Below are 56,967 nucleotides of genomic sequence, written 5' to 3'. Positions count from 1 at the left end.
CATCATGTAGATGGAACCACCGTCACCGCCGTCACCGCCGTTCGGGCCACCGTTTTCGATGAATTTTTCGCGACGGAAACTCATGCAACCGTTACCGCCGTCGCCTGCTTTTACTCGGATGGAAACTTCATCAACGAACTTCATAACAAAACGCCTCTCGCCGCGTGGACGAGCTTAAGAAACCAAGACATAAGACTCTTGCAAAAATGAGCGCAGCGACCTCAATCAGCGACCGCAAACCAGCGCCTGAGCTCATCACAGACAGCTTTGCAAGAGACTCACTCCACAAACGAAAAAGCCCCGTCGCAAGACAGGGCTTTCCCAGCGATCTCGCAATTAAGCTGCGACAACGCTCACGTAACGGCGGTTGAACGCGCCCTTTACTTCGAACTTGATCACGCCTTCGATTTTAGCGAAGAGGGTGTGATCTTTACCCATGCCAACACCGTAACCGGCGTGGAATTGGGTGCCGCGCTGACGCACGATGATGTTGCCCGGAATGATTTTCTGGCCGCCATACATCTTCACGCCAAGGCGTTTGGCTTCTGAGTCGCGACCGTTACGGGTACTACCACCAGCTTTTTTGTGTGCCATGAGTCAATTCTCCTAGTGAGGAATTAGGCTGAAATTAAGCCTGAATACCGGTGATTTTGATCTCGGTGTACCACTGGCGGTGGCCCATACGCTTCATGTGGTGCTTACGACGACGGAACTTGATGATGCGGACTTTATCGTGACGACCTTGGGAGATCACTTCAGCCACAACGGTAGCGCCAGCAACAACTGGAGCGCCGATGTTCACGTCATCGCCATTGGCGACCAACAGAACGCGATCAAAAGTAACGGATTCGCCAGTAGCGACTTCCAGTTTCTCGATCTTCAGGTATTCACCTGGGGCGACTTTGTATTGCTTGCCACCAGTAACAATTACTGCGTACGACATGGTATTTCTCCGATAATCCTGCTCACCCAGCGCTTTATAAGAAGAGGTATTGGCTGGCATGGCTGCATGGGATGGACGTCCCGAATGCAATTGCGTAAGGCAGGTGCTGCCCAGGAAGTTCAGGGTGCGCGATTGTACGCAAGCTATGGGAGGCTTGCAAGGGGCCGTCTATCGCGCCTTGACACCCGGGGGTCAGGGTCCTAGCATGCCGCGCAACCCTTCTGGAGCGACTGTCGCTGATGCAACCCCAAGCTTTCTACCGCGCGGTCGCGGACGATTTTAGCGCCGTCGACGGCATCATCAAGCAGCAGCTGACGTCAAAAGTGCCGCTGGTCTCCAAAATTGGCGACTACATTACGTCGGCGGGCGGCAAACGCCTGCGTCCTTTATTAGTGTTGCTGTGCGGCAAGGCCCTGGGCCGTCAAGGCGACGACCTGCGCCTGCTGGCTGCCACGATCGAATTCCTGCACACCGCCACCCTGCTGCATGACGACGTGGTCGACATGTCCGGCATGCGCCGTGGCCGCGAGACTGCAAACGCCATGTGGGGCAATGCGCCCAGCGTGTTGGTAGGCGACTTCCTGTATTCGCGCTCATTCGAAATGATGGTCGAGCTGGGCTCGATGCCCGTGATGAAGATTCTTTCACAGGCCACACGCATCATCGCCGAAGGCGAAGTGTTGCAGCTGTCCAAGGTCCGCGACGCCAGCACCACTGAAGAAACCTATATGGAAGTGATTCGCGGCAAAACCGCGATGCTCTTCGAAGCCTCTACCCACAGTGCCGCCGCGCTGTGTGGCGCCACCGCCGAACAGGCCGAGGCCCTGCGCACGTTCGGTGATCACCTGGGCGTGGCGTTCCAACTGGTGGATGACCTGCTCGACTACAAGGGCGACGCCGAAACCCTGGGCAAGAACGTCGGTGACGATCTGGCCGAGGGCAAGCCGACCTTGCCGTTGATCTACACCATGCGCGAAGGCACGCCGGAACAGGCCGCCCTGGTGCGCAAGGCGATTCAGAAAGGCGGAATCGAAGACCTGGAGGCCATCCGTGCCGCTGTGGAAGCCTCGGGTTCCCTGGAGTACACCGCGCAACTGGCGCGTGACTACGTGGCGCGGGCGATCACCTGCCTGCAAGCGCTGCCGGCCAGTGAATACCGGGATGCCCTGGTTGAACTGAGTGAGTTTGCGGTCGCCCGTACTCACTGATTCCGCGCTGTTTAATGTGGGAGCTGGCTTGCCTGCGATGACTGGAGTGAATTCACTGCCGCTATCGCAGGCAAGCCAGCTCCCACATTAGGACGAGTCCAACCCCACCCGCGCTTAAAACCCTATATAATGTGCGACTTTTAGCCATCCCTGACTTTCTAGGAGCTTTAGTGAGCACGTTGCCACCCTGCCCAAAATGCAATTCCGAATACACCTACGAAGACGGCGCCCAGCTGATCTGCCCGGAATGCGCCCATGAGTGGTCCGCCAATGGCGAGGCCGAAGTGGCCAGCGATGAAACAGTGAAGAAAGACTCTGTGGGTAATGTCCTGCAGGACGGCGACACCATCACCGTAATCAAGGACCTCAAGGTCAAAGGCACTTCCCTGGTGGTCAAGGTCGGCACCAAGGTCAAGAACATCCGCCTGTGCGACGGCGACCACGATATCGATTGCAAGATCGACGGTATCGGCCCGATGAAACTCAAGTCCGAGTTCGTGCGCAAAGTCTGATCCTGCTGCATTCCATCCCGCGCCCGCCGCGGGATGGCGTTTTGCCCTCTGCGTTGATCGAACGCAATACCCACACAGAAAAAAACAGAAACTGCCAATAGACGCTTGCTATTCTACGAATAAGAATTATTCTCATTGAAACTCATCAAGGAGAACGACCATGACTTATTTGATAGATGCCTGGCTGGACCGTCCACACCCTTACCTGCGAATCCTGCATCGGGAAACCGGTGAAGTCTGCGCGGTACTTGAAGAAGAAGCGCTGAACGAGCTGCAGGATCAGGGCGATCTGGACGTCAATGGCCTGAGTTCCAGTGAGCCTGGAGTGCTGAAGGAAGTGGTGAGGAATCTGTTTCTGTTCTGCTATGCGCGAGCGTTGCGCCCGGCGACGGAGCTCAATGGCAAGTTCCATCCATGAGAAACAACTGCCAATACTGTAGGAGCGAGCTTGCTCGCGAAGAACGTCAACGATAGCGCGTAAAGCCTGGTTTAACGCGGTGCCGTTGATATCTTCGCGAGCAAGCTCGCTCCTACAGGTACGGGTCTTACAGAACGTCGAGCAGCTCGACGTCGAATACCAGAACGCTGTGCGGCGGGATGCTGCCAACGCCTTGAGCGCCGTAAGCCAGTTCGCTCGGCACGTACAGGCGCCATTTGCTGCCGGCATTCATCAGTTGCAGCGCTTCGGTCCAGCCAGCGATCACGCCGCCAACCGGGAACTCTGCAGGCTGGCCGCGCTCGTAGGAGCTGTCGAACACAGTGCCGTCGATCAAGGTGCCGTGGTAGTGGGTACGCACTTGATCTTCACGGGTCGGCTTGGCGCCGGTGCCGGCAGTCAGCACTTCAAATTGCAGGCCGGAAGCCAGGGTGGTGATGCCATCACGCTTGGCGTTTTCAGACAGGAATGCCAGGCCGGCACCCGCGGCTGCTTCAGCCTTGGCAGCGGCTTCGGCTTGCATGATTTCGCGGATCACTTTGAAGCTGGCAGCCATTTGCTCTTGGTCAACACGGCTTGGCTTGCCTGCGAACGCGTCGGTCAGGCCGGCCAGGATCGCGTCCAGGCTGACGCCCGGTGGCGGGTTGTCGCGCAGTTGGTCGCCCAACTGACGGCCGATACCGTAGCTGACGCGGGTTTCGTCGGTGGACAGATTAACTTCGGACATGAAGAGGCTCCGCTGTAGGACAACACGGTTTCCCGCGCTGCCCAGAACTAAAAGGGCCCGCAGACTAGCACACAAGACCGGCACATGATCAGCCCCCCTCCCCGGCTACCAGAGCGCCAGGTCGTAAGTCAGGTACAGCCGGTAGTTGTCCCGGTCGCTGGCATAAGTCGAACGATAAGTAGCCTTGCGCAACTCCACACCCAGGCCTTTGAAAGTGCTGTCCTGGACCACATAGCGCAGATTCGTGTCGGACTCCCACTCCCGCGCCTCGCGCCCCTTGAACTCGCCGTTTTGCCCTTTGTAGTAGCGGGTCATGAAACTCAAGCCCGGCAGTACCGCCGCGAAGTCATAGTCGTAGCGCAGCATCCAGGTTTGCTCACCAGCCTGGATGAACTTGCCCACACCGGCGTTACTGAAGGAATACACGGTCGAGACGCTGGCATACGGCAGCGCGGTCTCGCCGCTGACCTTCTGATAGCCGACACCCAGCGCCTGCGGGCCCAGGCGGTAAGTGAACAGACCGCTGAACATGTCACTGTCGACCTCGCCGTTACGCGCCTCACCCGCGTCGTTACTAATGAAGTAGCGCAAGTCGCTGGTCAGTGTGCCGTTGCCCAGCGGCTGCTTATGCACCAGGCCGAAGAATTGCTGGCGATAGAATTCGCGCATTTCACCGTAGTACCAGGTGCCGCTGAGCTTCGGCGTAAAGGCATAGGTGGCGCCGGCAAAATCGAAGTCACTGCCCTTCTTGCCGCTGTAGCCTTGGGGATAAATGTCCACGCTGTCGGTGGAATTACGCAGCTTGAATTTGTCCAAGTGCCCGGCGTGCAGGTACAGGTCACGAATGCCACTGTATTCCACTTGAGTGCCCTGGAAGGTCTGCGGCAACAGGCGGCCATCGTTGTGTACCAGCAGCGGAATTTTCGGCAGCAACGTGCCGGTTTTCACCACTGCATCGCCCCAGCGCAGTTTGGCCGTGACGCCCAGGCTGGAAAACTCACTGGCCGCATGACCATCGTCGTGCACAGGCAACAAGCCCGTCCCGGCGTGCGTCGGGCTAGAGTCCAGACGCAGGCCCGCCAGCCCCAAGGCATCCAGGCCAAAACCCACGGTGCCCTCGGTATAACCTGACTGAAGGTTGAGCAGAAAGCCCTGGGCCCACTCCTTGCGGTCTTCACCACCGTCGCGGTAACCGTCGTTGAAGTAGAAGTTGCGCAAGGTCAACCGGCCGTGGGAATCCTCCCAAAAGCCCTGGGCCATCAAGGCCGGTGACAGGCTCGCCATCAGCCCCGCCGAGACCATTCTCCCCCTCGTGAAAAAATCACGCATAAACCCTCCCTCAATGCCATGTTGTGTTTTTTATGGGCAGTTGCACCGCGCGGCAGGCTGGACGGCATGTCGCGTTGGAGCGGACACTAACGGCTCGTCGACAGCCCCACAACGTTATGCGAGAAGCGCATCAGGCTATGCGTGAAGTACCGGCCGCCCTTCCCAACCGACAGGAAAAACACGGTGAATCTCAAGCAACTCGAAGCCTTCAAGGCGATCATGGCCACGGGCTCGACCATCGGCGCGGCGACGCGCATGGGCCTGTCGCAATCGGCGGTCAGCCGCCTGCTGAGCCAGTTGGAAGAGCACTTGGGTTTTGCCTTGTTCCTGCGCAAGAAGGGCCGCTTGATGGCGACGCCCGAAGCCGAGGAACTGCTCGCCGAAGTCGCCGGACTGGTGGATGGCATGCAACGAATCCAGCGCCTGGCCGACGAAATGCGCGTGGGCCGCTCACGCAAGAGCCTGCTCAAGGTCGGGGTGCCCACCAGCATGACCCAGGAGCTGTTGCCGCGCATCGTGGCGCAATTTCTCAAGGAGCATGACGACCTTGTCGTGGAACTGCTGACTGGCTCTTACGACATGATCGAACGCGCCGTGCTGGACCGTTCCGCCGACCTGGGTTTTGTACGCCTACCCACGGAACTCCCCGACTTCGATGTCGAGCCGGTGCTGCACACCGAAGGCGTCTGCGTGATGCCCGCCGACCATCCGCTGACCCGTCACGCCTGCATCCAAGTGCAGCACCTGCGCGATGTGCCGTTGGTGATGCTCGGCCGGCAACGGGCATTGCGGGCCGAGCTGAACCAGGTGTTTCGCGCCGCCAACCTCACACCGCAGGTGCGGGTCGAGGTGCACTCGGTCGGGGCAGCGTGCAGCTTCGTTGCCGAGGGCCTGGGGGTGTCGATCGTCAATGGTCTGCTGGCCAGCCACTTCCGGCATTTGCCCATCGTCACCCGCCCGTTTCGCCCCGCGCTGCCCTACGCATTCGGCCTGGCGTTTCGCGCCAATGAGCCGCGCTCGCAACTGGTACACGCGTTTGCCGAGCACCTCAAGCAGGGTCTGGCCGCACAAAACGCATAGCCCAACCCACCCCACGCATAACGTTGTCGTCGCGAAAACTTTGCCCTAGTGTCCGCCCCACACGTGTCACCCCTATAACAATAACGGCGCACGCCGGGGCCACTAGCATGAGCGAATCCCAGAGCATCCCTACCCAAGCAGCGGTGGGAAATACCACGCAACGCAAGCAGATCAATCCCGCCATCATCCTGCTGAGCATCGTCCTGCTCGCAGTGGCGTTTACCTACGCGGTGAACTCGGGCACGTTCCAGCGCCAGAATGGCCTGGTGATACCGGGCTCTTACCAGGTGCTGGAAAAACACGACTCCCTGGGCCAATTGTTCAGCCTGGAGCCGCGCAAAGCCGGCGACACCGTGGCCCGCCCGGTGTCCTTGGTGGAAGGTTTCATGGCCATTCCCCAGGGCATCGAGAAACGTGCGGCGCTGATTTTCATGGTGCTGTTCATCGGTGGCATGTTCGGGGTGCTGAACAAGGCCGGAGTGATCGACGCCGGGCTGGAACGCATGCTGGGGCTGACCCGGGGCAATATCTACGTGCTGGTGCCATGCCTGATGCTGGTGTTTTCCGCCGGCAGTACCTTCATGGGGCTGGCCAAGGAATTTATTCTCATCGTACCGTTGATGGTTGCCATGGCTAATCGGCTGGGGCTGTCGAACCTGATCGGGCTGGCCATCGTCACGATCTCGGTGAAGATCGGCTACCTGGCTTCTATTTCCAATCCCGTGGCGCTGTCCGTGGCGCAGCCGATGGTCGGGCTGCCGATCTTCAGTGGCCTGAGCATGCGTGTGCTCGCCTACTGCAGCTTCCTGCTGGTGGGCATTGCCTTCGTGCTGTGGAGTATTCGCAAGCACGGTTTCGATGCCACGGCGCAGATCACTTTCGAAAGTACACCGTTGCCCCTGCGCCATCTGATCAACCTGATCGTGCTGCTGACGGGCATCGCTTTCCTGGTCTACGCCTCCAACCGCTGGGGCTGGAAATACCATGAGCTGTCGGCGTTCTATCTGCTGCTGACGGTGGCCTTCAGCGTGATCGCCGGGCTCGGCGCCAGCGTTGCCGCCAGTGCCTTTGTCGATGGCATGAAGAAGGTGCTGATCGCTGGCGTGCTGATCGGTCTGGCTACCGCCGTGGAGATCATCCTCAGTACCGGCCAGGTCCTGGACACCATCGTCAACAGCCTGGCCAACCTGGTGGGCGACCATGGTCCGATCGTGTCGGCCTACGGCATGTTCTTCGCACAACTGGGGCTGGATGTGCTGATCCCATCCACCTCCGGCCAGGCGGCGGTAACCATGCCGATCTTCGGGCCCTTGGGTCAGTTGTCCGGCGTCAGCCCGCAGACCACGGTGTTCGCATTTCTGATGGGCAACGGCCTGACCAACATGATCACCCCCACCTCCAGCGGCCTGCTGGTGCTGTTGGCCACCGCCAATGTCGGTTGGGGCCAATGGGCGCGCTACATCCTGCCGCTGTTCCTGATCTACGCCGTGCTGGCGATGGTGTTGCTGGCCATTGCGGTGACGAGCGGGTACTGAATCGATGAGTGTTCTCCCCATGCATATTCTGCACAACCAAATGATCCGGATGCGTGACGGCATCCACCTGGCCACTGACATCTATGTGCCGGAGGACAGCAATGGGCCGTTTCCGGTGGTGATCGAGCGCACGCCCTACGACAAGAGCAAACCCTCCCGCTCGGAAAAACAGCTCGACGGCCAACACATCTCCCGTGAGCAAATGGCCGCACGGTTTACCGAGCAAGGCTTTGTCGCAATTTTCCAGGACTGCCGTGGCCGCTACGCCTCCGAAGGCACATTCACCAAATACACCGCCGAGGGCGAAGACGGTTTCGACACCCTGGCCTGGATCGTCCAACAGCCCTGGTGCAACGGCAAGATCGGCAGCATGGGCTTGTCTTATGCTGCCCACACACAACTGGCGATGGCTTGCCTGCACCCTCCGGGCCTGAGCAGTATGGTGCTCGACAGCGGCGGCTTCGCCAACGCCTACCATTGCGGGATTCGCCAAGGCGGCGCCTTCGAACTCAAGCAGGCCACCTGGGCCTTTCGCCAGGCCAAGGAAAGCCCTGCTGCCCTGGCCGACCCGTTGGTTCGTGAAGCGCTGGAACAGGAAGATATTTATCAGTGGTTCACGCGTATGCCATGGCAACCCGGGCAATCGCCCCTGCGCCATGTGCCGGAATATGAAGCCTATGTATTGGAGCAATGGGCTCAGGGCACCTTCGGTGAGTATTGGCAAAAGTCTGGCCTCTATGCCGAAGGTCACTACGCACAACTGCCCGATATCCCGGTGCTGTTCATGTCCAGTTGGTACGACGCCTACGTCAGTTCGACCCTGGCCAACTACCGCGCCTTCACACACCAAGGTACGGCCAGCCAACGACTGGTGATGGGCCCGTGGCTGCACGGCGACCGTAATATCAGCCACAGCGGCGATGTGGAATTCGGCCCGCAAGCCGCCTTTGACGGCCAGGTCGATCAGGATTGGCTCAGTTGCCGACTGGCCTGGTTCGAGCAATCCCTCAAGCCGTCGCCGCGAACCACAACGGCCAGCGTACAGGTGTTTCTGATGGGGGGCGGCAGCGGTAACCGCGACGAAAACGGGCGCCTGCACCATGGCGGCCGCTGGCTGCACACCACGCAATGGCCGCTGCCCGGCAGCCAAACACTGACCCTCTATCTGAATGCACACAGGCAGTTGAGCCGCACGGCACCTGTCGAGGCTGACGCCCACTTGAGTTACCGCGCCGACCCGGCCCACCCGGTCCCGACCATCGGCGGCGCGCTGACCTCCGGCGCCCCTGTGTTTGTTGGCGGGGCCTTCGACCAACGGGAGCGTCCCGACTTTTTCGGCACCCAAGGGGATAACCGCCCCCTGGCCCAGCGCGATGACGTGCTGGTGTTCCAGACCGAGCCTCTGGACGACGACCTGATCGTCGCCGGTGACGTGCAGATCGAGCTGTGGATCGACAGCGATGCACCCGACACCGACTTCACCGCCAAGCTGGTGGACGTGTACCCGCCCAGCGTCGACTACCCCGAGGGCTTTGCGATGAACATCACCGACGGCATCCGCCGCTGCCGTTATCGCGACTCATGGGAACAGCCGACGGCCCTGACGCCGGGTGAGCGAGTGAAAGTGCTGATCGAGCCTTTCGCCACCTGCAACCTGTTCAAGCGCGGCCATCGGTTGCGCCTGGACATCGCCAGCAGCAATTTCCCGCGCTTTGACGTCAACCCCAACAGCGGCGAGCCTTCAGGCCAGGCCAGCCACCCTCGGGTTGCCCACAATAATGTGCACCTGAGCCACGCCGCCGCCTCCTGCCTCAGGCTTACCGTGGTGCCCAACACGGCGGTGTCCTGAGCCCGCAGGGTCGCCATTGCCCAAAGGCGATGGCGACCCTTCGTCGCCCGGCAAGAAAAGCACTTTAGAAATGCCCCTTACCGCCGATACAGCCCTACACATCTTGGCTGGCTCAAACAAAAACACACCGTCCAGCAGACAGACATCGCTCTTCAAGGAGCTTTCGATGAACAGCTGGTTCGGTAACATCAGTGTCAATCTCAAACTCGGCCTGGGCTTCGGCCTGGTGCTGGTCCTCACCTCGATCCTGGCACTCACCGGCTGGACCAGCCTGGGCGGCCTGATCGACCGTAGCAACTGGATGAGCGACATCACCCAGCTCAACGCCTCGCTGACCAAGCTGCGGATCGTGCGCCTGCAATACATGCTGGCCAACGGCGACGAAGCCGTGGCGCAGAACGTGCAGACCAGCCTGGATGCCTTCGCAGCTCAACAACAGAAATTGCTGGACAGCTTCAAGAGCCCGGAAAACCTCAAGCTGCTCAATGAGCAGAAAGCCGTCATTACCGCTTACCGCCAGTCCCTGAACAAAATGCGCGAGGCCTATCGCAATGGCAACGCTGCGCGCGACGTCATGGGCGCCAAGGCAGACATCGCCAACGCACAGATCAATGCGCTGGAAACCAGTGTGCAGCAGTCACCCGACAGCCCGGAGCGCTTCACGCAGTTCCTGGCCGTGACCCAGGCCAAGAACGAATTCCTGCAGGCTCGCTACGAGGTGCGCGGCTATACCAATAGCCCCAACGCAGAAACCGAAGCCCGCGCTGCTACACAGCTGGAAAAAGCTGTCGCCGGTTTGAAAGGCCTCAGCGTTGCCTTCGGTGCCGGTCAGCAAAGCGCATTGTCCGCACTGGAAACCGCGCTTGGCGCCTATCGCAGTGCGGTGCAGAGCTACAAGGCGGCCAACGCCAATATCGTCACCGCCCGTGCCGAAATGACTACCCAGGGCGCCGACATCGTGACAATCAGCGACAAGCTGTACGACATCCAACTGGAACGTCGCGACGCCGAAAGCACCCAGGCCCGCAGCCTGCAATTGATCAGCACCTTGCTGGCTTTGCTGGTTGGCGTAATTGCCGCGTGGGTGATCACGCGCCAGATCACCCGCCCGATCCAGGACACCCTGGCGGTGGTAGAGCGCATCGCTTCGGGCGACTTGAGCCACAACATCCAGGTGACCCGTCGTGACGAACTGGGCGTGTTGCAGCAAGGCATCCAGCGCATGGGCACCACCCTGCGCGAGCTGATCAGCGGCATTCGCGACGGCGTCACTCAGATCGCCAGCGCCGCCGAAGAGTTGTCCGCCGTGACCGAGCAGACCAGCGCCGGCGTGAACAGCCAGAAGATCGAGACCGACCAGGTCGCCACCGCCATGCATGAAATGACGGCCACTGTGCAGGAAGTCGCGCGCAATGCCGAGCAGGCTTCCCAAGCCGCTTCCGACGCCGACGGCCAAGCCCGCGAAGGCGATAAAGTGGTGGCTGAAGCCATCGCCCAGATCGAACGCCTGGCGGCCGAAGTGGCGCGCTCCACCGACGCCATGACGCACCTGCAACAAGAGAGCAACAAGATCGGCAGCGTGATGGACGTGATCAAGGCCGTGGCTGAACAGACCAACCTGCTGGCACTTAACGCCGCCATTGAAGCTGCGCGTGCCGGTGAAGCCGGCCGTGGCTTTGCCGTGGTCGCCGACGAAGTGCGCGGCCTGGCCCAGCGTACACAGAAATCCACCGAGGAAATCGAAGGCCTGGTGGCAGGCTTGCAGAACGGCACCCAACAAGTCGCCAGCGTGATGAACAACAGCCGCAGCCTCACCGACAGCAGCGTCGAGCTGACCCGCAAGGCAGGCGTATCCCTGGAGAACATCACCCGCACGGTGTCGAATATCCAGTCGATGAACCAGCAGATCGCAGCGGCCGCCGAACAGCAGAGCGCCGTGGCCGAAGAGATCAGCCGCAGTATTGTGAATGTGCGGGATGTGTCCGAGCAGACGGCGACGGCCAGTGACGAGACGGCGAAGTCGAGTGTGGAACTGGCGCGTTTGGGCAGCCAGTTACAACAGATGGTCAGTCATTTCCGGGTTTAAAAAACCACAACCACTGTGGCGAGGGAGCTTGCTCCCGCTGGGGTGCGAAGCGCCCCCAAAAAACGGACTGCTACGCAGTCCAACGGGAGCAAGCTCCCTCGCCACAGGTGCAAACTTAGACATACTCGGCCCTCCTAGAGTTGGGCCTTACCTCCAGCGCACTTACCGGAACACGTGAGCCTTTGGACGCGGGTCAATGCGTCCTTTGAGATAGCAAACCCCAGCCACTCACTGGGTTTGCAATAAAAAACCGCCCTACTAAGGCGGTTTTTTATTGCCTGCCATTTACCCTTCAGCCCTCGCTGTCCTCGACAAACACCAGCCGATTCCCAAACGGATCGCGGATGCTCATTTCCCGCGACCCCCAGGGCGTGTCTTCAACCCCAGGCTTGGCATATCGGTACTCTTTGCCCAGCAATTGCTGCTGATACGCATCGACCCCTTGGGCCTGGATCCGCACAGCCGCCCCCGGCGAAGCATCGCCATGATGCTCGGACAAATGCAGCACACACTCGCCCAGCGACACTTGTAGGTACAACGGGAAGTTCGCCTCGAAACGATGCTGCCAATCGACCTTGAACCCCAAGAAGTCGACGTAGAACTCCAACGCCTTGGCCTCATCGAAAATCCGCAGGATGGGGGTGACTTTTCCTAAGTGCATGGCGACTGCTCCGTGTATGAAAGCGCCCACTATAGAGACGAAAACCCACCACGCAAATCCCCACTGCGCGCCAGGAATCGCCCCGGCCGCTGCCCATTGGCCTGCCCATCGCGGTAACTCAACACGCCGTTGACCCACACGCCATCAATCCCTTCTGCCGCCCGTTGCGGCACCTTGAAATCGGCCACATCACGCACCCGCAGCGGGTCGAACAGCACCAGGTCGGCCCAATACCCTTCACGGATTTCACCACGCTCGGATAAACCAAAGCGCGCTGCCGACAAGCCCGTCATCTTGTGCACCGCCGTGTGCAACGGGAACAAACCAACATCCCGGCTGAAGTGCCCCAGCACCCGTGGAAACGCACCCCACAAGCGCGGGTGGGGAAACGGGTCTTCGGGCAACCCATCCGAGCCCACCATCGACAACGGATGCGCGAGGATGCGCCGTACATCGTCTTCATCCATGCCGTAATACACCGCCCCCGCCGGCTGCAAGCGACGGGCCGCGTCCAGCAGCGAAACACCCCACTCGGCGGCGATATCCTGCAAGTCGCGCCCGCCCATTTGTGGGTGCGGCGTCGACCAGGTGATGGTAATGCGAAACGCGTCGGTGACCTGTTTGAGGTCCAGGGTCGAGGAGCTGGCGGCATAGGGATAGCAATCACAGCCCACCGGATGTTTTTTTGCCGCGGCTTCAAGCGACGCCAACAACTGCGGACTACGCCCCCAGTTACCGGCACCGGCGCATTTAAGGTGGGAAATGATCACCGGCACCTTGGCATGGCGGCCGATCAGGAACGCCTCCTCCATCGCCTCCAGCACCGGCTCGAATTCGCTGCGCAAATGGGTGGTGTACACCGCACCGTAGGCGGTCAACTCTTCGGTGAGTTGCAACACCTCATCGGTCTCGGCACTGAACGCGCTGGCATAGGCCAGGCCTGTGGATAAACCCAGGGCGCCGGCTTCCAGGCTCTCTTGCAGTTGTATACGCATCGCCGTGATTTCACCGGGCGTGGCCGTGCGGTGCAGGTCGTCCATATGGTTGCTGCGCAGGGCTGTGTGGCCAATCAATGCGGCGACATTCACCGCCGGATGGGCGTCTTCCACTGCGTTGCGATAATCGCTGAACCGCGGATAGCAAAACGCCTCACTGTTGCCCAGCAAGTTCATCGGGTCCGGTGGGTCGCCGGGCAAACTCACCGGCGAGGCACTGATGCCACAGTTGCCGACAACCACCGTGGTCACGCCCTGGCTGAGCTTGGGCAGCATCTGCGGCTGGCGGATCACCACCGTGTCATCGTGGGTGTGTACATCGATAAAGCCCGGCGCCAATACGCGGCCATGGGCGTCGATGACCTGTTCGGCCTCGGCTGTGGACAAGTCGCCAATCGTTTTGATACGCCCTTCATGCAATCCCACATCGGCGACATACCCTGGGGTGTTACTGCCATCGATGATCAGCGCCTGGCGAATCAGCGTGTCGTACTTCATATCAGTCTCCAAGCGGCAGGCTGTCAGGGCCGCCGCGGTAATCGTCCAGGGCCAGTTTGATCCGGCGCAGGCGTTCCTGGTTGTCGTCCGGCAGTGCCAGCGCCAGCTCGGTGGCGAGCAGGTCGATAGCCAGCAGCATGCCGTAGCGGGCCGCAGTGGGCTTGTAGATAAAACTGGTTTCCGCCGGTTGCAGCGGCAGCACGACATCCGCCAACTGCGCCAGAGGCGAATCGGCAAGGGTGATGGCAACGATCCGCGCGTCGTAGTTGCGCGCCAGCGTCACCACCTCCAGTAACTCAGGGGTCAGGCCCGTGAGCGAGCAGACGATCACGGCATGTTCGGGCCCCAGGGTCGCCGCCGTGACACGCATCATCACAGGGTCATGGCTGGCGGCAATCGGATAGCCCAGACGCACCAGGCGCACCTGCAACTCATCGCTGCACAGGCTCGACGGCCCGCCCATGCCGAACGCATGGATCATCCGCGCCTTGCCCAACAGCTTGACCGCATCACCAAAACTGCGCTGGTTGAAACCCGACAGATGCTGACGCAACGTCGCCTCGATATCTCCCAGAATCTGCCGATGAAACGCTGACTGTTCTGGCTTGCCCGTAGGGTCCAGGAAGCGGCTGCCCACGCCGCTGGCCTGGGCCAATTGCAGGCGCAAATCGCGCAAGTCACGGCAGCCGACACTGCGGGCGAAGCGTGACAAGGTGGCGGTACTTACCTCAGCCCGTTGCGACAGTTCCTCCAGGCTGGCGGAGGCGGCAAAGCCCACATCCTTAAGCATCAGCTTGGCGATACGCCCTTCGCCGGCACTGAAAGCGTCCTGGCGGGCGCGGATCTGATAGAGGATGTCCATGGGGGCTCCGGGTTACAGGCTCATAAAACAAGGGACAGACCGTAGGTCAGGCCGAAGGCGACCAGCGAAATCAAGGTCTCCAGTACGGTCCAGGTCTTGAAGGTCTGGATCACCGTCATATTGAAGTATTCCTTGATCAGCCAGAAGCCACCGTCGTTGACATGGGAAAAGATCACCGAACCCGCACCGGTCGCCAGCACCAGCAATTCGGGGTGTGGATAACCCAAGCCCAAGGCGACCGGCGCGACCACGCCCGACGCCGTGGTCATGGCGACCGTGGCCGAGCCGGTGGCGATACGCATCAGGGCGGCGAACAGCCAGCCCATCACCAGCGGCGACAAGTGAAACGCATGGGCAAGGCCCAGGATTTCATTCGTCACACCAGCATCCACCAGGATGCGATTCAAACCACCGCCCGCCCCCACCAGCAAGGTGATGCTGGCAGTCGGCGCCAGGCATTCGTTGGTGAACTTGAGAATCGACTCGCGGTTAAAGCCCTGGGCCAGGCCCAAGGTCCAGAAACTCACCAGGGTCGCCACCAACAGGGCAATCACCGAGTTGCCGATAAACAACAGGAACTGGTTGAAACCGCTGCCCGGCGTGGAAATCACATTGGCCCAGCCGCCGATCATCATCAACACCACCGGCAACAGGATGGTACCCATCGTCAACGCAAAGCTGGGCAGGCGCGTACGCGGTTCACGCTCGATAAACTGGCGCTCCAGCGGGTTTTCCGCCGGCAAATGAATGTGCGGCACGATGAACTTGGCGTAGACGGGCCCGGCAATGATCGCCGTGGGGATGCCAATCAGGATCGCATACAGCACCGTTTGCCCGACCGAGGCGTTATAGGCCAGCACCGCCATCATTGCCGCCGGGTGCGGCGGCACCAACGCATGCACCACCGACAGGCCAGCGACCATCGGCAGCCCGACCATCAGGATCGACACGCCCACGCGCCGCGCCACGGTAAAGGCGATCGGCACCAGCAACACAAAGCCGACTTCGAAAAACAGCGGCAGCCCCACCAGGAATGCAATACACACCATCGCCCAGTGGGCATTGCGCTCACCGAAGCGGTTGATCAGCGTGCGCGCCACCTGCTCGGCGCCGCCCGACTCGGCCATCATCTTGCCGAGCATGGTGCCCAGCGCCACCACCAGGGCGATATGCCCCAGGGTCTTGCCGACACCCGCCTCGTACGAACCCATGATGGTGTCCGCTGGCATCCCGGCCATCAGCGCCAGACCGATGGACACCAGGGTAATCACGATAAAGGGGTTGAGTCGGTAGCGTGCAATCAGCACGATCAATGCAATGATGGCGATGGCAGCGTATGCCAACAGCCCGAAGCCCGGTGATGCGGCCATGCGGTACTCCTCGGAAAGGGTCACGTCGAATTGGTTGTGAAACTCATAAATCATTCCCGAGGAGTATTTTCAATTTTCATGAAAGTAATTTTCGCCCATGGATAAGCGCTGTCGCTTGGGGATATGCCCGACGCGGGCCGATGAAAATTCGGGGGGTGTTCTTACATGAAGATCAGAGAAGACGGAAACTCAAACGCCGCCCTTGAGTCATAGACTGCGCATCCACTGCCCAGGAAACCGCTCATGATTCGCACCACAATCGCCGCCAGCGTCCTGCTCTTGTGCGGCAGCGCTTATGCCGCCGACAACCCTGCCTTGAAAACATGCATGGACAGCGCGAATACCACCGCAGACATGGTCAACTGCAACGCCAGGCAAACCAAGGTGCAGGACGACCGCCTGAACCGCGCCTACAAAACCGCCCTCGCCGCCCAGGAAGGCCCGCGCAAACAGCAACTGCAAGACGTGCAGCGCCTGTGGATCAAATACCGCGACGCCAATTGCGCCTTCGCTGGCAGTGCCACCGGCGGCACGATTGATCAGGTCAATGGCACAGGCTGCGTGCTGGACATGACCCAGACCCGCGCCCAGGAGCTCGAAGACCTGGTCGGGCCGTAACAATGAACCTGCCACCTGTAGGAGCGAGCTTGCTCGCGAAAAACTCGAGAACGCCGCGTGGCGTCAGAATGCCCGCGTTATCGTTGACGATTTTCGCGAGCAAGCTCGCTCCTACAAAGGTAGGTGTTCAGTCATGCTGAACCCTGGCACGCTTGAGCAACTTCTTGCAGCGCTCGGATAAATGCAGCACCCGCAGGTGCTTGCCGGCCTTGGTATAGCGCTCGCGCAGGGTCATCAGCGCGGCAATCGCCGAATAGTCGACAAAGCTCAGGTGACGGCAATCCAGCGTGACCTGGGCCGGATCGTTGGCCGGGTCGAATTGATTCAGGAACGGCGTGGTCGAGGCAAAGAACAAGGTGCCATGCAGACGGTAAAGCTTGCTGCCGTCAGCCTCCAGGTGTTCATCCGCGTACAGCTCCCGCGCCTGTTGCCAGGCAAAGTTAAGCGCGGCGATAACGATACCGCACAGCACAGCGGTGGCCAGGTCGGTAAACACGGTAATGATCGTCACCGCCATGATCACCAGCACATCATTGAGCGGCACCTTGTTGATCACCCGCAACGACGCCCAGGCGAAGGTCTGTTGCGACACCACGAACATCACGCCCACCAACGCCGCCAGCGGAATCCGCTCGATCAGTGGCGACAGAAACAGAATGAACAATAGAATCATCACCCCGGCAAACACACCGGAGAAACGCCCCCGCCCGCCGGAGCTGAGGTTGATCACGGTTTGCCCGATCATCGCGCAACCGCCCATGCCGCCAAACAGGCCCGAAACCATATTCGCCGCGCCCAGGGCCACGCTTTCGCGGTCAGGATAACCACGGGTCTCGGTGATTTCGTCGGTGAGGTTGAGGGTCAGCAAGGTTTCCAGCAGGCCAACCATCGCCATCAAAAACGCGTAGGGCGCGATGATGCCGAGGGTTTCCAGGGTCCAGGGAATCTGCGGCAGCGCGAAGGTCGGCAAGCCACCGGCGATGTGCGCCATATCCCCCAAGGTGCGGGTCGGCAAACCAAGCAGGTACACCGCCAGGCCCACCCCCAGAATCGCCACCAGCGCGGGCGGCACGGCACGGGTCAGGCGGGGCAACAGGTACACAATGGCCATGGTTGCCGCCACCAGCCCGGCCATCACGTACAGCGGCGTGCCGCTGAGCCAGGTTTCACCGCTCTTGAAATGCTCCAATTGCGCCAGCGCAATGATGATCGCCAGGCCGTTGACGAAGCCGAGCATCACCGAATGTGGCACCATGCGCACCAGCTTGCCCAGGCGCAGCAGGCCGAAAGCGACCATGATCAACCCGCCCAGCAACACCGTCGCCAGCAGATACTCCACGCCGTGCTGCACCACCAGCGCGACGATCACCACCGCCATGGAGCCGGCCGCGCCCGAGACCATGCCCGGGCGGCCGCCGAACAACGCGGTGAGGGTGCAAATGATGAAAGCACCGTAGAGGCCCATCAGCGGGTTGAGATGGGCCACCAGCGCAAAGGCGATGCATTCGGGCAGCAAGGCGAAAGACGTGGTGAGGCCGGCCAGGGCGTCGGCGCGCAGACGGGTGAGGTTCATGGAGTACCAGGGAATTGCGGGGGATAAGGCGGGGAATGGTACGAAATTGCGGCGGGTGGGGCTAGTGAAGTGTCAGCTCCGATGTACCGAGTCGCCTCTTTCACAGGCAAGCCAGCTCCCACACTTTTCAGGTGTGAACCCTGTCAAAGGTGGGAGCTGGCTTGCCTGCGATGGCCGCACCACGGTGCTAAGCGAACATCACACCATCTCGTTGCGAATCCACTCCACCACCGACGTGCGCTTAGGCGCCCACCCCAACAGTTCACGGGCGTATTTGCCGCGCACTCGGCTATTGGAGCCCAACCCGTAGTTGGCCATTTCATAGCCCCACTCGGCCTCAGCCTCGGCCAATGGCCAATCCTGTGGTTTGCCCAGGTTCAGCGCTTGGGCAATCGCCGTGGTCATGTCGATGAATGCTGCTTCGCTGCTTTCCACAAAATAGAAAGTCCCCGGAACGTTCTTGGTCAACGCCAGCAGATACAGGGCGACCACATCTTCAATATGCACGTTGGACCAGATGTTCTGCCCACTGCCCACATGGCGCACCACCCCGCTTTTGCGCGCCTGCTTGAGCAAGCGCGGCAATTGCACGCTGTCACGCTTCACGCCCAGGCTGTGGCCGTAGATCAGGGTGTTGCAGATCACCGCCGAATTCACGCCGTCATTGGCCGCCGCGAGGATCAGGTTGTCGATGGCCACGCGGGCAGCCTTGTCGACGGTCGGCTCAGGCAGATTGTCTTCCAAGTAGATGACTTCACTGGCCTTGCCGCCGGAAGCATCGCCCACGATGCTTGAACCGCTGGTGTGCAGGAATGGCTTGTTCGAGCCTTTCAAGGCCGCCAGCAAGGTTTCCACGGCGGCGCGGTGATCGCTGCTGGCGGCATTGATTACTGCATCGGCCTTGTGCGCCTGCTCGGTCAATACGGCTGCGTCATCGAGGGTGCCAATCACGGGCGTGATGCCCAGGGCGGTCATCTGCGCGGCTTGTTCGGCGCTGCGCACCAGGCCGGTGACGTGGTGGCCCGCCTTGACCAGGCCGGTAGCGATGGAACCGCCGATAAAACCTGCGGCGCCGGTAACGAATACATTCATGGAGGTTGCTCCTGACTGGGTAAGTGATGCGCCCAGTATCCAGCCCCCACTGCTGCCGAATAAGCCCGTACGACCCAATTCACTCTTGCGTACAGATCACGAATCAGCGCGCATACCGCGCCAGCTTGGCCTGAATGAAGTCCAGGAAGCACTGGATGCGCAACGCCAATTGCGAGTTGCGGTAGAACACCGCGTGAATCGGCTGGCGATAGCCACTGTTGAACGCCTCCAGCAACGGCACCAGGCGCCCGGCTTCAAGGTCGTGCACCGTCATGAAGTTCGACAGGCAACCAATGCCCTGCCCTTGCAGCGCCAACTGCCGCAAGGTTTCACCACTGGAGGCGCTGACGCCGGGCTGGATCAGCCAGCGGTCACCTTCGCCATGGCGCAGCGGCCAGTGGTTGAGGCTTTCGGTGTGGGTAAAGCCCAGCAGTGTGTGGTCGGCCAGTTGGGCCACGGTTGTGGGAGTGCCGTATCGCTGGAGGTAATCGGGGCTGGCCAGGATATGCAGCGGCGTGCTGCCCAGAAAGCGCGCATGCAGGGTCGAGTCGGCCAGGGCGCCGATGCGAATGGCGATGTCCGTGCTTTGCTCCAGCAGATCAATGATCAAGTCATCGCTGTTGAGTTCCAGCTGAATATCCGGGTAGAGGCTGCGAAACTCGGCGATGTACGGCACGATCCCATGCAGCATGAACGGCACGGCGGCGTTGATACGCAGGCGCCCGGCCGGTTTCTTCTGGCGCGACGACAGGCGCTCTTCCAGCTCATCCATCTGCGCCAGGATCAGCTTAGCCTGCTCGAAGAAGTACTTGCCCTCTTCGGTCAGGTCCATGCGCCGCGTGGTGCGGTTGATCAAGGTGGTGTCGAGCTTGGCTTCCAGGCGCGACAAGGTGCGGCTGACCGCCGATGGCGTTTGCCCGACCTTTTCGGCGGCGGCGGAAATCGAGCCGCACTCGATCACGCTGACAAAAATCTGTAGTTCATCAGATCGGGCTTTCACGGGCAGTCCTTCATTGAGCGGCTGACAAATGCCCGGTCATTATTAACCAGCCAGCAACAAATGGCCTCCCAACAACGCCATGCCGGTGAAAAATCCACGTTTGAACCACAAGGCACTGATGCGCCGGCGAACCACCTGGCCCAGCCACATCCCCAGCAAGGCCGGCACCAGCGCCAACACCGACGCCCCCATTTCACCTCCGCCCAGCACACCGCGCCAAGCCAACCCGGCGGCAAGTGCCAACGTCGACACGGTGAACGACAGCCCCAGCGCCTGCACCAACTGATCACGGCTCAAGCCCAGCGCCTGCAGATACGGCACCGCAGGGATCACGAAGACACCGGTGGCCGAGGTAATGATGCCAGTGATCACACCACACAAGGGGCCCAGCCAGCGCTCTGTTCGGGGCGCGACCTTGAAGGTCGGCAGGAATAACCCGCTCAGCGCATACACCAGTAAAGCCGCGCCCAGGGCACGCACCACCCAAGGCCCGCTGCCCATGCCCAGCCACAAGGTGCCCAGCCCGGTGCCGAGGAAAATCAGCAGCAGCATCGGCCACAGGCGTTTGAGCAAGGCCCCCAAATGCCCGCCAAAGGCCAGTTGCCAGAGGTTGGTCACCGTCGAAGGAATGATCAGCAATGCCGCAGCCTGCGCCGGCAGCATAGCCAGGCCAAGCATGCCCATGGCTACAGTGGGCAAGCCCAGGCCGATGACGCCCTTCACCGTACCGGCCAGCAGGAACGTGGTGATGACCAGCGCTGTCAGGGCGGGGCCGAGGTTTTGGTAGAACGCTAGGAAGGTATTCATGCACCGATTGTGCAGGGCTGGAGAGTGGCTGAAAATTCGCCATATACTGAGCCAGCCTCTTGTTTTGTGTGAGGCTGACGCCGCTATCGCAGGCAAGCCAGCTCCCACATTTGGAATTGTGAATACATTCAAGTGTGGGAGCTGGCTTGCCTGCGATGAGGCCCTTCCAGTCACTGGGAAACGTCATGCACTTTGACCTGATCGACCTGCGCCTCTACCTGCACATCCTGGACACCGGCAACATCACCGCCGGTGCAGCCCGCAGCCATTTATCCCTGGCTGCCGCCAGCGCCCGCATCCGAGCGATGGAGTCGTCACTGGGCATTGCGTTTCTCGACCGTGGCCGCCGTGGCGTGACCCCAACACCCGCAGGCAAAGCCCTGGCCCGGCATGCTCGCCTGCTGCTGCAACAGGCCGACCACCTGCAACAAGACCTGGCCGAATACGCCAATGGCGTCAAAGGCCAGGTACGCCTGTTGTGCAACACCACCGCCCTCAGCGAATACCTGCCTGAACTGCTGGCGGATTTTCTGCGCGAGCACCCCAACCTCGATATCGACCTGCAAGAGTTGCCCAGCCTGCGCATCACCCACGCCTTGCGCCAGGGTACGGCGGACCTGGGGATTATTTCCGATGCGGTAGACACCCACGGCTTGCAGACCCTGGCGTTTCGCGATGATCCGCTGGTGCTGATCATGCCCCTGGACCACCCGTTGACCAGCGCGAGTTTTATCGAGAGCTTGCAATACGACTACGTGGGCCTGGCGGCCAACAGCGCGTTGGCGGTTTACCTGGAAGAACAGGCACTGCACGCTGGCTTTCGCTTGCAGACGCGCATTCGCGCCGACGGTTTTGATGGGGTGATTCGCATGGTCGCCGGCGGTGCGGGCCTGGGCATCGTGCCTCAGGCCGCCTTGGAGCGCTGGCCGTCAGAACGTCGTTTCAAGGCCCACCCCCTGCAAGAAGAATGGGCCTGCCGCAAACTGTTGTTATGCGCACGCTCGTTTGAGCAATTGCCCGGTTACGCCAGCACCTTACTCGCTGCGCTCGCCGCCCCCCTGTAGGAGCGAGCTCACGAAGATCGCCAACGATAACGCGCGCTATCAGGTTCAACGCGGGGCTCTCGGGTTTTTCGCGAGCAAGCTCGCTCCTACAGAGGATGTGCGTTTGTGAAAGAAGGTGTAGTAAACCGCCGACAAGATCACCAGGAACGGCACGCCAAACACCAGCGTCATCTTGAATGCGTCGGTGAAATAGGTGGTGATCATCACCGCTGCCATCAGCACCAGCCCCAGCAATGTGCTGTAGGGAAACAGGCGCAACTGGAACGACAACTTCGCCCCGCCATGACGCTTGCGATAGCGGCGGAAAAACAGGTGCGTGAGGAAGATCATGAACCAGGTGAAGATCGCGCCAAACATCGAGATCGCCATCATCAGGGTGAACGAGCTTTCCGGGTACACCACGTTGAGCAACGTCGCCAGGGCAATGCCCGAGCTGGACAGCAGCAATGCGTTGAGCGGGATGCCGTTCTTGCTCAGCGCGCCCATGGACTTGGGCGCAAAACCTGCGCGCGACAGGCTGAACATCATGCGCGTGGTGATGTAGAGCTGACTGTTCATGGCCGACAGCGCCGCGATCAGGATCACGAAATTCATCACCCCGGTGGCACCGGGGATGCCGATGGTCTGCATCACCGTGACAAACGGGCTCTGGGCCTGGCCCGCCTGGTTCCAGGGCACGATGGCGAGCATCAGCGCCAGGGTCAGCAGGTAGAACACCACCAACCGCACGATGGTGGCGCGAAAGGCTTTCTTCACCGCCTGCTCCGGGTCGGCGGCTTCACCGGCGGCCACGGCGATCATCTCGACACTGAGATAGCTGAAGATCGACACGATCACCGCGATCCACATGCCACTCAACCCATGGGGGAAAAAGCCGTCGTGGGCCGTGTAGTTCTGCACCCCGTAGGCAGGGTTGCCGGAGCCGAACACCACATACACCGCCAGGATGATGAAACCGACAATGGCGCTGATCTTGATCGTCGAGAACCAGTACTCGAAGTTGCCGAAGGTCTTCACGCTGATCGCATTGAGCACAATCAACACACTGGAAAACGACACGATCCACACCCACTCCGGCACGTTGGCGAACCAGTACTTCATGTACATCGCCACCGCCGTGACCTCGGCCCCCACCGCCAGCACAATCGCCGCCCAGTAGGCATAACGCACCAGGAACCCGGCCAACGGGCTGATGTAGAACTCGGCATAGGCGCCAAAGGAGCCGGAGGTGGAATGGGCCACGGTCATCTCCGCCAGGCAGCCCATCAGCAACAAGGTGATCAACGCGCCAATGGCGTAGCTCACCAGCACGCTCGGCCCGGCATAGCCAATGGCATAGGCGCTGCCCATGAACAGCCCGGTGCCGATGGCGCCACCGATGGCGATCATGCTCATCTGGCCGGAAGTGAGCTGGCGCCTCAGGCCCAGTTCGCGGTGGGTAATTTCTGCAAAGCCGTTGTCTGGCGTGGTCACTGGTGTGCCCCTTTATTATTGTGATTGCACTGCTTTCTGGTTGAAACACTGTCCCCTGTGGGAGCGGGCTTGCTCGCGAATGCGGTGTATCAGTCAACATGGATGTTGGATGTCAGGCCGCATTCGCGAGCAAGCCCGCTCCCACATTTTGATCCGAGTTGTATCAGGTAACGCTGTTTCGGACTTTGAATTGCGGCTGGTCCCAGGTGCGGTTGTCGAGAATTTCACCAAGGATTTCCACGGCGTCCCACACTTCGGTAAAGCTTGTGTACAGCGGCGTGAAACCAAAGCGCATGATCCGCGGCTCACGGTAATCGCCGATCACGCCTCGGGCGATCAGGGCCTGGATTACCGCGTAACCTTCAGGGTGTTCAAAGCTCACATGGCTGCCGCGCCTGGCGTGCTCACGCGGCGTGATCAGTTCCAGGCCATGGGTGGCGCAGCGGCTTTCGACCAACGCGATAAACAGGTCGGTCAACGCCAGGGATTTGCGGCGCAGGCTGGCCATGTCGGTCTGGGCGAAAATGTCCAGGCCGCATTCCACCATGGCCAACGAAGTGATCGGCTGGGTACCGCACAGGTAGCGGGCAATGCCAGCGCTGGGGGCGTAAGTCGACTCCATGGCGAACTGCCGGGTATGCCCGAACCAGCCGGACAACGGCTGGCGCACCACATCCACCAACGCCGGGTTGACCCACACAAACGCCTGGGAGCCCGGGCCGCCGTTGAGGTATTTGTAGGTGCAGCCAATCGCATAATCCGCATTGGCCTGGTGCAGGTCGACAGGCACCGCGCCCGCCGAATGCGCCAGGTCCCAGATGCTCAGCGCGCCGCACTCGTGGCTCAGAGTGGTGAGCGCTTGCATGTCGTACATGTAGCCAGTCTTGTAGTTGACGTGGGTGAGCATCCCCACCGCCACGTCCGCGTCGATGGCCTGGGGCAGTTCCGCCGGGCTGTTCACCAGGCGCAGGGAATAGCCTTGTTGCAGCAGTTCGGCCAAGCCTTCGGCGATGTACAAGTCGGTGGGAAAGTTGCTCGCTTCGCTGACGATGACCTTGCGCGCAGGTGTACGTTGGCGCTGCACACTCAAGGCGGCGCTGAGCACTTTGAACAGGTTGATCGAGGTGGTATCGGTGATCACCACCTCGCCGTCACGCGCACCAATCAATGGCGCCAGGCGATTGCCCAGGCGCTGGGACAAGTCCGCCCAGCCAGCGCTGTTCCAGCTGCGGATCAAGCCATTGCCCCACTCCTCGGCGATCACCTGCCGGGCCCGCTCCAGCGCCGCCACCGGGCGGGCGCCGAGGGAATTACCGTCGAGGTAGATCACACCCTCGGGCAAGGCGAACTGAGCGCGCAATGGCGCCAATGGATCCTGGGCGTCGAGGGCTTGGCAATGGCTTCGAGTGGTCATGGGTCGTCCTGGTTTTTATAAGTGAATATGGAGCAAATAATGAACGAAGATTTACAGAATTTTCGTGCAAAGTGGTGGGTAACAGGCTAATTAAGCTGTAGGAAATTCGAATTTAACCCCTAAACACGCGGATATATTCTAAGCATGATTCTCGACGCCACCGACCTGCGCCTCCTGCACTTTCTGCAACAGGATGGCCGTATCAGCAACCAGGAACTGGCGGAAAAAGTCGCGTTGTCGCCGTCCGCATGCCTGCGCCGTTTGCGCCTGCTGGAGAGCGAGGGAATCATCAGCGGCTACCGCGCGGTATTGAACGCCGAGCAGTTGGGGATCGAGCTGGAAGCCATCGTGCACCTGTCGTTGCGCCAGGATGTGGAGGACTGGCATGAGACGTTCATCAAGAAAGTGCAAGGCTGGCCAGAGGTGGCGAGCGCCTATGTGATCACCGGCGCCAGCAACTATGTGCTGCGGGTGCAAGCGCGCAACCTCAAGCACTTTTCGGACTTTATCGTGAACCACCTGAACCGCACGGCGGGGGTGATGGATATCCGTTCGGAGATAGTGCTGCAGAAGATCAAGGATCGGGATGAGGTGTTGGACCTGGTCCTACGCAAGTAACCGCACCACCATAGAAACCCTGTGGGAGCGGGCTTGCTCGCGAATGCGGTGGATCAGCCAGCCCATGTATTAACTGGCCCACCGCATTCGCGAGCAAGCCCGCTCCCACATTTCCAACCGTATTCAGTCCTCTAGGGCGCGTACGCGTTGCATGCGTTTCTGCTCGACCGGCGCGGCGGCAGGCTGCAACTCAAAGTCAAAATCAATCTGCGCAAACCGCCCTTGCACGCCAAACTCCCGCGCCAGTTGCGGATCGTCACTGAAACGAATCTCGGCAATCAGTTCATCCCGGGTGGCGTAGGCAAAGTCATCATGCAGGTAAGGGTCATCCGACAGGTTGATCTGCGTGGTCAGGTGCCGGTGCCCAGGCGCCGAGATGAAGAAGTGGATATGCGCCGGCCGCTGACCGTGGCGCCCCAACTGGTCGAGCAACTGCTGCGTCGGCCCGGTCGGCGGGCAGCCGTAGCCTGAAGGTACGATGCTGCGAAAACGGTAGTTGCCCTGGGCGTCGGTCTCGATGCGCCGGCGCAGGTTGAACTCAGACTGCGTCGGGTCGAACCACGAATAAGTGCCGCCCGTATTGGCCTGCCACACATCGACAATCGCCCCTGCCAACGGCTTGCCCTCGGTATCACGCACTTGCCCGCGCATGAACAACGGCACCGCGTCATCCTTACCATCATCCAGCCGTGCCTCGTACTTGGACAGCGGCGCACCGGCCACATACAACGGGCCTTCGATGGTGCGCGGCGTGCCGCCCGACTTGCCGGCCTCCTCGTCGGCGGCGTCCATCAACAGGTCCAGGTAATGCTCCAGGCCCAAGCCGGCGGCAAGCAGGCCGGCCTCTTGGTTTTTGCCCAGCTCATTGAGGTAGTTGACCGCCTTCCAGAACTCTTCCGGGGTCACTTCCAGGTCTTCGATGATGTTTACGGTGTCGCGCAGGATCCGGTAAATCAGCGCCTTGGTGCGTGGGTTGCCCGCGTCATTGAGGTTACCGCTGGCTTCTTCGAGAAACTGTTGGGCATGGGCAGTCTGGGACAGGCGGATGGTCATGGTGCACTCCTCATCTTGTTATTAGGCTTAAAAAGGGGCTCAGCGGTCGTCCGCATGGACCGACGACGGATGCCGGCACAACGCATTCACTTCGATGGCCATGTAGGGGAACAACGGCAATTGCATCAGCAGGTCGTGCAGGTCCTGCACGCTGTCGACATCGAACACGCTGTAGTTGGCGTAATGCCCGGCGATGCGCCACAGGTGGCGCCATTTGCCCTCTTGTTGCAGGCGCTGCGCCAAGGCTTTCTCCTCGGCCTTGAGGCTGGCGGCGCGCTCGGGGTGCATGTCGAGGGGCAGGTTCACGGTCATTTTTACGTGGAACAACATGGCAGAGGCCTCTTAGTGTTTGTCACGGCGAAAGAACGCCAGGCGCTCTTCATCGAGCGTCAGGCCCAGGCCCGGCGCAGTGGACACATGCAGCTGGAAATCGCGGTACACCGGTGGCTCGGTAAGAATGTCTTCAGTGAGCAACAGCGGGCCGAACAGTTCGGTGCCCCACGCCAGGGTGTTCAGCGTGAGAAAGGCATGGGCCGAGGCCAGGGTGCCAATGCCACCTTCAAGCATGGTGCCGCCGTACAGGCCGATGCCAGCCGCTTCGGCAATCGCCGCCGTGCGCAATACAGCGCGAGGGCCGCCGTTCTTGGCGATCTTGAGGGCGAACACCGTGGCCGCGCCTTCACGGGCCAGGTTGAAGGCGTCTTCCACACATTCGATAGATTCATCGGCCATGATCGGCACCGGGCTCGACAGGTTGAGCCGGGCCATGCCGCCACGGTTATTGCGTGAGATCGGTTGTTCGATCAGGTCGATACCGTGGTCGCCGAGTACCTTGCATGCCCGCAGGGCCACGGCTTCATCCCAGGCCTGGTTGACGTCGACGCGCACACTGGCGCGCTCGCCCAGGGCTTTTTTGATCGCGATCACATGGGCCAGGTCGCGGTTGACCTCCCCCGCGCCGATCTTCAATTTGAAGAGGCGGTGACGGCGCAGGTCGAGCATTTTCTCGGCCTCGTTGATGTCTTGTTCGGTATTACCGCTGGCCAGCGTCCAGGCCACCGGCAACGCGTCCCGCACACGCCCGCCAAGCAGCTCACTGACCGGCAGCCCGAGGCGTTTGCCGAGGGCGTCGAGCAAGGCGCTTTCGATACCGGACTTGGCAAAGGTGTTGCCGCGAATACTACGCTCCAGGCGCAACATCGCCGCGTTGACGTTACTCGCGTCCTGGCCGATCAGCAGCGGCGCGAAGTGACAGTCGATGTTGACCTTGATGCTGTCGGGGCTCTCGTTGCCGTAGCTCAGGCCGCCGATGGTGGTGGCTTCACCGATGCCTTCGATGCCGTCGGTGCAGCGTAGGCGGATGATGACGAGGGTCTGGTTTTGCATCGTGTGCATCGCCAGCTTGTGCGGGCGAAGGGTGGGCAGGTCGACGATGACAGTTTCAATCGACTCGATGGCGCAAATCGGCATGGCAATACCCGTTGGGTTCTTTATAGATTTGCCTCGATTCTGTTCCGCATTTTTTTGGGCTTCCAATATAGAATTGGTCTGATGCAATACCCTTAAGGTATGAAAGGAGTCGATATGGAACTGCGTCACTTGCGCTATTTCCAGGTGCTGGGCGAGACCCTCAACTTCACCCGAGCGGCCGAACGCTTGCATATCGCCCAGCCGCCTTTGAGCCGGCAGATCCAGCAACTGGAGGACGAACTCGGGGTGGTGCTGCTGGAACGCAGCCGCCCCTTGCGGCTGACCGAGGCCGGACGGTTTTTCTATGAGCATGCCAATGTGCTGCTCGAACAACTGGGCAAGGTCTGCGACAACACCCGACGCATCGGCCAAGGCGAGAAAACCTGGCTGGGCATTGGCTTTGCACCGTCGACCTTGTACGGCGTGCTGCCGGAATTGATTCGACGCCTGCGCACTCACGAGGCCCTGGAGCTGGAGTTGGGCTTGTCGGAAATGACCACCTTGCAGCAGGTCGAAGCGCTCAAGGCTGGCCGCATTGACGTGGGCTTCGGGCGCATTCGCATTGACGACCCGGCCATCGTCCAGCGCGTACTGGTGGAGGATCGTCTGGTGGCCGTGCTGCCCAGCGGTCACCCGTTGCTGGGCGCCCCGGCCACCCTCGCCCAGTTGGCCGCCGAACCCTTTGTGCTCTACCCCGGCAACCCGCGCCCCAGTTATGCCGACCATGTGATCGCACTGTTCGACGCCCATGGCTTGAGCGTGAAGGTGGCGCAGTGGACCAACGAATTGCAGACCGCTATTGGCCTGGTGGGCGCAGGTATAGGCGTGACGCTGGTGCCCGCGTCGGTGCAGGTGCTGCATCGGGCGGATATTGGCTATACGCCAGTGGTGGAGGCGACGGCGAGTTCGCCGATCATCCTCAGCCGGCGGGGGAATGATCAGTCGCCGGGGCTGACTCATTGCCTGCAGCTGGTTGAAGAGTTGATCTGAGATTTTCCCAAACACCACAATTCCCTTGTAGGAGCGAGCTTGCTCGCGAAAAACTCACAGGCGCCGCGTTCATCCAGCAAGCACGCGTTATCGTTGACGCTTTTCGCGAGCAAGCTCGCTCCTACATTTGATCTTCATTGGTTTCAGAGGCTGCGCAGGCGCTTGCGTTGCAATGTCTGGCTGGGCGACTCATCGAACAGCTTGCGGTACTCCGCCGAAAACCGCCCCAGGTGCGTAAACCCCCAACCCAGGGCAATTTCAGAGATGGTGCGGATCGAGCCCTGCTCCAGAATCTCTTGGCGCACCGCCCCCAACCGATGCTTCTTCAGATACGCCATGGGCGACAGTGCGAAGTACTTGCGAAACGCATCAAACAGTTTGAAACGCGACACGCCTGCCGCCGCTTCCAGGTCTTCCAGGTGCAGCGCTTCACGGGCGTTGTCGTGGATGAATTGCCGCGCGCGGATCAGGTAGTGCGGCAGTTTCACCCCCAGCACGTCGCGCAGTTCTTCGGAGTAGTTATTCGGTTGGGCCAGGATCAGGCCCTTGATCAGCGAGCTTTCCAGGTCTCGAGTAAACGCCGCCTGCTCGTACAGTTCACTGCTGCGTTCCAGCTCGGCGATGAAATAACGCGCCATGCGCCACCACGAAGCCGGTGCTCCGTCCACAGCATCCATCACCGACTCAAACCGCAGCGGTGCATCGATGGGCCGTTGCAGCAAACCTTCCAGCGATTCGCTCATCGCCGCGCGGGTGATCACCACCTGCAACTTGCGGCAGTCACCGGAAATCGCCAGCACCTGATGCTCATTGGGCGAAATGATCACGCCTTGGTCGCGGTTGGAACTGAGACGTTCACCGTTCTTGCTCAGCTCCTGCTCGCCCACCAACGGCAGGCTCAAGCTGTAGCTGCTGAAGTGCTCGGCGTCCTCGATGTCGATAGTCACATCGGTGCCGTACTCGATCACGCCCAGGGTGGTGGCGCGGGACTTGAACACGTTGGCGCTGTGGTGAAAGCGCAGGCGTTCGGGGGTGGCCGTCGCCAGGCGGTGGGGCCCGCAGATGCCGGACATCCAGCTGCGCGCGCCTTCCAGGTCGAAGCGTTGAATATGAATATCGCGTGTCTGGCTACTCATCAGGGTGCACCCACGGCGGTTAGGCATTTGCGCGCTCTGGCGGCGCGTCGTTGAACCTCGACAGCAAGTTCCAGGCCACGCCAGCAGCATGGCCACTGGGTGGATAGTAACGGTCGACTATGTGGATAAATCCCAGGGTTTTACGACCATCGCCCACCATCACAGTAGCCCATGCCGTCACCTGCGCGCACCGCCATGGGTATTTGCTGCCCAACTTTGCGGCCTGCGTTCCCCCATTAAGCGGATAGCCCGCCACCGCATTGCAGCCGCTTAATGGCTCACCGTTTAGCCATGATCAAAAGGTACCTCCCATGAGTGGTGCAAGAACCGTCGAACAGTGGAAATCCTTTATCGAAAGCTGCCTGGACTTTCGCCCGGCGGATGAAGTGTTCCGCATCGCCCGCGACATGTTCACCGAGCCCGAGCTGTTCGACCTGGAGATGGAACTGATCTTCGAGAAGAACTGGATCTACGCCTGCCACGAAAGCGAACTGGCCCATAACCACGACTTCGTGACGATGCGCGCCGGGCGCCAGCCGATGATCATCACCCGCGACGGCGAAGGCCGGCTCAACGCGCTGATCAACGCCTGCCAGCATCGCGGCACCACCCTCACCCGCGTGGGCAAGGGCAACCAGTCCACCTTCACCTGCCCGTTTCACGCCTGGTGCTACAAAAGCGACGGCCGACTGGTGAAGGTCAAGGCGCCGGGGGAATACCCGGAAGGTTTCGACAAGGCCACCCGCGGCCTGAAAAAAGCGCGCATCGACAGCTACAAGGGCTTTGTGTTTATCAGCCTGGACGTGAATGGCACCGACAGCCTGGAAGATTTCCTTGGCGACGCCAAAGTGTTCTTCGACATGATGGTGGCGCAATCGGCCACCGGAGAGTTGGAGGTGCTGCCGGGCAAGTCCGCCTACACCTACGACGGCAACTGGAAACTGCAAAACGAAAACGGCCTGGACGGTTATCACGTCAGCACCGTGCACTACAACTATGTGGCCACCGTGCAGCATCGCCAGCAGGTCAACACCGAGAACGGCGCAGGTTCCAGCACGACGCTGGACTACAGCAAGCTCGGCGCCGGCGACGCGAACACCGACGACGGCTGGTTCGCCTTCAACAATGGCCACAGCGTGTTGTTCAGCGACATGCCCAACCCCAGCGTACGCTCCGGCTACGCCACCATCATGCCGCGCCTGGTAGAAGAACACGGCCAGCAGAAGGCCGAGTGGATGATGCACCGCCTGCGCAACCTGAACATCTACCCCAGCCTGTTCTTTCTCGACCAGATCAGCTCGCAGTTGCGCATCATCCGCCCAGTGGCCTGGAACAAGACCGAGATCATCAGCCAGTGCCTGGGGGTCAAGGGTGAGTCCGACGCCGATCGCGAAAACCGGATTCGCCAGTTCGAAGACTTCTTTAACGTTTCGGGCATGGGTACGCCGGACGATCTGGTGGAGTTTCGCGAAGCCCAACGCGGTTTCCAGGGCCGCCTGGAACGCTGGAGCGATATCTCACGGGGCAGCCACCGCTGGGAGACCGGACCCACGCCCAACAGTGAAGCCATCGGCATTCAACCGGCCATGACCGGCACTGAATTCACCCACGAAGGCTTGTACGTCAACCAGCACCGCAATTGGCAACAGTTTCTGCTCAAGGGCCTGGACCGACAAGCGCTGACACTGCGGGAGGTGAAGTGATGAATGCGCAATTGCAGTACCAGATCGAGCAGTTCTTCTACCGCAAGTCCGAGCTGTGCGACGCCCAGGACTGGGACGCCTACGTGCAGTTGTTCGACCCGCAGAGTGAATTCCACCTGCCGCAATGGGACTCGGAACACGTCTACACCCAAGACCCCAAGCGCGAGATGTCGTTGATCTACTACGCCAACCGTTCGGGCCTGGAAGACCGCGTGTTCCGCCTGCGCACCGGCAAGGCCGCCTCTGCCACGCCGATGCCGCGCACCTTGCACCTGATCAATAACGTACGCATTGCCGAGCAGGCCGACGGCACGTTGGAGGTGCGTTTGAACTGGCACACGTTGTTTTATCGCCTGGCCACGTCCGAGCAGTTCTACGGGCATGCGACCTATCGCCTCAAGCCCGAGGGTGACAGCTGGTTGATCACGCGCAAGCACGCGCTGCTGCTCAACGACACCATCAATTCGGTGCTGGATTTCTATCATCTGTAATCAAGCACATCACACCCTGTGGCGAGGGAGCTTGCTCCCGCTGGGCTGCGAAGCGGCCCCAAAAGCTTGGGAGCGCTGCGCACTCCAGCGGGAGCAAGCTCCCTCGCCACAGGTTATGCACCAGCAATACACGCGTGGAGTTTCGTGAATGAATCACAAAGTGGCCTTCAGTTTTGCCGATGGCAAAACCCTGTTCTTCCCGGTGGGCGCCCATGAAATCCTGTTGGATGCCGCGCTGCGCAACGGTATCAAGATCCCGCTCGATTGCCGCGAAGGCGTGTGCGGAACCTGCCAGGGGCGCTGTGAGTCCGGCGAGTACACCCAGGACTACGTCGACGAGGAAGCCCTATCCAGCCTCGACCTGCAACAACGCAAGATGCTCAGTTGCCAGACCCGGGTGAAGTCCGATGCCACCTTTTATTTCGACTTTGATTCGAGCCTGTGCAACGCCGCCGGGCCCGTGCAGGTACGCGGCACGGTGAGCGCGGTGCAGCAGGTGTCGACCAGCACCGCCATCTTGCAGGTGCACCTGGCCCAGCCACTGGACTTTTTGCCTGGCCAATACGCGCGTCTGTCGGTGCCCGGCACCGACAGTTGGCGCTCCTACTCCTTCGCCAATCGGCCGGGTAACCAACTGCAGTTCCTGGTGCGCCTGCTGCCCGATGGAGTAATGAGCAACTACCTGCGTGAACGCTGCCAGGTGGGTGATGAAATGCTGATGGAGGCGCCCTTGGGTGCGTTTTATCTGCGGCACGTCACCCAACCACTGGTACTGGTGGCGGGCGGCACCGGGTTGTCGGCATTGCTGGGCATGCTCGACGAGCTGGCCGTCAACGGCTGCACGCAACCTGTGCATCTGTATTACGGCGTGCGCGGCGCCGAAGATTTATGTGAAGCGGCGCGTATCCACGCCTACGCGGCAAAAATCCCGAACTTTCGCTACACCGAAGTGCTGAGCGATGCCTCAGCCGAGTGGACGGGCAAACGCGGCTACCTCACCGAGCATTTCGACCTGGCCGAATTGCGGGACAGATCGGCGGATATGTACGTGTGCGGTCCCCCTCCAATGGTCGAATCCATTCAACAATGGCTGGTGGATCAGGCACTTGATGGCGTTCAACTGTATTACGAAAAGTTTACGCAGAGTAATATCTGACCCTCAGCAGTTCTGAGGGGCCGATGCGGCGTGCAATCACCCTTGAGAAAAACAAGTAGAAGGGAATGTTAATGGCGGATGACATGGTAAACCCGGTGGGCCTCAAGCGAGGCCTGAAAAACCGGCACATTCAGCTGATCGCCTTGGGAGGCGCGATTGGTACAGGCTTGTTCCTCGGCTCGGCCGGGGTACTCAAGTCGGCGGGGCCGTCGATGATCCTGGGCTATGCAGTGGCCGGGTTTATCGCGTTCCTGATCATGCGCCAGCTCGGCGAGATGATCGTCGAAGAGCCGGTGGCCGGGTCCTTCAGCCACTTCGCACATAAATACTGGGGCGGTTACGCGGGCTTCCTGGCGGGCTGGAACTATTGGGTGCTCTACGTGCTGGTGGGCATGGCCGAACTGACGGCGGTGGGAAAGTACATCCAGTTCTGGTGGCCGGAGATTCCAACCTGGGTCAGCGCGCTAGTGTTCTTCGTCGCGGTGAACCTGATCAACACCCTGAACGTGAAGTTCTTCGGTGAAGCCGAATTCTGGTTTGCGATCATCAAGGTGGTGGCGATTGTCGGCATGATCGTGCTCGGCTGCTACCTGCTGTTCAGCGGCACTGGCGGCCCGCAAGCGTCGGTCAGCAACCTGTGGAGCCACGGCGGGTTCTTCCCCAACGGCGGCATGGGACTGCTGATGTCCATGGCCTTCATCATGTTCTCGTTCGGTGGCCTGGAGCTGGTTGGCATCACCGCCGCCGAGGCCAGCGAACCGCGCAAGGTGATCCCCAAGGCGATCAATCAGGTGGTGTACCGCATCCTGATTTTCTACGTCGGCGCGCTGACCGTGCTGTTGTCGCTGTACCCGTGGGATCAATTGCTGCAAACCCTCGGCGCGTCGGGCGATGCCTACAGCGGCAGCCCGTTTGTGCAGATTTTCTCGCTGATCGGCAACGACACCGCCGCCCACATCCTCAACTTCGTGGTGCTGACCGCGGCGTTGTCGGTGTACAACAGCGGCGTGTACTGCAACAGCCGCATGCTGTTTGGCCTGGCCGAACAAGGTGACGCGCCCAAGGCGCTGATGAAGCTCAACAAACAAGGTGTGCCGCTGCGGGCCCTGGCGATTTCGGCGTTGGTGACCATGCTGTGCGTGGTGGTCAACTACGTAGCGCCGCACAGTGCGCTGGAGTTGCTGTTCGCGCTGGTGGTTGCTTCGTTGATGATCAACTGGGCATTGATCAGCCTGACCCACATCAAGTTCCGCAAGGCCATGGGCGAGCAAGGCGTGACGCCGTCGTTCAAGACCTTCTGGTTCCCGTTCAGCAACTACCTGTGCCTGGCGTTCATGGTGATGATCATTGGCGTGATGCTGGCGATTCCTGGGATTCGCGAGTCGGTGTATGCGATGCCGGTGTGGGTGGGGATTATCTACATCGCCTATCGGTTTCGGATCAGAAACGGGAAAGTTGCCGTGGCGCAGTAACCTCTGTGGGAGCGGGCTTGCTCGCGAATGCGGAGTGTCAGCTACCCATCCGTTGACTGAACTACCGCATCCGCGAGCAGGCCCGCTCCCACATTTTGGATTGCGTTCCAAATGAAAGCCCCGGTAATCCGGGGCTTTTTGTTTAGAGCGTGGAACGTACGCGCCACAGTTCGGGGAATAGCACCGTATCGAGCATCTTGCGCAGGTACCCCACGCCTTCAGTGCCGCCAGTACCCGGCTGGAAGCCGATGATGCGCTCCACCGTGGTGACATGCCGGAAGCGCCACTGGCGGAACGAATCTTCCAGGTCGATAAACTTCTCGGCCAACTGATACAAATCCCAGTAACGGCTCGGGTCGCGATACACCTCGCGCCAGGCAGCTTCCACCGATTCATCGTGCACCGTGGCTGCGGTCGGGTCGCGCTCGGCGCGTTTGGGATCAATCGCCAACCCCGCCTTGACCATCAGGTTTACGGCCTCGTCATACAGCGAGGGCGTGGCGATCGCCACCTGCAATTGCTGCAGCAACTCCGGGCGATGGGCATGGGGCCGCAGCAGCGCCGGGCTTTTGTTGCCGAGGATGAATTCGATCTCGCGGTACTGGAACGACTGGAACCCCGACGACTGCCCCAGGAACGGGCGAATCGCCTTGTACTCCGACGGCGTCATGGTCGCCAGCACCGCCCAGGCGTGCACCAGTTGATCGAAGATCCGCGACACCCGCGCCAGCATCTTGAATGCTGGGGGCAGCTCACCCAGGCGCACATGTTCGCGGGCGGCCTTGAGTTCGTGGAGCATCAGCTTCATCCACAGCTCCGAGGTCTGGTGCTGGATGATGAAGAGCATTTCGTTGTGGTCCGGCGACAGCGGATGCTGGGCGCTGAGGACTTTGCCCAGGTCCAGGTAGTCGCCATAGCTCATGGACTCGGAAAAATTCAGTTCGGCGTTATGCCATTCTTCCGGGGCTTGGTTATCGGCAGGCTTATAGTCTGGAGAGAAAGGACATTGGCTCATCGCGTGGGCTCCTTGAGCGGGCGGAGAATGGCGCGCACGGGGCTCGCGTCCAGGTTGGCGAAGCGCAGCGGCAGCGCGATCAATTCATAGTCGCCCTCCGGTACGTCATCGAGCACTATACCTTCGAGGATCGCCATGCCATGGCGGGCCACGGCGTTGTGCGAATCCATGGTCTTGGACTGTTGCGGGTCCAGGGACGGCGTGTCGATACCGATCAGGCGCACACCCAGGCCGGCGAGCAGCTCAATGGTTTGCGGGGCGATGGCCGTGAAGTTCGAATCCCATTCAGTCAGTGGCGCTTGTGGATAAGTACGCAACAGCACGCGCTCCGGCACGTTATCCACACGCCCTTGCAACTGATGGGGCTGCACCAGAGCGCCGCTGCCCAGGCAATGCAATACCCGGCATGGGCCCATGTACACATCCAGCGACACCTCGCCAATCGGCGCGCCATCAGCGCTGTAATGCAGCGGCGCATCCACATGGGCACCCGTGTGCGGCGACAGGGTCACGCGCCCCACATTCACCGGGCACTCCGGGCCGAACTGCCACACACGCTCTTCCTGGAACGGTGTATCGCCCGGCCAGGTCGGGGTGGCCGTGCTCAAGGGCGGGCTGATATCCCACCACGTTTTTATTGGGTTCATTGCAAGGCTCTCACTCGTTACTGAGGTGAATGATACGAGGGAGGGGTGTGAATTTTCTTGCGAATTCTGGCGCGACACGGGAAATCTTTCGCAGTTACTGCGAGGAAACATCGGTTTGATGCACAGATCTGTCGCTCAGATACGCCACAACCTTCTGTGGGAGCCTGGCTTGCCAGCGATAGCGGAGTGTCAGGCAAGGGAGATGCTCGCTGTGCCACCGTCATCGCGGGCAAGCCCGGCTCCCACAGGGGACTGCGGTGTTCACGTGTCTGCGCTTCTGGGCATCCCAATGTCGAGTTCAGACCATCTGCGCAACGCCCAAGGCCTTAGGGTGCATCTTTCCCTTCCCTGCCTCGGAGTCAACATGTCCAAGCCCATCACCGTACTGCGCGACACCCACCCACTGCCGGTCCTGGATGCCTGTAAATGGGAAAAGCTCGAAGGCGACCCGCACACCGTCAACCTCAACGCCTACACCAGCGAAGACGGCAGCAAGATCATGGGCACTTGGATCTGCACGCCGGGCAAGTGGTACGTGGAATACGTGAAGTGGGAATACTGCCATTTCCAGGAAGGCTACTGCGTGATCACGCCTGAAGGCATGGAGCCGATTCATCTGCGCGCTGGCGATATCTTTGTGGTAGAGCCTGGGATGAAGGGGACGTGGGAAGTGGTCGAGACGGTGCGTAAGTATTTTGTGTTTGCCTGAGCTGCCAAACCTGTGGCGAGGGAGCTTGCTCCCGCTGGGGCGCGTAGCGGCCCCAAAAGATGGGACTGCTGCGCGGTCCAGCGGGAGCAAGCTCCCTCGCCACAGTTATTTATTTGGGCTTGCGATAGCTGTTGATGATCGCCGAGAAGTCTTTACCGCCCTCCCCGCGCTGGCTCATCGACTGGTACAACTGCTGGGCCACCGCGCCGAGGATCACCGGCTGATGCGCCTGGCGTGCGGCTTCTGTGGCCAGGCCCAAATCCTTGAGCATCAGGTCGGCGCCGAAGCCACCGGTATAGCCGCGCGATGACGGTGCGGTTTCGATCACGCCCGGCCACGGGTTGTAAGTGTCGGAACTCCAGCAACGCCCGGTGGAGCTGTTGATAATGCCCGCCAGCACTTGCGTATCAATGCCGAGCGCATCGCCCAGGGCCATGGCCTCACTGACGCCGACCATGCTGATACCCAACAACAGGTTGTTGCAGATCTTGGCGATTTGCCCGGTGCCGACATCACCACAGTGCACGATGTTGCGGCCCATCTGCGCCAGCACCGGTTGCAGGGTAGCGAATAATTCCGGGTTGGCGCCGACCATAAAGGTCAGCGTCCCGGCCTGGGCGCCGCCGGTGCCACCGGAGACCGGCGCATCGGCCACGGCCACGCCTTGTTTCGCTGCCACAGCCGCTACATCACGGATGGTTTGCGGGTCGATGGTGCTGCAATCCACGGCGGGGATGCCTTTGCCGATGCTGGCGAGTACGCCGTCTTCATTCAGCCACACGCTGCGCACATGGGCCGCTGCCGGCAGCATGGTAATCACCAGTTCGGCGCCTTGGGCCGCATCACGTGGTGAGCTGCTGATGGTGCCGCCCAGTTCAGCGAGTTCCTTGAGTACGGCCTGGTTCAGGTCGAACAGATTCAGCGCGTGGCCAGCCTTGATCAAGTTGCGGGCCATGGGCGCACCCATGTTGCCCAGGCCGATAAATGCAATCTTCATGGTCGTCTCCCAGGTTCAGCGCAGGTTGATGGTGGTGTTGACGCCATCGTTGACCGTGTCATCGTCGAACCAGCGGCTGGTGACGGTTTTGGTCTGAGTGTAGAACTGCACCACTTGCTTGCCGTATGGGCCCAAGTCGCCAAGCTTGGAACCGCGCGAGCCGGTGAAGCTGAAGAACGGCACCGGCACCGGGATCGGAATGTTGATGCCGACCTGGCCCACATCGATTTCGCTCTGGAATTTACGCGCCGCCGCCCCGCTCTGGGTGAACAGGCCCGTGCCGTTGCCGAACGGGTTGGCGTTGACCAGGGCGATGGCTTGATCGAGGGTGTCGACTTCCAGCACCACCAGCACTGGGCCGAAGATCTCCTCGGTGTAAATGCGCATGTCGGTGGTCACGCCCGAGAACAGGGTGGGGCCGACAAAGTTGCCTTGCTCAAAGCCCGGCACCTTGATGTCGCGGCCGTCCAGTTCCAGCTTGGCGCCTTCTTTCACGCCGCTTTCGATCAGCTCCAGGATACGTGCCTTGGCGCGCTTGGAGATCACCGGGCCGACATCCGTGCCGGCTTCGCTGCCTGCATTGACCTTGAGCTTTTGTGCCAGCGCCTTGAGGTCTGGCAGCCACTGCTTGGCCGCGCCCACCAACACCACCACCGAGGTGGCCATGCAACGCTGGCCCGCCGCGCCGAAACCGGCACCGACCAGGGCATTGAGGGTGTGTTCACGGTTGGCATCCGGCAGCACCACGGCATGGTTCTTGGCGCCCATCATCGATTGGACGCGTTTGCCGTGCTTGCCGGCCAGGTCATAGACATGGGTGCCGACGGCCGTCGAGCCGACGAAGGACACCGCCTTGATGTCTTTGTGAGTGCACAGTGCATCCACCACGTCCTTGCCGCCATGCACCACGTTGAGCACGCCGGCCGGTACGCCGGCTTCCAGCGCCAGCTCCACCAGCAGCATGGTCGACAGCGGGTCCTGCTCGGAAGGTTTGAGGACGAAGGTGTTACCGCAGGCAATCGCCATCGGGAACATCCACAGCGGAATCATCGCCGGGAAGTTGAACGGGGTGATGCCTGCGCATACGCCGATAGGCTGGCGCAGGGTGTAGGTATCCACGCCGCCGGCCACGTTCTCGGCGAACTCGCCCATTTGCAGGGTGCCGATGGAACAGGCGTGTTCGACCACTTCCAGTCCACGGAAAATATCGCCCTCGGCATCGGCAATGGTCTTGCCCTGCTCGGCGCTGAGGACTACAGCAATGCGCTTGGAATGTTCGCGGATCAAGGCTTGCAGCTTGAGCATAATGCGCATGCGCGCGCCGATCGGCGTCAGCTTCCAGGTCTGGAAGGCGCGGTGGGCGGCGTCGATGGCGGCGTTGACTTCATCGGCGGTGGCGAACGGGACTTTGGCCAGCACTTGCTGGGTGGCGGGGTTGACGATGTCTTGCCACTCGGTGGTCTTGGACTCGACCCACTCGCCGTTGATCAGCAACTTGACCTGTTGCACGGAAATATCGGCAGATGCGTTCATGTGGTCTCCAGAATCTTGTCGTTATGCAGAGAACCAAGGCGTTGAATCGCCTTGAAGAATGAGGCGTTCGGACTGTTTTTGGAGTATAGATGTGCAAATCTCTAATAAGAACGCACATAAAAGCCGGTCCAATATGCAAAAAAACATCACCTCCCTGGGCGCCCTGAACTGGGATGACCTGAAGTTTTTCCTCGAAGTAGCCCGCACCCGCAAGGCCAGCGTGGCCGCCAAGCGCCTGGCGGTGGACTACACCACCGTGTCGCGGCGCATCAGTTCACTGGAAGTGTCGCTCGGTACCTTGCTGTTTGAAAAATCCCGGACCAACGGCTTCGTGCTCACCACCGAGGGCCAGCGTTTGCTCGGCTACGCGGAGTCCATCGAAAGCACCCTGCACATGGCCTGCGAACAAGTATCCGGCTCCGGCGTGGCACTTTCCGGCCATGTGCGCATGGGCTGCACCGAAGGTTTCGGCAGCTTCTTCGTCACCCCACAGCTAAGCCATTTCGTCGACACGTATCCTGCGATCTCGGTAGACATCCTGCCCCTGCCCCACTTCATCAGCCTGTCCAAGCGCGAAGCCGACATCGTCATCGCCCTGGAGCGCCCGGAACACGGGCCATATGTGTGCTGCAAACTGTGCGACTACAAATTGCAGTTGTACGCCACCCAGGACTACCTCGACCAACACCCGCCAATCCGCAAACCTGCGGATTTGGCCGAGCATCCGTTTATCAGCTACGTGGATGACCTGGCCTTCAGCTCGGAGCTGCTGTACCTGGCCAACGTCGTGCCCGGCGCCAGCGCCAGCCTGCGCAGTACCAGCGTGATTGCGCAGTACGTGGCGGCACAGCAAGGGCGGTCGATGGCGATATTGCCGTGCTTTCTGGCGGCGCAGGATCCGCGCTTGTTGCCGGTGCTGGGGGAGCAGATTGCGATTACGCGGCAGTTCTGGATGTATTGCCGGGAGGATTTACGCAAGTTGAAGCGGATTACGTTGTTGTGGGATTACATCAGGGGGGTGACGGAGCAGAATCAGGGGTTGTTGATGGGGGAGACGCGGGAGATCAGGTTTGCGGATTAAAGCGCCATCAACGACGATTCGCTTTAAATTGCAGGACGTTTCCTAGAGAATCCTTGGCCTATTGCGCCATAGGATTTGAGTGTCTAGCCTCCTCGGGTCGCTGCAAAACAGCGGCTGGGTTTAGCGACCCGAGAAACGTAGGTTCAACGCCCTAAATCACCCTGGCTGGCCATTTTTGCTCGCATTATCGTGTTATGGCGGCTGTGCGCGGGAGACCTTCGGGTCTACCGGGTTCCTAGGTTACCGGTTCGCTAACCCGCGTACAGCTGCCACCTTTCCATGTTTAGCGACATGCCGTGGCGGTTTCTACTTATTAACCTAAGGAAAAACCATGTCCAAGATCGTCCCCGATCCACCGCTTTCCTCCATCATCACCCTCGGTGTCGTCACCTTCGGCGATTACGGCGAAAACCAAAAACCACTGTTCCGCGTTAATTCCGGCATGCCGATTGAGGAAGCATTGGAACACGCCTCCACCCTGCTTTTTTACTCCAAGAAACTCGCGATGGAAGCCGCCATGGATGTACGCGGCGAGCAATACGCATGGGCTGCGCATTATCTGTGTGAGATGGGCAAGGCAGTGGTGGATGACTTAACGCAGGCGATGACGCCGAGCCGTTAAGCGAATACCGTTCGAATGCGGGAGGAGCCTTGCTCCTTCCCACATTTAAACCGCGCCAGCCCCGGCAATTTGCGGATACCGAACCCGAACTTCGCGCAGAAACTCACCCGCACTGCTCTTGAGCCATTCAATCAGCCGAGCAATATCCGGCTCCGACTGACGCCCGTTTCGACAAATGATGTAGTAAGCCGCTGGAGACATCATCACGGGACTATTCAACGCAACTAAAGCACCACCGTCCAGTTGGTCATACACTAATGCAGTCCTGCCCAGCGCTATCCCCCCACCCTTCACCGCCAGACTAATCGCCAGACTCGAATCCGGAAATCTCGGCCCATGGTGATAAGGCGGCGCCGCCAGCCCCTGAAACGCAAACCAACTTTCCCATCCCGGACACACCTGATCGTCCACCCGATGAATCAGCGGATTGCGGGCGACATCCTCCAGCGCAATATCACCCTTCAACCGCAGAAACTCCGGCGAACAAACGGGGAACACCGCATCGCGCATCAGTAATTCGACATGATGATCCGGGTAGTCGCCGTACCCCATCACCACCGCGACATCGTATTGATGAGCCTCCAGGCTGGCGCGGTTCATGTCGGCGCTGGTCAACACCAGATCTAGATTGAAAGAGGCCTCAGTGTGAGAACCGTGCATCCTGGGGATCAGCCATGTCGAACAGAGAGAAGACGTGCATGAGAGGTACAGCGGTTGGGATTTACCGGGGTTGAGTGAATGCAGCACCCCATCCAGCGATTTGAAGAAACCATCGGTAACCGGCAACAAAGCCTGCCCTGCCACCGTCAGTTTGACGCCACGCGAGTGCCGCTCAAACAACGACACGCCCCACCACTCCTCCAAGCCAGCAATTTGATGGCTAATAGCGCTGGCAGTGAGGTTAAGCTCAGACGCTGCGCGCGCAAAGCTACCGGTTTGCGCTGCGCAGACGAACGCTTGAAGCATAGGTGTAGGGGGCGGACGCTGGGCCATCAGGTGCTCACTTTGATCAAGATGATCCCGCAAACAATGACGAACGCCGAAAGCATCCGTCGCCAACCGAACCGTTCATGAAAGAACAGCGCGGCAATAATGGCGCCGATAATAACACTGGTTTCCCGCAGAGCTGAGACCTTGGCCACCGCGTCCAGCGACAACGCAAACAACACCAATCCGTAAGACGCCAGGTAAAAAACACCGCCTAATAGTCCGACTCGCCAATGCCCACGTATCGCACGAGCCAAGGCTGAACGCTCTTTGGAAAACGCCAGCATCGGGATCGGAATACTTTGGAACACTGTCAGGTAGATGATGTACTGCAGCACCGTCTCACTGGCTCTTACACCTTTGGCATCCACCACCGTGTAAGACGCAATAAACGCACCGGCGCACACCGCCATCAGGATCGGCTTGAACATCTGCGCCGTCATCCTGCGCACAAAGGTCAGGCTGATAATCCCCACACAAATCAGCAACACTCCCGTCAACGCCTGGAATGACAACTGTTCATGCAGCAGAAAGTAAGAAAACAGCGCGACCAGTACGGGTGGCACCCCACGCATCACCGGGTAAACCTGACCGAAATCACCCGTTTCGTACGCTTTGATCAGAAATAGCCGATAGACCGTGTTGAGCACCACGGAGACGAGTATGTAGCCCCATACCTCTAGGCTAGGCACACTGACAAACGGCAACGCCAGCAGGCATATCACGAGCGCAGTGCCATCGACCATGGCCAAGGTCATGAAGCGACTGCTACCGGCGCGGACTACGGCATTCCAAGTGGCGTGCATAAAGGCAGAGATCAAGACCAGCGTGATCGCGATATCGGAATTTTCCATGGGGCTCGGCTTATGGCGGATATGGGAGGACTTACGTTATGAACACGAATGCATCATTGTTTGCGTAACCACATCCGTAGCATATAACGATTCAGATCACTCAAAGGCTCAGCATCATTGATCTCGGAGCGTGGAGCATTCATATCAATGAAGTGCGTGCGAGTATGGAGAAATTTATTATCGGCCGAAATAAGCACTTGCCCTGGCTCCAGCAGTACTCGATGCTGAACTGATGACTGATCGAGAACAGTATCCAGAAAGTCCAGCGCCTGGGTTTGAGCCACGGTTAAAGGCACTCCTGCCTTAAGGTGAGCTGACTCAATGTAGACTCGAAAGTACCTGATCAGTGGAATACCTTCACTGGAAAAGCTCAGGATGGGGGCTTTAAACAGTTGCTCATCCTCTGACATGCCGCGATTCTCAAAAAAGAAGTCGCATTTGAGCGCTTCCAATACCTCTGGGAACGCCATCAGTTCCGCGTATACCGCACTTGCATCAATGAGAATGCTCTCACCTCCTAAAAGTGCTTTCTGTCCGCAGGCCAAGATCAAGTAATCAATAGGCAGCGGGTCGCTCACCCCATCGTTGTGTACGTAGGCGCCTTGACGGGTTTGATGGTATCTCGCACCTTCCTCAATGCTTTTGCCGCCGCGGTCATAAACCTCAATCACTTTGTGACCAAGATGGTTTTGTACCATTGGCACACCAAGTAAAGAACCGAATGTCCATACCAGAGATTTGAAATTTGAAAGGTTATCCACCTTAAAGCCATCAAGAATCAAGACATGACTTTCATGATCGATCATGCTTCGTATTCTATTTAGTTCCGCACTCAGGATGGTTAATTGTAGAGGGTTTATATAGGCAGACTTGGTATCGAATCGAACATCCGGACTTTCAGACTCGAACAACTCTCTTGCACTCACCAGCTCATCAAACGCAGCTTTTGAAAGCCTGACTGTAGATACTTCCTGGCGAAAATTACTGACATTTATATTCATCGCAATCCCTTACGGTAGTTAGTTAGAGCGTCCATTTAACTAAGCCCACCACTTGCGAAAAAGCGAAAGCTCATCAGCCTAGGCATCAAAAATCGTCATGACAGGCCTTTCCTACGGAGAAAACACCTGATGGCGGTTAGTGGGGTTTGGTCAAGGCGCATCAACTCAGACGGCGCTTGGAATACGCCCCCACCCCGCTTTTTCTCAAAGAAACTCGCCATGGATGTACGCGGCGAGCAATACGCATGGGCTGTGCATTATCTGTGTGAGATGGGCAAGGCAGTGGTGGATGACTTAACGCAGGCGATGACGCCGAGCCGTTAAGCGAATACACCGCAAAATAAATGTGGGAGCGGGCTTGCTCGCGAAAGCGGTGGGTCAGTCAGCCTGGCCGTTACTGATACACCGCTTTCGCGAGCAAGCCCGCTCCCACAGGTTGAATGCATTTCAGGTTAGGACGGGCGACCTGCCTTAGTCCGCGATCACCACAATCGACACCCTTCGATTCTCGGTTCGGCCCGCCGTGGTCGTATTCGGCGCCACCGGTTCGCTGCTGCCCAGGCCGCGCAGTTGGATGTTTTCTTCTTTCATTCCCACGCGGGTCAGCACCTTGCCCACGCTTTTGGCGCGGCGCAGGGACAGGGCCACGTTGTAGGGTTCTTTGCCCGAGGCATCGGTGTGGCCGTCGACACGTACGCGCTCAATGCCGGCGCCAACCAGGGCGCTACCGATGCGTTCGACGATGTCGGTGCTGGGTTTGTTGAGGGTTTCGACGTCGCTGCCAAACAGCACTTTGCCAGACAGGCCGAAGGCCCAGCCTTCATCGGTCAGCTCGAAGCCTTGTTGTTTGAGCACAGCGACTTGCGCCGGGGTCAGGCCTTTGGGTGGCGTCTGGCAGCCGCTGAGGGCCAGGAAGGCGACGAGTAAAGAAATAAATAAAACGCGTGTGTTAGCGAACAAGGGAATCAACTCCTGTGTTGAACGTTGGCGACGGGGTGCTCCGACTCCGCCGTTTGCTGGCCGCCCGAGGACAATCGTTTGGCCTGGTACATCGCCGCGTCGGCGGCGTTGAGCAAGGTCCCAGGCGTGGCACCATGCTCGGGATAAATCGCAATGCCGATACTGAGGGAGGTCAACACCTGGGTGTCTCCAGGCAGTGGAATCGGCATGTCCATGCTGGCAATGATTTTGTCGGCGATACGCTGGGCGTCTTCGGCCTTGTGCAGGGGCGCCAGCAATACCGCAAATTCATCACCGCCCAGGCGCGCCACCAGGTCGTCCTCGCGCAGTTGCGCCCGCACGCGGTCGGCAACGGCCACCAGCACGGCATCGCCAGCGGCGTGACCGAAGCTGTCGTTGATGTCTTTGAAGCGGTCGCTGTCAAGGAACAGCACCGCCACCCGCTCGTTGACCTTGGCCGCGCTGCGCAAGGCGCGGATCAGCCGGCCTTCGAAGAACGCGCGGTTGGGCAGGCCGGTGAGGCTGTCGTGGCTGGCCTGGTGGGCAAGGGTTTCGTTTTCGCTTTGCAAGTGGCTCTGCCAGGCCTCCATCTCGCCGAGCAGGGCGTTGAAGTCGCTGCCCAGGCTGTCGAGTTCGGCGATCTGCGCCGAGGGTACGCGGCGGTCGAAGTCTCGCTCGCTGCGGGCGGCGTGGGCAACAGCCGCCAGGCGCTGCAGTGGCACGGTGATACCATTTAACAGACGCCGCGACAGATGCAACGCCACCCAGGCGCTGAGGGCGGTGCAGATCAGAATCCCGATCAAGCCACTGAGCAAGAAGCGCAACAGACTGCCACCGTGGCCGACCAAATGGATGCTGCCGACGGTCTGCCCTTGGCGCAGGATCGGCTGGCTGATGGGCTGTTCGAGCAGGGCGTGCGCTATTTGCAGCTCGACCCGTGACAACATGCCGGTTTCCGGGCGAACCCAGCGCGCCAGCAGCTTGCCGTTGATATCGAATACTTCTGCCTGGGCCACTTCTTCGGTGGAGGCAATCAGGCTCAGGGCTTCGGTGGCCGCCGCACTGTCGTTGAACACCACGGCCGCTTCCACGGTGTAGTTGATCGAGCGGGCGATCAGGTGCAGGTTGTGCTCGGCGTAAACCCGCAGGGCAAGCACGCCCAGCAGGGTCAGCGACACACTGGCCAGGGTCACAGCTACCAGCGCCAGGATCATATGCCCGCGGGCAATCACCGAACGCAGGGTCGGCCGCACCTTATCGCGACTCATGAGCCAGGCGCTCGACGACGGGACAACTGCAACACACTGGGATGGATGCGCACGCCGCTACGGGCGACGGAATCCAGATTGACCTCGAACGACACCTGCTCATCGCTGACGCGCAGGCAGAACAGGCTGCCTACTGTGCATTGGTCGCCGCCTTCGCTGATGCTGAGTACCGGGTGGCCGATCAATGAGGTAAACAGGCGGTTGCGTTCGTCGGGGGTGATCTTGCCGATGTAGACGGCGTCGCAGGCATTGACGATATCCGGATGATCGACCAGCAGGCGCCGCACCAGCACCGGACGACCGGTGGCCTGGGTGGTGCCTTTGACCAAGTCATCGGTGTACTGAGTCGGCCCGACAATGCACAGCCGCAATTGCGCTGGCTCCACCGGCCATCGCGCATAGCTGAGGATACCCAGGACGACCTGGGTGACCGCCTGGGCGCGCTGCTCGGCGAGGCTCGGCGTCTGCGCCCAAACACGCGGCACGAGCAGGCACAGAACCGCCACCAGCAACATCCGTCTCCAGCTCAAACTGCGCTCTGTGGGCGAGACAGCCACGTTCATGCAGCACTTCTCTCAGGTATTTTCCAGGGTGATGCCGCAACGATAGCACAGCGGCGGTAAACCCCATGCCGCACAGCTGGTACGGGGCTTACTATTTTTTCAGAAAAATCAGACATCTGAATCAGAAATATTTCATGACCTATCAGTCAGTTCTCAGGTGCGGCGCCCAACTCCAGCATCAACCCACTCAAACGCTTGACCTTGCGCCGTACCGCCTCCTCAAACACCCCACCGCGGGGCTCGATCAAGCTGAACCAGCGCTTGGCGCGGGTAATACCGGTATAGATCAACTCTTTGGTCAGCACCGGGTTCAAAGCGTCCGGAAGGATCAGCGCCGTATGGGTGAACTCCGAGCCCTGGGATTTGTGCACAGTCATCGCATACACGGTTTCAACATCATTCAAGCGGCTGGGCAGCACAAAACGTACGCCGCCCTGGCCATCGTTACGTGGGAAGGCCACCCGCAGCACGTGGGGGCCGCCCTCGCTTTCGGGCAATTTCAGCGCGAGGCCGATGTCGCCGTTCATCAGGCCAAGGCCATAGTCATTGCGGGTCATCAGTACCGGGCGGCCTTCATACCACTGCTCGTCACCTTCAATCAGGCGTACCTTGCGCAGCGCCGCAGTGATGCGCAGGTTGAGCCCTTCGACGCCCCAAGGGCCTTTTCGCACGGCGCAAAGCAGCTGAAACGCGTCGAAGGCGTGCAGCAATTGCTGCGCCCAATCGGTCCAGGCGGGATCGTCACGCGGGGTGTCGGCACAGGGGCGTGCCGATTGCAGCAGGTTCAGGTAGTAGCGGTAACCCTGGGCGCCATCGCCCTGCCCGTCCAGGACCAAGCGCTCAAGGGCGTGGTCATGTTCGCCCTTGAGGCTGACGCAGAACAGGTCGTCGTGACGGCCTGCGGCTATTAGTTGGCGGGCCTCTTCGGCGTTTTGCTGGTTGACCCAACGCGCCAGTTGGCCAATGCCGCTGCCCTCACCGAAGCGGCGCGAATAGCGCAGCATCACCACTTGCTGGGCCAGGGGATGGCTGCCATCGAGGTCTTCTTGCAAGCCGCTGCTGCTGAGGTCTTCACCGCTGACGGCTTGCAGCCAGTGGCGAGTCTGCGCGCTGTACCAGCCAGCTTCGGCATCGCGGCACAAATCGCCGAGTACGGCCCCCGCTTCTACCGAGGCCAGTTGGTCCTTGTCGCCCAGCAATACCAGGCGTGCGTGGGGCGGCAAGGCGTCGAGCAGGTTGGCCATCATTTCCAAGTCGATCATCGAGGCTTCGTCCACCACCAGCACATCCAAGGGCAACGGGTTGCCCAGGTGATGACGGAAGTGCCGGGTGCCCGGACGGCTGCCCAACAAACGGTGGACCGTGGTGACCTGGGTCGGGATTTTTTCCCGCACGTTGTCGGGTACTGTCAGTGACAGCACTTGCTGGCTGATGGATTCGGTCAGGCGAGCAGCGGCTTTACCAGTGGGCGCGGCCAGGCGAATGCGCAACGGGCTGCCGGATTCCACGGCGGGCGCCTGCAACAGCGCGAGCAGGCGCACCACGGTGGTGGTTTTACCGGTGCCGGGGCCGCCGGTGACGATGCTGAAGGCGCCACGGGTCGCCAGGGCGCAGGCGAGCTTTTGCCAGTCAATCACCCCATCGGGCGCCGGTTGGTCGAACAAGCGATTGAGACGTTGCGGCAGATCGGCGGCGGCCTCTTCCACGCTGGCAAGGCGCAGGCGCAGGGCGCGGTCGATACGCCGCTCGTAGGTCCAGTAGCGGCGCAGGTACAGGCGCTTGCCGGACAACACCAACGGGCGGCTGCGGGCCTCCTCGCTGCCATCGACGGCCAGCGCGACCAACGGGCTTGAAGCCAGGGCATGGCACCAATGCGCGCCATCCAGGCCGTGCAGCAACTGCGAGGGTAGCAGCATGGCGTCGGTGTGCAGGTCGCCTTCGGGCGGCAATGACAGGGCGAAATCCGGCGCCTTGAGGGTTTCGAACACATCCAGGCAGACGTGGCCATGGCCCAGTTGATGGCTGGTCAAGGCCGCCGCCAGCAGCACTAGGGGATCGGCCTTTGGGTCCAGCTCGTACAGGAAGCCGACGAAGGCTTTGTCCAAGGCCCTCAGCCAACCCCGCTCGACCCAACGCGCAAGCAACTGCAGCAGGTCGGCGGCACGATCGAGGGGCAAAAGCGCCTCCAGCGGTAACGGCGACAGGCTCATAACAACACTCCTTGTTCCCAGGCGGGCTCAACCTTGGGTGGGATGAGCTTGCCCTGGAACAACAGGTCCAGGCTTTCGATCAACTCACGGGGCGGCCGGGTGAAATACGCCCCCTGGCTCACCGATTGGCTACCGCGCAGGAATAGATACAGGGCACCGCCGACGTGCTGGTCATAATCGTAATGTGGCAGGCGCGCCTTGAGTTGGCGGTGCAGGGCCAGCAGGTAAAGTACGTATTGCAGGTCGTACCGATGCTCGAGGATCGAGTGTTCCATGGCGTCCTGGGTGTAGGCCGAGTCGTCAGGGCCGAGCCAATTGGATTTGTAGTCCGCCACGTAGTAACGGCCATCGTGCTCGAACGTCAGGTCGATAAAGCCTTTGAACATGCCGTTGAGCAGCACCGGTTCGGCGGCCACGCGGGACACGCCGCCATGGGTGTGCTGGCACACCAGTTTGTCGAGGGCGAGTACGTCGACGGTGTGACTGGCAAACCAGAATTCCATCTCGATCTGGTACTGCTGCAGGCCGCTGAGGGTGAAGCGCTCGTTGTACAGGGGCAATGGCGTTTGCAACAGATGCTCCAGCCAGCCGCTGAGGGTGACGATCCAGCCTTCCCAGTTGCGGCGGTTACAGCGTGCGCCCACGGTTTTTTCGATGGCCTCGGGCGTCACGTTGAACCCTTCTTCCCCGGCCCATTCCAACAAGCCGTGAAGGAAGGTGCCTGGGTTAGGGCCGCGTGGGAAACGGTGAATATCCCCGCCGGAGGCGACAGTTTCCCGAGGGGCATCGGGGTCGAGGCGTTCGTCATCGAACAGCTTCTGGGCCTGTGGGCTTTCGGGGGCTTCGAGGTTGGCGGCGCTCATGCTGTCACCAATACGCAAGGCGCTGTAGGAGGCAATCCACCAGTTTTCCGCGGCCTTGCGCTCAGGCAGCAATGGCGCGAGCAGGGTCGCTTGATTGCGCGGCGGGTGGAACAGGATGTCTTGGGCGTCCGGCACATGGTCATAACCGATGGCCGCGCAGCCTTGCTGCAAGTCCAGCAACCAGCGCGCCAGACCCGCTGATTCGCTCAACGACGCGCCGGCACCGAGCAAATAGCCCAATGCAGACAGGTGCAAGACCGAGCTGCTGTTATTGCCGCGCTTGAGGTCGGCGATGCCCAGCCAGCAGGCGTGTTTGGCGCGGGTCAAGGCCACGTAGAACAAACGCAGGTCTTCGGCCAGGCGCTCGTCGTCGGCTTGGGCGATCAACTCGGCCGTGGGTCGCAGGCTGACGTGGGACTTGCCCTGCTCATCGTGGTAATGCAGCGGCAAGCGACTGCCATCTACGGGCTTGGCCGAACAGATGAACGGCAAGAACACCAAGTCGTATTCCAGGCCCTTGGATTTGTGGATGGTCACCACTTTGACCAATTGCTCGTCGCTTTCCAGGCGCAGGATCTGTTCTTCACCGGCCTGCCCCGACAGCGCCAGATGCTCGGCCAAATGACGGATCAACGCCTGCTCACCATCCAGTTCCGACGCGGCCTGTTGCAACAATTCACTGAGGTGCAACAGGTTGGTCAGCACCCGCTCGCCATCACTGCGGGCGATGAGGGTTTGCGGCAGCTTGAAGTCGTGGAGCAGGCGACGCAGCATCGGCAACACGCCTTGGGTACGCCAGATGGCGCGGTAGCCACGAAACTGCATCACCCGCGATTCCCACGCCAGTTCGTCCTGATTCAGACGCTCCAGCTCCGACAGGGACAGGTTCAGGGTGACGCAGGCCAGGGCGGCACGCAGCGGGCGTTCGACATCAGGTTCGGCGCAAGCCTTCAACCAGGCCAACAGGTCATGGGCTTCCTGGGCGGCAAACACCGAGTCTTTATCCGACAGGTACACACTGCGCACGCCACGGCTGGCCAGTTGCGCCCGTACGGCTTGGGCTTCCTTGCCATCGCGCACGAGGATGGCGATGTCTGACGGCAACACGCCCTTGAGGGAGCCCTCTTTTACAAAGCCCGCAGTGCCTTGCTGCCCACCATTGAGCAGCGCAACGATTTGCGTGGCGCAGGCGGCGGCCAGGTGTTGACGGTAAACCGCGTTGGAAATCGGCTGGTCGGTGGGCAGGTGCCAAAGGTTCATGGCCGGCAGCGTGTGGCCGTCGACCTGCAACTGCTCGCGGCGGCCTTGGGACAGTACTGAATGGAACGGCACCGGGTTATCGCCATCGGGCTGGCGAAACAGGAACGCACCACGGCCGGTTTCCGCACGCTGGAACACATGGTTCACCGCCTCGACCATCGCATGGCTGGAGCGGAAGTTGGTGCCCAGGGTGTGATGGCGGCCGGTGGTGGCCTGCCGGGCGCGCAGATAGGTATAGATGTCGGCGCCGCGAAAGGCGTAGATCGCCTGCTTCGGGTCGCCGATCAGGAACAGGCCGCTGTCGAGGTGGTTTTCCTCAATGCGGTAGATGCTGTCGAAGATGCTGTATTGCACCGGGTCGGTGTCCTGGAACTCATCGATCAGCGCCACCGGGAATTGCTCGCGGATCACACTGCCCAGGCGCTCGCCACCGTCTGCCTGAAGGGCGGCGTTGAGGCGGATCAGCATGTCGTCAAACCCCATCTCGGCGCGGCGACGTTTCTCTTCTTCGAAGCGTTTGCCGACCCAGCCGGCAGCGTGTTGCAGCACCGCCGCGTCGGGCGTTGGCAAGGCGTCGAGGCTGGCTTTGAGGCTGGCCATGGCTTCGATGCCAGGGTGCTGCGGCGGCTCGCCTTTCCAGGCTTCGGCCATGCCATCGGGCGTCAGGCGGCTGAAGCCGGTGCCGATGTCCAGTTGTTCCAGGGTTTCATCAGCGGCCCAGGCGCTGATCTTTTCGAACCAGGGCTCGAAGTAGCGCGCTTGCATCTTGCGCCCATCGACCGCTTTGGCGGCGACAGCTTGCAGGCAGATATCCCGCAGCTCGGCAGCCCATTGTTGCCAGGGTGCCTTGAGGGCAACTAGCGCGGCACGGCGTTCTTGCAGGCAGGCGGTGATCAGTTCGGCTGGCTCGCGAGTTTCGTCGGTGGGCCGCTCGCTGCCGAACAACGCACGCACCCGTGGCATCAGCGCCGCGGGGCCGCCCCAATGATTGCGCACCCAGTTGAGCGCATCGTCGTGCATTGGGTAGCAGAACAATCGCCAGTAGTCGCGCAGCACTTCGCCCAGCAGGTCGCTATGGTCAGTTTCCAGGGTTTGTGTGAACAGGCTGCCGCTGTCGAACGCGTGTTCGCGCAGCATGCGCTGGCACCAACTGTGGATCGTCGAAACCGCCGCTTCATCCATCCATTGCGCGGCGATGTCCAGGCGATTGGCACAGGCGGGCCATTGCTGCGGATCATATTGTTCGCGCAGGTCGGCGATCAGCGCATCGGGCTGTTCGATTTCGTCACGGAAAAAGCGCGCAGCTTCGGCCAGGCGGATGCGGATACGTTCACGCAGCTCCTTGGTGGCGGCGTCGGTAAACGTCACGACGAGGATTTGCGGTGGCAGCAGTTCGCGGCCGAAACCGGATTCATCACCGCCGTGGCCGAGCACCAGGCGCAGGTACAAGGCGGAGATGGTGAAGGTCTTGCCGGTGCCGGCACTGGCTTCAATCAACTGGCTGCCTTTGAGCGGGAACGCCAGGGCCAAGGGTTTGCCGATCATGCGCCGACCTCCGTGCTGGAAAGCGATCGCCAGGGGGCATTGATCAGCGGGCGATACAGGGTTTCGCACCAGCCTTCGAATTCTTCACTGGCGACCAGGGCCGCGTAGTCTGGAAATTGCCGCGTAAGGGCAGGCGTTTCGCGGCGTTCTCCGTCTGTAGTGATGCCATCGCCTTCATAGGCTTTGCTCGCTGCCGCTTGGGCCTTGGCAGGGTCGGTCTGGCCGAGCCAGGCGAAGGCGGTTTTGACTGCGACCGGTAGCGGCGCGCTCATTCCCGCGTGCCAGGCCAACAGCAGGTTACCGAGGATGTCCTCGGCGCCTGCCTTGTCCAGTGGGGCCAACAACAAGGTGTCGTCACTGGCTACCAGGCCGGTGCTCAAGGGCAGGCCACAGGCGCAGGCCACCACGTGATTGACCCAGGGGCGGATGAGGCGGTGCCACTTACGTGTCTTGATCGAACCAATACTGTTGGGGATGGTGGTGACGCTTAACAGTCCGCCATCACCGCGTCGGTGCAGGCCGCTGATCCAACCTTCCAGCTGGATGCCTTGGTACGCAAAGCTGATCGGTTCAGCGCCGGTATGCGGGGTGGGCCACAGCGCCAGAAGGTGCTGATAGCGTTGCACCAGGTCCGGCAACGGCTCGATCAACTCGTTACGCAGGCATTCACCGAAACCGACCATCGGCAGCAGGCCGCTGCCTTGCAGGCGCAGGGCCTGGGCGTCGAGCGCCTGATCGAGTTGATCGGGTTGGGTGAGTGCCGCGTTCAGCAGGCTGTCGCTTAAGCTGTAGCGTTGCAATGCGTCCAGCACGAACGGTTCTTCGTCGGCCAGGGGCACTTCGGCGGCTTCAAAGAATACTTTCAGGCGCTGGCTGAAGAAGTGCTTGACCGGGTTGCGTAGGAAGTCCTGTAACTGGCCAAGGCTCAGGGGTTCTTCCTGTTGGTGAGGGGCCAAGCCTTGCTCTTGGGTGATGACCGCCGGTGCCTGATGCAGCAATTGCCATTCGCGGGCATAGCTGAACAGCGAATCGCCTTCGTGGAAATAGCGGGCGCTGAAAGGTTGCAGTGGGTGTTCCTGGGTCATTGCGTCGATCAGCGGCTGATCGTTGCTGGCGTGCTCCCAACCACTGGCAAGATGATCGCGCAGTTGGCCGATCAGCACCGAGGCCGGGCGATCGCTGTTGTCACGGATGCTGCGGCCCACCCAACTGATATACAGCTGGTCGCGGGCTGACAGCAGCGCTTCGAGCAGTAAGTAGCGGTCGTCTTCGCGGCGAGAACGGTCGCCGGGGCGGTAATCGCTGCCCATCAGGTCAAAATCCAGGGGTGGCTGGGCCCGCGGGTAGTCGCCGTCGTTCATGCCCAGCAGGCAAACCAGCTTGAACGGGATCGCACGCATGGGCATGAGCGTACAGAAATTGACCGCTCCTGCCAGGAAGCGTTGGGACAGGCGCCCCTGATCCAATCCGGCCAGCCATGCCTCACGTACTACCGTAAGGGGTAACTCGTCTTGCAAGCCGACGGACTCGCAGGTTTCCAGCCAGGTTTCTCTTAATTGTTCGAGCTGGCCCAGCAAGTAGTCATCGTGCTCACTGCTGGGCAGGAAAAACAGCTGCATCAACCGTTGTAGACGCTCGCCCCAGGTTCGTGGCGACGCGGGTTCCGATAACGCTTGATGGGCATCGCTCAAGGCGTCAAGCAAGGCGACCAGTGGGCCGATCAAGGCCGCATCGAGGCCACCGATTTCGTCATAAGGCTCAATACCCTCGCAGGCCGTGCCAGTGCCGACGGCATAGCCCAGCAGCATGCGGCGCAGGCCGAATCGCCAACTATTTTGCTCCAGCTCCGTGGGCAGGCCTAAACCGGCGCGTTGCTCGGCATTCAGGCCCCAGCGGATGCCGGCGCCTTCGATCCAGCGATGCAAGGTGGGCAGGTCACGCTCTTTGATGGCGAAGCGTTCGCGCAGGGCCGGGACGTCGAGCAGGTCGAGGATTTCGCTGACAGGGAAGCGGCTGTCGGGAAGTTTGAGCAGGTGCTCGACGGCGATCAACAGCGGGTCGCGGCCGCGTTGGCCTTGGTCTGTGAGGGTGAAGGGGATGAAGCGTGGATCATGCCGTTCGAGCTGGCCGAAGACCGCGCGAATATGCGGTGCGTAGCTGTCGACGTCGGGGACCATGACGATGATATCCCGAGGGCGCAAGGTGGGGTCGGCGCTGAAACGATGAAGTAATTGGTCGTGGAGGATTTCCACTTCGCGCTGGGCGCTGTGGGCGATATGGAAACGGATCGAAGTATCACGTTGCAAGTCGACAGCGGGCCAGAGCTCACGGGTTTCATTCAACGGGCGCAGTTCGAGGATATCGTCCTGGAGTTGGTTGAGCAGCGTGGTGGGTTCGCTGTCGCTGAACAGGTCGATACGACCGTCGCGGAATGCCGCACGGTAGCTGTTGGGGTCATCGTAGCTGTCCAACAGACTGATGTAATCACGGCCCTGCTTGCCCCAGGCAGCGAGCAGCGGATGGGCGTGCTGATGCAAGGTTTGTGGGTCGATAGTGACGGGCATGCCCGCCTTGCGCGCCTGGCGTTTGTATTCGTTACGCAGCAAGTCCTTGTCGGCGACGATGTCCGACCAATGATGGCGGCAGGGGTTATGCACGCAGAGCAGGACTTGACTGAAACGAGCCAGGCCCGCCAAGGCTTCCAGCGCCTGGGCCGGCAGCGATGAGATGCCGAAGACGATCACCCGGGGAGGCAAGCCGGGCGGTGCTTGTTCAAGGCTGTTGATGCGCTCGATGAAGCGCTGATGAACGCCCGCTCGGCTTTCGGCCATGCCCGCCTCACCCACATCCAGCAGCAGCGCGCGCCATAGCTCGGCTTGCCAGCAGTTGGCTGGGTTGAGAGGTTTTGACTCGCCTCGACCATTGCGCAGTTGGTGCCGGCCTGCGGCCCAATCTTCCAGCCAGTCCGCACGGTAAACCTGGTATTGGTCGAACAAGTCAGCCAGGCGCTCGGCGAGTTGGTAGCGTTTGCGCAGGTCAGTATCTTGAGTCAGGAAGCGTTGCAGAGGCTCGAAGTGCGGTTGGTCGATCAGCTCGGGTAACAGACGCATGAGGCGCCAGGTCAGCGGGGCTTTATCAAGCAGGGACTTGGGCGGGATTTCGTCACGGCCCAAAACCATACGATAAAGCTGCCACATAAAGCTGCCAGGCAGTTGCACGTCGATGGCTGCGGCAATGCCACAGCCGCCCATGTCATCGGCTTCCGAGTCTTCGGCCAAGGCCAGCTTGAGCCATTGGGCGATGCCGTTGCTTTGTACCAGGGCGATTTCGTTTTCCAAAGGCGCCAGTGGGTAACGGCGCATCCAACTGACCACCAGGCTTCGCAGCTCATCCAGGCGGTTGCCATGAACCACCATGAATCCAGGACTGAGGGGCGTGGCGTCCGGCATAACGGCTTCCTTGGGAAAAGCAAAATCGAGGGGTGGACTTTAGCACTGTGGTGCACGGGGCGAACACAAAGCGAACAAGTGCCCGGGGGCAAGGTGGACACTTTTCGAGCGCCCAAAACAAAACCCCAACTGCTTTCGCAATTGGGGGTTCGGAATTTAATCTTGACGATGACCTACTCTCA

The 56,967-nt window shown here is 60.5% G+C and carries 50 protein-coding genes and 2 pseudogenes (1 of these 52 only partly in view); 20 read left to right on the top strand and 32 right to left on the bottom strand.

What is annotated here, in order from left to right; genetic code table 11:
* The 3 genes from cgtA to rplU all read right to left on the bottom strand — a co-directional run.
* A protein-coding gene (cgtA, locus tag CER19_RS11025; RefSeq protein WP_003194084.1) for an Obg family GTPase CgtA crosses the window boundary here: on the bottom strand, positions 1 to 144 show its start. It extends 1,080 nt beyond the left edge of the window; 144 of the gene's 1,224 nt are visible here — the first part of the coding sequence; the start codon lies at positions 142 to 144; its stop codon lies off the left edge, out of view.
* 192 nt (positions 145 to 336) lie between these two features.
* A complete protein-coding gene (rpmA, locus tag CER19_RS11020) occupies positions 337 to 594 on the bottom strand; it encodes a 50S ribosomal protein L27 (protein WP_003176049.1) in 258 nt (85 codons plus the stop codon).
* A 34-nt stretch (positions 595 to 628) separates the two neighbouring features.
* A complete protein-coding gene (gene rplU, locus CER19_RS11015; RefSeq protein ID WP_007950961.1) occupies positions 629 to 943 on the bottom strand; it encodes a 50S ribosomal protein L21 in 315 nt (104 codons plus the stop codon).
* Between the two features lie 239 nt (positions 944 to 1,182).
* On the opposite strand from rplU, the gene CER19_RS11010 reads away from it, so the two are divergent.
* The 3 genes from CER19_RS11010 (at position 1,183) to CER19_RS11000 (ending at position 3,081) form a co-directional block, all read left to right on the top strand.
* A complete protein-coding gene (locus CER19_RS11010) occupies positions 1,183 to 2,151 on the top strand; it encodes a polyprenyl synthetase family protein (protein WP_014719891.1) in 969 nt (322 codons plus the stop codon).
* A 170-nt stretch (positions 2,152 to 2,321) separates the two neighbouring features.
* Entirely contained in the window at positions 2,322 to 2,663 is a 342-nt protein-coding gene (locus CER19_RS11005) for a zinc ribbon domain-containing protein YjdM (RefSeq protein WP_034115956.1), read from the top strand.
* Between the two features lie 160 nt (positions 2,664 to 2,823).
* Positions 2,824 to 3,081: a hypothetical protein gene (locus tag CER19_RS11000; RefSeq protein WP_003194088.1), complete on the top strand. Its 258-nt coding sequence runs from the start codon at positions 2,824 to 2,826 to the stop codon at positions 3,079 to 3,081.
* Between the two features lie 127 nt (positions 3,082 to 3,208).
* On the opposite strand, the gene CER19_RS10995 is transcribed toward CER19_RS11000, so the two are convergent.
* Positions 3,209 to 3,826, bottom strand: a complete 618-nt coding sequence (locus CER19_RS10995; protein WP_116666442.1) for an FKBP-type peptidyl-prolyl cis-trans isomerase — start codon at positions 3,824 to 3,826, stop codon at positions 3,209 to 3,211.
* A 105-nt stretch (positions 3,827 to 3,931) separates the two neighbouring features.
* Positions 3,932 to 5,155 (bottom strand): OprD family porin, encoded by a 1,224-nt coding sequence (locus tag CER19_RS10990; protein ID WP_371921544.1) that lies wholly within the window; start codon positions 5,153 to 5,155, stop codon positions 3,932 to 3,934.
* 183 nt (positions 5,156 to 5,338) lie between these two features.
* Here CER19_RS10990 and CER19_RS10985 point away from each other — a divergent pair, with 183 nt between their 5' ends.
* The 5 genes and pseudogenes from CER19_RS10985 (at position 5,339) to CER19_RS29405 (ending at position 11,705) form a co-directional block, all read left to right on the top strand.
* Complete coding sequence (locus tag CER19_RS10985) at positions 5,339 to 6,235, top strand: LysR family transcriptional regulator (protein WP_116666440.1); 897 nt, start codon at positions 5,339 to 5,341, stop codon at positions 6,233 to 6,235.
* A gap of 107 nt (positions 6,236 to 6,342) precedes the next feature.
* Positions 6,343 to 7,770: a YfcC family protein gene (locus CER19_RS10980; protein ID WP_116666439.1), complete on the top strand. Its 1,428-nt coding sequence runs from the start codon at positions 6,343 to 6,345 to the stop codon at positions 7,768 to 7,770.
* Positions 7,771 to 7,789: 19 nt separating this feature from the next.
* Entirely contained in the window at positions 7,790 to 9,619 is a 1,830-nt protein-coding gene (locus CER19_RS10975) for a CocE/NonD family hydrolase (protein WP_116666438.1), read from the top strand.
* Positions 9,620 to 9,689: 70 nt separating this feature from the next.
* Positions 9,690 to 10,802 (top strand): annotated as a pseudogene (locus CER19_RS29410) (methyl-accepting chemotaxis protein); the annotation flags it as partial.
* 39 nt (positions 10,803 to 10,841) lie between these two features.
* Complete coding sequence (locus tag CER19_RS29405; protein ID WP_370706066.1) at positions 10,842 to 11,705, top strand: methyl-accepting chemotaxis protein; 864 nt, start codon at positions 10,842 to 10,844, stop codon at positions 11,703 to 11,705.
* Between the two features lie 292 nt (positions 11,706 to 11,997).
* Here the strand turns inward: CER19_RS29405 and CER19_RS10965 are convergent, their stop codons facing one another.
* The 4 genes from CER19_RS10965 to CER19_RS10950 are packed head-to-tail and all read right to left on the bottom strand — an operon-like array spanning position 11,998 to position 16,091.
* Positions 11,998 to 12,366: a glyoxalase superfamily protein gene (locus CER19_RS10965; RefSeq protein WP_116666436.1), complete on the bottom strand. Its 369-nt coding sequence runs from the start codon at positions 12,364 to 12,366 to the stop codon at positions 11,998 to 12,000.
* 29 nt (positions 12,367 to 12,395) lie between these two features.
* Positions 12,396 to 13,859, bottom strand: a complete 1,464-nt coding sequence (locus CER19_RS10960) for an amidohydrolase family protein (RefSeq protein ID WP_116666435.1) — start codon at positions 13,857 to 13,859, stop codon at positions 12,396 to 12,398.
* A 1-nt stretch (position 13,860) separates the two neighbouring features.
* Entirely contained in the window at positions 13,861 to 14,721 is an 861-nt protein-coding gene (locus CER19_RS10955) for a MurR/RpiR family transcriptional regulator (RefSeq protein WP_116666434.1), read from the bottom strand.
* Positions 14,722 to 14,741: 20 nt separating this feature from the next.
* Positions 14,742 to 16,091, bottom strand: a complete 1,350-nt coding sequence (locus tag CER19_RS10950) for a gluconate:H+ symporter (protein WP_116666446.1) — start codon at positions 16,089 to 16,091, stop codon at positions 14,742 to 14,744.
* Between the two features lie 243 nt (positions 16,092 to 16,334).
* Here CER19_RS10950 and CER19_RS10945 point away from each other — a divergent pair, with 243 nt between their 5' ends.
* Entirely contained in the window at positions 16,335 to 16,709 is a 375-nt protein-coding gene (locus tag CER19_RS10945) for a lysozyme inhibitor LprI family protein (RefSeq protein ID WP_116666433.1), read from the top strand.
* A gap of 127 nt (positions 16,710 to 16,836) precedes the next feature.
* On the opposite strand, the gene CER19_RS10935 is transcribed toward CER19_RS10945, so the two are convergent.
* From CER19_RS10935 to CER19_RS10920, 4 genes are all read right to left on the bottom strand, one after another.
* Positions 16,837 to 18,282: a SulP family inorganic anion transporter gene (locus tag CER19_RS10935; protein ID WP_116666432.1), complete on the bottom strand. Its 1,446-nt coding sequence runs from the start codon at positions 18,280 to 18,282 to the stop codon at positions 16,837 to 16,839.
* Positions 18,283 to 18,480: 198 nt separating this feature from the next.
* Positions 18,481 to 19,374 carry an NAD-dependent epimerase/dehydratase family protein gene (locus tag CER19_RS10930; protein WP_116666431.1) on the bottom strand — a complete coding sequence of 298 codons (894 nt, stop codon included), beginning with the start codon at positions 19,372 to 19,374 and terminating at the stop codon, positions 18,481 to 18,483.
* 103 nt (positions 19,375 to 19,477) lie between these two features.
* Positions 19,478 to 20,374: a LysR family transcriptional regulator gene (locus tag CER19_RS10925; RefSeq protein ID WP_116666430.1), complete on the bottom strand. Its 897-nt coding sequence runs from the start codon at positions 20,372 to 20,374 to the stop codon at positions 19,478 to 19,480.
* 42 nt (positions 20,375 to 20,416) lie between these two features.
* Positions 20,417 to 21,181: a sulfite exporter TauE/SafE family protein gene (locus CER19_RS10920; protein ID WP_116666429.1), complete on the bottom strand. Its 765-nt coding sequence runs from the start codon at positions 21,179 to 21,181 to the stop codon at positions 20,417 to 20,419.
* 185 nt (positions 21,182 to 21,366) lie between these two features.
* Between CER19_RS10920 and CER19_RS10915 the strand changes: the two genes are divergently transcribed.
* A complete protein-coding gene (locus CER19_RS10915; RefSeq protein WP_116666428.1) occupies positions 21,367 to 22,245 on the top strand; it encodes a LysR substrate-binding domain-containing protein in 879 nt (292 codons plus the stop codon).
* Positions 22,246 to 22,290: 45 nt separating this feature from the next.
* Here CER19_RS10915 and CER19_RS10910 read toward each other — a convergent pair whose 3' ends face one another.
* Together CER19_RS10910 and kynU are read right to left on the bottom strand one after the other, a co-directional pair.
* Positions 22,291 to 23,718 (bottom strand): amino acid permease, encoded by a 1,428-nt coding sequence (locus tag CER19_RS10910; protein ID WP_116666427.1) that lies wholly within the window; start codon positions 23,716 to 23,718, stop codon positions 22,291 to 22,293.
* A gap of 163 nt (positions 23,719 to 23,881) precedes the next feature.
* Positions 23,882 to 25,132 carry a kynureninase gene (gene kynU / locus CER19_RS10900; RefSeq protein WP_116666426.1) on the bottom strand — a complete coding sequence of 417 codons (1,251 nt, stop codon included), beginning with the start codon at positions 25,130 to 25,132 and terminating at the stop codon, positions 23,882 to 23,884.
* A gap of 144 nt (positions 25,133 to 25,276) precedes the next feature.
* Here kynU and CER19_RS10895 point away from each other — a divergent pair, with 144 nt between their 5' ends.
* Positions 25,277 to 25,750 (top strand): Lrp/AsnC family transcriptional regulator, encoded by a 474-nt coding sequence (locus CER19_RS10895; RefSeq protein ID WP_003194103.1) that lies wholly within the window; start codon positions 25,277 to 25,279, stop codon positions 25,748 to 25,750.
* Between the two features lie 123 nt (positions 25,751 to 25,873).
* On the opposite strand, the gene catA is transcribed toward CER19_RS10895, so the two are convergent.
* From catA to CER19_RS10880, 3 genes are read right to left on the bottom strand one after another with little or no spacing between them, the layout of a single operon-like run.
* Positions 25,874 to 26,803 carry a catechol 1,2-dioxygenase gene (catA, locus tag CER19_RS10890; protein ID WP_116666425.1) on the bottom strand — a complete coding sequence of 310 codons (930 nt, stop codon included), beginning with the start codon at positions 26,801 to 26,803 and terminating at the stop codon, positions 25,874 to 25,876.
* A 39-nt stretch (positions 26,804 to 26,842) separates the two neighbouring features.
* Positions 26,843 to 27,133 (bottom strand): muconolactone Delta-isomerase, encoded by a 291-nt coding sequence (catC, locus tag CER19_RS10885; protein ID WP_116666424.1) that lies wholly within the window; start codon positions 27,131 to 27,133, stop codon positions 26,843 to 26,845.
* Between the two features lie 12 nt (positions 27,134 to 27,145).
* Positions 27,146 to 28,273, bottom strand: coding sequence for a muconate cycloisomerase family protein (locus CER19_RS10880; protein WP_116666423.1), 1,128 nt, complete (start codon positions 28,271 to 28,273; stop codon positions 27,146 to 27,148).
* Between the two features lie 114 nt (positions 28,274 to 28,387).
* Here CER19_RS10880 and CER19_RS10875 point away from each other — a divergent pair, with 114 nt between their 5' ends.
* On the top strand, positions 28,388 to 29,263 hold the full coding sequence (locus tag CER19_RS10875; protein WP_116666422.1) for a LysR family transcriptional regulator: 876 nt from the start codon (positions 28,388 to 28,390) through the stop codon (positions 29,261 to 29,263).
* A gap of 143 nt (positions 29,264 to 29,406) precedes the next feature.
* Here CER19_RS10875 and CER19_RS10865 read toward each other — a convergent pair whose 3' ends face one another.
* A complete protein-coding gene (locus tag CER19_RS10865) occupies positions 29,407 to 30,399 on the bottom strand; it encodes a helix-turn-helix domain-containing protein (RefSeq protein ID WP_116666445.1) in 993 nt (330 codons plus the stop codon).
* A 311-nt stretch (positions 30,400 to 30,710) separates the two neighbouring features.
* On the opposite strand from CER19_RS10865, the gene antA reads away from it, so the two are divergent.
* From antA to CER19_RS10845, 4 genes are all read left to right on the top strand, one after another.
* Positions 30,711 to 32,102 (top strand): anthranilate 1,2-dioxygenase large subunit, encoded by a 1,392-nt coding sequence (antA, locus tag CER19_RS10860; RefSeq protein ID WP_116666421.1) that lies wholly within the window; start codon positions 30,711 to 30,713, stop codon positions 32,100 to 32,102.
* The gene (gene antB, locus CER19_RS10855) at positions 32,102 to 32,593 is read left to right on the top strand and encodes an anthranilate 1,2-dioxygenase small subunit (RefSeq protein WP_034128781.1); all 492 of its coding nucleotides are present in this window, start codon (positions 32,102 to 32,104) and stop codon (positions 32,591 to 32,593) included. Before antA ends, antB begins: the two co-directional genes overlap by 1 nt.
* Positions 32,594 to 32,741: 148 nt before the next feature.
* A complete protein-coding gene (gene antC / locus CER19_RS10850) occupies positions 32,742 to 33,749 on the top strand; it encodes an anthranilate 1,2-dioxygenase electron transfer component AntC (protein WP_116666420.1) in 1,008 nt (335 codons plus the stop codon).
* A 71-nt stretch (positions 33,750 to 33,820) separates the two neighbouring features.
* Positions 33,821 to 35,221 carry an amino acid permease gene (locus CER19_RS10845; protein WP_044274391.1) on the top strand — a complete coding sequence of 467 codons (1,401 nt, stop codon included), beginning with the start codon at positions 33,821 to 33,823 and terminating at the stop codon, positions 35,219 to 35,221.
* Between the two features lie 142 nt (positions 35,222 to 35,363).
* Here CER19_RS10845 and kynA read toward each other — a convergent pair whose 3' ends face one another.
* Both kynA and kynB read right to left on the bottom strand, forming a co-directional pair.
* Positions 35,364 to 36,236 carry a tryptophan 2,3-dioxygenase gene (kynA, locus tag CER19_RS10840; protein ID WP_116666419.1) on the bottom strand — a complete coding sequence of 291 codons (873 nt, stop codon included), beginning with the start codon at positions 36,234 to 36,236 and terminating at the stop codon, positions 35,364 to 35,366.
* Positions 36,233 to 36,883 (bottom strand): arylformamidase, encoded by a 651-nt coding sequence (gene kynB / locus CER19_RS10835; RefSeq protein ID WP_116666418.1) that lies wholly within the window; start codon positions 36,881 to 36,883, stop codon positions 36,233 to 36,235. Before kynB ends, kynA begins: the two co-directional genes overlap by 4 nt.
* 364 nt (positions 36,884 to 37,247) lie before the next feature.
* Here kynB and CER19_RS10830 point away from each other — a divergent pair, with 364 nt between their 5' ends.
* Positions 37,248 to 37,592, top strand: coding sequence for a cupin domain-containing protein (locus CER19_RS10830; RefSeq protein ID WP_003230905.1), 345 nt, complete (start codon positions 37,248 to 37,250; stop codon positions 37,590 to 37,592).
* A gap of 109 nt (positions 37,593 to 37,701) precedes the next feature.
* On the opposite strand, the gene mmsB is transcribed toward CER19_RS10830, so the two are convergent.
* Entirely contained in the window at positions 37,702 to 38,589 is an 888-nt protein-coding gene (gene mmsB, locus CER19_RS10825; RefSeq protein ID WP_116666417.1) for a 3-hydroxyisobutyrate dehydrogenase, read from the bottom strand.
* Between the two features lie 15 nt (positions 38,590 to 38,604).
* Entirely contained in the window at positions 38,605 to 40,122 is a 1,518-nt protein-coding gene (locus CER19_RS10820) for a CoA-acylating methylmalonate-semialdehyde dehydrogenase (protein ID WP_116666416.1), read from the bottom strand.
* A 133-nt stretch (positions 40,123 to 40,255) separates the two neighbouring features.
* Here CER19_RS10820 and CER19_RS10815 point away from each other — a divergent pair, with 133 nt between their 5' ends.
* Positions 40,256 to 41,203 carry a LysR family transcriptional regulator gene (locus tag CER19_RS10815; protein ID WP_116666415.1) on the top strand — a complete coding sequence of 316 codons (948 nt, stop codon included), beginning with the start codon at positions 40,256 to 40,258 and terminating at the stop codon, positions 41,201 to 41,203.
* A 331-nt stretch (positions 41,204 to 41,534) separates the two neighbouring features.
* Complete coding sequence (locus CER19_RS10810; RefSeq protein WP_116666414.1) at positions 41,535 to 41,825, top strand: DUF3077 domain-containing protein; 291 nt, start codon at positions 41,535 to 41,537, stop codon at positions 41,823 to 41,825.
* Between the two features lie 45 nt (positions 41,826 to 41,870).
* On the opposite strand, the gene CER19_RS10805 is transcribed toward CER19_RS10810, so the two are convergent.
* From CER19_RS10805 to CER19_RS10795, 3 genes are read right to left on the bottom strand one after another with little or no spacing between them, the layout of a single operon-like run.
* Positions 41,871 to 42,818 (bottom strand): LysR substrate-binding domain-containing protein, encoded by a 948-nt coding sequence (locus CER19_RS10805; protein ID WP_116666413.1) that lies wholly within the window; start codon positions 42,816 to 42,818, stop codon positions 41,871 to 41,873.
* Positions 42,818 to 43,666, bottom strand: coding sequence for an EamA family transporter (locus tag CER19_RS10800; RefSeq protein ID WP_116666412.1), 849 nt, complete (start codon positions 43,664 to 43,666; stop codon positions 42,818 to 42,820). The genes CER19_RS10805 and CER19_RS10800 overlap by 1 nt, the downstream gene beginning before the upstream one ends.
* A gap of 53 nt (positions 43,667 to 43,719) precedes the next feature.
* A complete protein-coding gene (locus CER19_RS10795; RefSeq protein ID WP_116666411.1) occupies positions 43,720 to 44,667 on the bottom strand; it encodes a TauD/TfdA family dioxygenase in 948 nt (315 codons plus the stop codon).
* 198 nt (positions 44,668 to 44,865) lie between these two features.
* Between CER19_RS10795 and CER19_RS10790 the strand changes: the two are divergent.
* A pseudogene (locus CER19_RS10790) lies at positions 44,866 to 44,991 on the top strand (DUF3077 domain-containing protein); the annotation flags it as partial.
* Positions 44,992 to 45,138: 147 nt separating this feature from the next.
* Here CER19_RS10790 and CER19_RS10780 read toward each other — a convergent pair.
* From CER19_RS10780 to recC, 6 genes are all read right to left on the bottom strand, one after another.
* Positions 45,139 to 45,627, bottom strand: a complete 489-nt coding sequence (locus CER19_RS10780) for an OmpA family protein (RefSeq protein WP_105228468.1) — start codon at positions 45,625 to 45,627, stop codon at positions 45,139 to 45,141.
* A gap of 5 nt (positions 45,628 to 45,632) precedes the next feature.
* Positions 45,633 to 46,895, bottom strand: a complete 1,263-nt coding sequence (locus CER19_RS10775) for a diguanylate cyclase domain-containing protein (protein ID WP_034128793.1) — start codon at positions 46,893 to 46,895, stop codon at positions 45,633 to 45,635.
* Complete coding sequence (locus tag CER19_RS10770; protein WP_116666410.1) at positions 46,892 to 47,458, bottom strand: YfiR family protein; 567 nt, start codon at positions 47,456 to 47,458, stop codon at positions 46,892 to 46,894. The genes CER19_RS10775 and CER19_RS10770 overlap by 4 nt, the downstream gene beginning before the upstream one ends.
* Positions 47,459 to 47,604: 146 nt before the next feature.
* Positions 47,605 to 49,668: an exodeoxyribonuclease V subunit alpha gene (recD, locus tag CER19_RS10765; protein ID WP_116666409.1), complete on the bottom strand. Its 2,064-nt coding sequence runs from the start codon at positions 49,666 to 49,668 to the stop codon at positions 47,605 to 47,607.
* Positions 49,665 to 53,336 (bottom strand): exodeoxyribonuclease V subunit beta, encoded by a 3,672-nt coding sequence (recB, locus tag CER19_RS10760; protein ID WP_116666408.1) that lies wholly within the window; start codon positions 53,334 to 53,336, stop codon positions 49,665 to 49,667. Before recB ends, recD begins: the two co-directional genes overlap by 4 nt.
* Positions 53,333 to 56,785, bottom strand: a complete 3,453-nt coding sequence (gene recC, locus CER19_RS10755) for an exodeoxyribonuclease V subunit gamma (RefSeq protein ID WP_116666407.1) — start codon at positions 56,783 to 56,785, stop codon at positions 53,333 to 53,335. The genes recB and recC overlap by 4 nt, the downstream gene beginning before the upstream one ends.
* Between the last annotated feature and the right edge of the window lie 182 nt (positions 56,786 to 56,967).

It is taken from the genome of Pseudomonas sp. GL93 (genome assembly GCF_003408955.1).
In the GTDB taxonomy this organism is placed as follows: domain Bacteria; phylum Pseudomonadota; class Gammaproteobacteria; order Pseudomonadales; family Pseudomonadaceae; genus Aquipseudomonas; species Aquipseudomonas paracarnis.
The sequence above is the reverse complement of the archived record's forward strand: the minus strand, read 5'-3'. Positions and strand labels throughout refer to the sequence as shown.

What these genes read in the sequence shown, in the direction of transcription:
- rpmA (WP_003176049.1), bottom strand. Translation starts at nt 594, where the DNA reads ATGGCACACAAAAAAGCTGGTGGTAGTACCCGTAACGGTCGCGACTCA.
- rplU (WP_007950961.1), bottom strand. Translation starts at nt 943, where the DNA reads ATGTCGTACGCAGTAATTGTTACTGGTGGCAAGCAATACAAAGTCGCC.
- CER19_RS11010 (WP_014719891.1), top strand. Translation starts at nt 1,183, where the DNA reads ATGCAACCCCAAGCTTTCTACCGCGCGGTCGCGGACGATTTTAGCGCC.
- CER19_RS11000 (WP_003194088.1), top strand. Translation starts at nt 2,824, where the DNA reads ATGACTTATTTGATAGATGCCTGGCTGGACCGTCCACACCCTTACCTG.
- CER19_RS10995 (WP_116666442.1), bottom strand. Translation starts at nt 3,826, where the DNA reads ATGTCCGAAGTTAATCTGTCCACCGACGAAACCCGCGTCAGCTACGGT.
- CER19_RS10990 (WP_371921544.1), bottom strand. Translation starts at nt 5,155, where the DNA reads ATGCGTGATTTTTTCACGAGGGGGAGAATGGTCTCGGCGGGGCTGATG.
- CER19_RS10980 (WP_116666439.1), top strand. Translation starts at nt 6,343, where the DNA reads ATGAGCGAATCCCAGAGCATCCCTACCCAAGCAGCGGTGGGAAATACC.
- CER19_RS10975 (WP_116666438.1), top strand. Translation starts at nt 7,790, where the DNA reads ATGCATATTCTGCACAACCAAATGATCCGGATGCGTGACGGCATCCAC.
- CER19_RS29405 (WP_370706066.1), top strand. Translation starts at nt 10,842, where the DNA reads ATGGGCACCACCCTGCGCGAGCTGATCAGCGGCATTCGCGACGGCGTC.
- CER19_RS10965 (WP_116666436.1), bottom strand. Translation starts at nt 12,366, where the DNA reads ATGCACTTAGGAAAAGTCACCCCCATCCTGCGGATTTTCGATGAGGCC.
- CER19_RS10960 (WP_116666435.1), bottom strand. Translation starts at nt 13,859, where the DNA reads ATGAAGTACGACACGCTGATTCGCCAGGCGCTGATCATCGATGGCAGT.
- CER19_RS10955 (WP_116666434.1), bottom strand. Translation starts at nt 14,721, where the DNA reads ATGGACATCCTCTATCAGATCCGCGCCCGCCAGGACGCTTTCAGTGCC.
- CER19_RS10950 (WP_116666446.1), bottom strand. Translation starts at nt 16,091, where the DNA reads ATGGCCGCATCACCGGGCTTCGGGCTGTTGGCATACGCTGCCATCGCC.
- CER19_RS10945 (WP_116666433.1), top strand. Translation starts at nt 16,335, where the DNA reads ATGATTCGCACCACAATCGCCGCCAGCGTCCTGCTCTTGTGCGGCAGC.
- CER19_RS10935 (WP_116666432.1), bottom strand. Translation starts at nt 18,282, where the DNA reads ATGAACCTCACCCGTCTGCGCGCCGACGCCCTGGCCGGCCTCACCACG.
- CER19_RS10930 (WP_116666431.1), bottom strand. Translation starts at nt 19,374, where the DNA reads ATGAATGTATTCGTTACCGGCGCCGCAGGTTTTATCGGCGGTTCCATC.
- CER19_RS10920 (WP_116666429.1), bottom strand. Translation starts at nt 21,181, where the DNA reads ATGAATACCTTCCTAGCGTTCTACCAAAACCTCGGCCCCGCCCTGACA.
- CER19_RS10915 (WP_116666428.1), top strand. Translation starts at nt 21,367, where the DNA reads ATGCACTTTGACCTGATCGACCTGCGCCTCTACCTGCACATCCTGGAC.
- kynU (WP_116666426.1), bottom strand. Translation starts at nt 25,132, where the DNA reads ATGACCACTCGAAGCCATTGCCAAGCCCTCGACGCCCAGGATCCATTG.
- CER19_RS10895 (WP_003194103.1), top strand. Translation starts at nt 25,277, where the DNA reads ATGATTCTCGACGCCACCGACCTGCGCCTCCTGCACTTTCTGCAACAG.
- catA (WP_116666425.1), bottom strand. Translation starts at nt 26,803, where the DNA reads ATGACCATCCGCCTGTCCCAGACTGCCCATGCCCAACAGTTTCTCGAA.
- catC (WP_116666424.1), bottom strand. Translation starts at nt 27,133, where the DNA reads ATGTTGTTCCACGTAAAAATGACCGTGAACCTGCCCCTCGACATGCAC.
- CER19_RS10880 (WP_116666423.1), bottom strand. Translation starts at nt 28,273, where the DNA reads ATGCCGATTTGCGCCATCGAGTCGATTGAAACTGTCATCGTCGACCTG.
- CER19_RS10875 (WP_116666422.1), top strand. Translation starts at nt 28,388, where the DNA reads ATGGAACTGCGTCACTTGCGCTATTTCCAGGTGCTGGGCGAGACCCTC.
- CER19_RS10865 (WP_116666445.1), bottom strand. Translation starts at nt 30,399, where the DNA reads ATGAGTAGCCAGACACGCGATATTCATATTCAACGCTTCGACCTGGAA.
- antA (WP_116666421.1), top strand. Translation starts at nt 30,711, where the DNA reads ATGAGTGGTGCAAGAACCGTCGAACAGTGGAAATCCTTTATCGAAAGC.
- antB (WP_034128781.1), top strand. Translation starts at nt 32,102, where the DNA reads ATGAATGCGCAATTGCAGTACCAGATCGAGCAGTTCTTCTACCGCAAG.
- antC (WP_116666420.1), top strand. Translation starts at nt 32,742, where the DNA reads ATGAATCACAAAGTGGCCTTCAGTTTTGCCGATGGCAAAACCCTGTTC.
- CER19_RS10845 (WP_044274391.1), top strand. Translation starts at nt 33,821, where the DNA reads ATGGCGGATGACATGGTAAACCCGGTGGGCCTCAAGCGAGGCCTGAAA.
- kynA (WP_116666419.1), bottom strand. Translation starts at nt 36,236, where the DNA reads ATGAGCCAATGTCCTTTCTCTCCAGACTATAAGCCTGCCGATAACCAA.
- kynB (WP_116666418.1), bottom strand. Translation starts at nt 36,883, where the DNA reads ATGAACCCAATAAAAACGTGGTGGGATATCAGCCCGCCCTTGAGCACG.
- CER19_RS10830 (WP_003230905.1), top strand. Translation starts at nt 37,248, where the DNA reads ATGTCCAAGCCCATCACCGTACTGCGCGACACCCACCCACTGCCGGTC.
- mmsB (WP_116666417.1), bottom strand. Translation starts at nt 38,589, where the DNA reads ATGAAGATTGCATTTATCGGCCTGGGCAACATGGGTGCGCCCATGGCC.
- CER19_RS10820 (WP_116666416.1), bottom strand. Translation starts at nt 40,122, where the DNA reads ATGAACGCATCTGCCGATATTTCCGTGCAACAGGTCAAGTTGCTGATC.
- CER19_RS10815 (WP_116666415.1), top strand. Translation starts at nt 40,256, where the DNA reads ATGCAAAAAAACATCACCTCCCTGGGCGCCCTGAACTGGGATGACCTG.
- CER19_RS10810 (WP_116666414.1), top strand. Translation starts at nt 41,535, where the DNA reads ATGTCCAAGATCGTCCCCGATCCACCGCTTTCCTCCATCATCACCCTC.
- CER19_RS10805 (WP_116666413.1), bottom strand. Translation starts at nt 42,818, where the DNA reads ATGGCCCAGCGTCCGCCCCCTACACCTATGCTTCAAGCGTTCGTCTGC.
- CER19_RS10800 (WP_116666412.1), bottom strand. Translation starts at nt 43,666, where the DNA reads ATGGAAAATTCCGATATCGCGATCACGCTGGTCTTGATCTCTGCCTTT.
- CER19_RS10795 (WP_116666411.1), bottom strand. Translation starts at nt 44,667, where the DNA reads ATGAATATAAATGTCAGTAATTTTCGCCAGGAAGTATCTACAGTCAGG.
- CER19_RS10775 (WP_034128793.1), bottom strand. Translation starts at nt 46,895, where the DNA reads ATGAGTCGCGATAAGGTGCGGCCGACCCTGCGTTCGGTGATTGCCCGC.
- CER19_RS10770 (WP_116666410.1), bottom strand. Translation starts at nt 47,458, where the DNA reads ATGAACGTGGCTGTCTCGCCCACAGAGCGCAGTTTGAGCTGGAGACGG.
- recD (WP_116666409.1), bottom strand. Translation starts at nt 49,668, where the DNA reads ATGAGCCTGTCGCCGTTACCGCTGGAGGCGCTTTTGCCCCTCGATCGT.
- recB (WP_116666408.1), bottom strand. Translation starts at nt 53,336, where the DNA reads ATGATCGGCAAACCCTTGGCCCTGGCGTTCCCGCTCAAAGGCAGCCAG.
- recC (WP_116666407.1), bottom strand. Translation starts at nt 56,785, where the DNA reads ATGCCGGACGCCACGCCCCTCAGTCCTGGATTCATGGTGGTTCATGGC.